This is a genomic window from Vibrio sp. 10N.261.55.F4, assembly GCF_041470465.1.
Classification (GTDB): domain Bacteria; phylum Pseudomonadota; class Gammaproteobacteria; order Enterobacterales; family Vibrionaceae; genus Vibrio; species Vibrio crassostreae_C.
Genome location: NZ_JBFRMM010000042.1, coordinates 1 through 57,671, shown reverse-complemented (window position 1 = coordinate 57,671; position 57,671 = coordinate 1). Strand labels below are relative to the sequence as shown.

53 protein-coding genes and 2 pseudogenes (1 of these 55 running past the window's edge) are annotated in these 57,671 nt (G+C 44.8%); 10 read left to right on the top strand and 45 right to left on the bottom strand.

Annotated features, from left to right (window positions below; translation table 11 throughout):
- The 30 genes and pseudogenes from ureC to trmJ all read right to left on the bottom strand — a co-directional run.
- Positions 1-1,359: the 5' portion of an urease subunit alpha gene (gene ureC / locus AB4249_RS19475; RefSeq protein ID WP_017084416.1), read on the bottom strand. It extends 345 nt beyond the left edge of the window; only the first 1,359 of its 1,704 coding nucleotides appear in the window; it begins with the start codon at positions 1,357-1,359; its stop codon lies beyond the left edge, outside the window.
- A gap of 39 nt (positions 1,360-1,398) precedes the next feature.
- Positions 1,399-1,734 (bottom strand): urease subunit beta, encoded by a 336-nt coding sequence (locus tag AB4249_RS19470; protein ID WP_017062503.1) that lies wholly within the window; start codon positions 1,732-1,734, stop codon positions 1,399-1,401.
- 11 nt (positions 1,735-1,745) lie between these two features.
- Entirely contained in the window at positions 1,746-2,048 is a 303-nt protein-coding gene (ureA, locus tag AB4249_RS19465; protein WP_004735119.1) for an urease subunit gamma, read from the bottom strand.
- Between the two features lie 133 nt (positions 2,049-2,181).
- Positions 2,182-3,129, bottom strand: a complete 948-nt coding sequence (locus AB4249_RS19460; protein ID WP_372104483.1) for an urease accessory protein UreD — start codon at positions 3,127-3,129, stop codon at positions 2,182-2,184.
- Entirely contained in the window at positions 3,126-3,821 is a 696-nt protein-coding gene (gene urtE, locus AB4249_RS19455) for an urea ABC transporter ATP-binding subunit UrtE (RefSeq protein ID WP_017062505.1), read from the bottom strand. The genes AB4249_RS19460 and urtE overlap by 4 nt, the downstream gene beginning before the upstream one ends.
- A 1-nt stretch (position 3,822) precedes the next feature.
- Positions 3,823-4,665 carry an urea ABC transporter ATP-binding protein UrtD gene (urtD, locus tag AB4249_RS19450; protein WP_372104480.1) on the bottom strand — a complete coding sequence of 281 codons (843 nt, stop codon included), beginning with the start codon at positions 4,663-4,665 and terminating at the stop codon, positions 3,823-3,825.
- Positions 4,662-5,834 carry an urea ABC transporter permease subunit UrtC gene (gene urtC, locus AB4249_RS19445; RefSeq protein ID WP_050052935.1) on the bottom strand — a complete coding sequence of 391 codons (1,173 nt, stop codon included), beginning with the start codon at positions 5,832-5,834 and terminating at the stop codon, positions 4,662-4,664. Before urtC ends, urtD begins: the two co-directional genes overlap by 4 nt.
- 10 nt (positions 5,835-5,844) lie before the next feature.
- Positions 5,845-7,473, bottom strand: coding sequence for an urea ABC transporter permease subunit UrtB (gene urtB, locus AB4249_RS19440; protein ID WP_017065607.1), 1,629 nt, complete (start codon positions 7,471-7,473; stop codon positions 5,845-5,847).
- Between the two features lie 160 nt (positions 7,474-7,633).
- Positions 7,634-8,920: an urea ABC transporter substrate-binding protein gene (urtA, locus tag AB4249_RS19435; protein ID WP_372104477.1), complete on the bottom strand. Its 1,287-nt coding sequence runs from the start codon at positions 8,918-8,920 to the stop codon at positions 7,634-7,636.
- Positions 8,921-9,215: 295 nt separating this feature from the next.
- Positions 9,216-9,443 carry a zinc ribbon domain-containing protein gene (locus AB4249_RS19430; RefSeq protein WP_010440564.1) on the bottom strand — a complete coding sequence of 76 codons (228 nt, stop codon included), beginning with the start codon at positions 9,441-9,443 and terminating at the stop codon, positions 9,216-9,218.
- 40 nt (positions 9,444-9,483) lie between these two features.
- Positions 9,484-10,484, bottom strand: a pseudogene (locus tag AB4249_RS19425) (diguanylate cyclase).
- A 289-nt stretch (positions 10,485-10,773) separates the two neighbouring features.
- Positions 10,774-11,676 (bottom strand): metal-dependent hydrolase, encoded by a 903-nt coding sequence (locus tag AB4249_RS19420; protein WP_102428298.1) that lies wholly within the window; start codon positions 11,674-11,676, stop codon positions 10,774-10,776.
- Positions 11,677-11,807: 131 nt separating this feature from the next.
- Positions 11,808-13,289, bottom strand: a complete 1,482-nt coding sequence (gene der, locus AB4249_RS19415; RefSeq protein WP_017062511.1) for a ribosome biogenesis GTPase Der — start codon at positions 13,287-13,289, stop codon at positions 11,808-11,810.
- Positions 13,290-13,447: 158 nt separating this feature from the next.
- Positions 13,448-14,608, bottom strand: coding sequence for an outer membrane protein assembly factor BamB (gene bamB, locus AB4249_RS19410; protein ID WP_017062512.1), 1,161 nt, complete (start codon positions 14,606-14,608; stop codon positions 13,448-13,450).
- Positions 14,609-14,618: 10 nt separating this feature from the next.
- Positions 14,619-15,233 carry a YfgM family protein gene (locus AB4249_RS19405; protein WP_017062513.1) on the bottom strand — a complete coding sequence of 205 codons (615 nt, stop codon included), beginning with the start codon at positions 15,231-15,233 and terminating at the stop codon, positions 14,619-14,621.
- 79 nt (positions 15,234-15,312) lie between these two features.
- On the bottom strand, positions 15,313-16,581 hold the full coding sequence (hisS, locus tag AB4249_RS19400) for a histidine--tRNA ligase (RefSeq protein ID WP_004735105.1): 1,269 nt from the start codon (positions 16,579-16,581) through the stop codon (positions 15,313-15,315).
- Between the two features lie 70 nt (positions 16,582-16,651).
- Positions 16,652-17,773, bottom strand: a complete 1,122-nt coding sequence (ispG, locus tag AB4249_RS19395; protein WP_009848294.1) for a flavodoxin-dependent (E)-4-hydroxy-3-methylbut-2-enyl-diphosphate synthase — start codon at positions 17,771-17,773, stop codon at positions 16,652-16,654.
- A gap of 7 nt (positions 17,774-17,780) precedes the next feature.
- On the bottom strand, positions 17,781-18,737 hold the full coding sequence (gene rodZ, locus AB4249_RS19390) for a cytoskeleton protein RodZ (RefSeq protein WP_372104474.1): 957 nt from the start codon (positions 18,735-18,737) through the stop codon (positions 17,781-17,783).
- Positions 18,738-19,177: 440 nt separating this feature from the next.
- Positions 19,178-20,320 (bottom strand): bifunctional tRNA (adenosine(37)-C2)-methyltransferase TrmG/ribosomal RNA large subunit methyltransferase RlmN, encoded by a 1,143-nt coding sequence (locus AB4249_RS19385; protein ID WP_017062516.1) that lies wholly within the window; start codon positions 20,318-20,320, stop codon positions 19,178-19,180.
- Between the two features lie 441 nt (positions 20,321-20,761).
- On the bottom strand, positions 20,762-21,196 hold the full coding sequence (ndk, locus tag AB4249_RS19380; protein ID WP_016797173.1) for a nucleoside-diphosphate kinase: 435 nt from the start codon (positions 21,194-21,196) through the stop codon (positions 20,762-20,764).
- A 106-nt stretch (positions 21,197-21,302) separates the two neighbouring features.
- Positions 21,303-22,598 carry an aminopeptidase PepB gene (gene pepB / locus AB4249_RS19375; RefSeq protein ID WP_017062517.1) on the bottom strand — a complete coding sequence of 432 codons (1,296 nt, stop codon included), beginning with the start codon at positions 22,596-22,598 and terminating at the stop codon, positions 21,303-21,305.
- 206 nt (positions 22,599-22,804) lie between these two features.
- Positions 22,805-23,005: a Fe-S cluster assembly protein IscX gene (iscX, locus tag AB4249_RS19370; protein WP_004740335.1), complete on the bottom strand. Its 201-nt coding sequence runs from the start codon at positions 23,003-23,005 to the stop codon at positions 22,805-22,807.
- Positions 23,006-23,139: 134 nt separating this feature from the next.
- Positions 23,140-23,478 (bottom strand): ISC system 2Fe-2S type ferredoxin, encoded by a 339-nt coding sequence (fdx, locus tag AB4249_RS19365; RefSeq protein ID WP_010440525.1) that lies wholly within the window; start codon positions 23,476-23,478, stop codon positions 23,140-23,142.
- A gap of 20 nt (positions 23,479-23,498) precedes the next feature.
- Entirely contained in the window at positions 23,499-25,349 is a 1,851-nt protein-coding gene (hscA, locus tag AB4249_RS19360; protein ID WP_372104471.1) for a Fe-S protein assembly chaperone HscA, read from the bottom strand.
- Between the two features lie 22 nt (positions 25,350-25,371).
- Positions 25,372-25,887 (bottom strand): co-chaperone HscB, encoded by a 516-nt coding sequence (gene hscB, locus AB4249_RS19355; protein ID WP_010440522.1) that lies wholly within the window; start codon positions 25,885-25,887, stop codon positions 25,372-25,374.
- Positions 25,888-25,971: 84 nt separating this feature from the next.
- Positions 25,972-26,295: an iron-sulfur cluster assembly protein IscA gene (gene iscA, locus AB4249_RS19350; protein ID WP_010440519.1), complete on the bottom strand. Its 324-nt coding sequence runs from the start codon at positions 26,293-26,295 to the stop codon at positions 25,972-25,974.
- 98 nt (positions 26,296-26,393) lie between these two features.
- Complete coding sequence (iscU, locus tag AB4249_RS19345; RefSeq protein ID WP_004735094.1) at positions 26,394-26,771, bottom strand: Fe-S cluster assembly scaffold IscU; 378 nt, start codon at positions 26,769-26,771, stop codon at positions 26,394-26,396.
- Positions 26,772-26,804: 33 nt separating this feature from the next.
- Positions 26,805-28,019, bottom strand: a complete 1,215-nt coding sequence (locus AB4249_RS19340) for an IscS subfamily cysteine desulfurase (RefSeq protein ID WP_010440514.1) — start codon at positions 28,017-28,019, stop codon at positions 26,805-26,807.
- A 27-nt stretch (positions 28,020-28,046) separates the two neighbouring features.
- On the bottom strand, positions 28,047-28,568 hold the full coding sequence (gene iscR / locus AB4249_RS19335; RefSeq protein WP_017079865.1) for a Fe-S cluster assembly transcriptional regulator IscR: 522 nt from the start codon (positions 28,566-28,568) through the stop codon (positions 28,047-28,049).
- Positions 28,569-28,684: 116 nt separating this feature from the next.
- A complete protein-coding gene (trmJ, locus tag AB4249_RS19330; protein WP_017062835.1) occupies positions 28,685-29,413 on the bottom strand; it encodes a tRNA (cytosine(32)/uridine(32)-2'-O)-methyltransferase TrmJ in 729 nt (242 codons plus the stop codon).
- Between the two features lie 181 nt (positions 29,414-29,594).
- Between trmJ and suhB the strand changes: the two genes are divergently transcribed.
- Positions 29,595-30,398, top strand: a complete 804-nt coding sequence (suhB, locus tag AB4249_RS19325) for an inositol-1-monophosphatase (RefSeq protein WP_017062836.1) — start codon at positions 29,595-29,597, stop codon at positions 30,396-30,398.
- 300 nt (positions 30,399-30,698) lie between these two features.
- Here suhB and secF read toward each other — a convergent pair whose 3' ends face one another.
- From secF to queA, 5 genes are all read right to left on the bottom strand, one after another.
- Positions 30,699-31,646, bottom strand: a complete 948-nt coding sequence (secF, locus tag AB4249_RS19320; RefSeq protein WP_017062837.1) for a protein translocase subunit SecF — start codon at positions 31,644-31,646, stop codon at positions 30,699-30,701.
- A gap of 14 nt (positions 31,647-31,660) precedes the next feature.
- Positions 31,661-33,517, bottom strand: a complete 1,857-nt coding sequence (gene secD / locus AB4249_RS19315; RefSeq protein WP_102320714.1) for a protein translocase subunit SecD — start codon at positions 33,515-33,517, stop codon at positions 31,661-31,663.
- A 20-nt stretch (positions 33,518-33,537) separates the two neighbouring features.
- A complete protein-coding gene (yajC, locus tag AB4249_RS19310) occupies positions 33,538-33,867 on the bottom strand; it encodes a preprotein translocase subunit YajC (protein WP_010440492.1) in 330 nt (109 codons plus the stop codon).
- A 110-nt stretch (positions 33,868-33,977) separates the two neighbouring features.
- Complete coding sequence (gene tgt / locus AB4249_RS19305; RefSeq protein ID WP_017056177.1) at positions 33,978-35,114, bottom strand: tRNA guanosine(34) transglycosylase Tgt; 1,137 nt, start codon at positions 35,112-35,114, stop codon at positions 33,978-33,980.
- A gap of 195 nt (positions 35,115-35,309) precedes the next feature.
- On the bottom strand, positions 35,310-36,362 hold the full coding sequence (gene queA, locus AB4249_RS19300; protein WP_017062523.1) for a tRNA preQ1(34) S-adenosylmethionine ribosyltransferase-isomerase QueA: 1,053 nt from the start codon (positions 36,360-36,362) through the stop codon (positions 35,310-35,312).
- 334 nt (positions 36,363-36,696) lie between these two features.
- On the opposite strand from queA, the gene AB4249_RS19295 reads away from it, so the two are divergent.
- Complete coding sequence (locus tag AB4249_RS19295; RefSeq protein ID WP_017062524.1) at positions 36,697-37,143, top strand: CBS domain-containing protein; 447 nt, start codon at positions 36,697-36,699, stop codon at positions 37,141-37,143.
- Between the two features lie 69 nt (positions 37,144-37,212).
- Here AB4249_RS19295 and AB4249_RS19290 read toward each other — a convergent pair whose 3' ends face one another.
- Entirely contained in the window at positions 37,213-38,118 is a 906-nt protein-coding gene (locus tag AB4249_RS19290) for a hydrogen peroxide-inducible genes activator (RefSeq protein WP_017062525.1), read from the bottom strand.
- Between the two features lie 209 nt (positions 38,119-38,327).
- Here AB4249_RS19290 and AB4249_RS19285 point away from each other — a divergent pair, with 209 nt between their 5' ends.
- The 3 genes and pseudogenes from AB4249_RS19285 to AB4249_RS19275 all read left to right on the top strand — a co-directional run.
- Positions 38,328-38,936, top strand: coding sequence for a peroxiredoxin C (locus tag AB4249_RS19285; RefSeq protein WP_017062526.1), 609 nt, complete (start codon positions 38,328-38,330; stop codon positions 38,934-38,936).
- Positions 38,937-39,247: 311 nt separating this feature from the next.
- The gene (locus AB4249_RS19280) at positions 39,248-39,991 is read left to right on the top strand and encodes a copper homeostasis protein CutC (RefSeq protein ID WP_372104468.1); all 744 of its coding nucleotides are present in this window, start codon (positions 39,248-39,250) and stop codon (positions 39,989-39,991) included.
- A gap of 142 nt (positions 39,992-40,133) precedes the next feature.
- Positions 40,134-40,397, top strand: a pseudogene (locus AB4249_RS19275) (hypothetical protein); the annotation flags it as partial.
- A gap of 9 nt (positions 40,398-40,406) precedes the next feature.
- On the opposite strand, the gene phoU reads toward AB4249_RS19275, so the two are convergent.
- The 4 genes from phoU to AB4249_RS19255 form a co-directional block, all read right to left on the bottom strand.
- Positions 40,407-41,105: a phosphate signaling complex protein PhoU gene (phoU, locus tag AB4249_RS19270; RefSeq protein WP_004735072.1), complete on the bottom strand. Its 699-nt coding sequence runs from the start codon at positions 41,103-41,105 to the stop codon at positions 40,407-40,409.
- 74 nt (positions 41,106-41,179) lie between these two features.
- Positions 41,180-41,998, bottom strand: a complete 819-nt coding sequence (pstB, locus tag AB4249_RS19265; protein ID WP_009848269.1) for a phosphate ABC transporter ATP-binding protein PstB — start codon at positions 41,996-41,998, stop codon at positions 41,180-41,182.
- Entirely contained in the window at positions 41,999-43,708 is a 1,710-nt protein-coding gene (gene pstA / locus AB4249_RS19260) for a phosphate ABC transporter permease PstA (RefSeq protein WP_050619859.1), read from the bottom strand.
- Between the two features lie 111 nt (positions 43,709-43,819).
- On the bottom strand, positions 43,820-46,036 hold the full coding sequence (locus AB4249_RS19255) for an ABC transporter permease subunit (RefSeq protein WP_372104466.1): 2,217 nt from the start codon (positions 46,034-46,036) through the stop codon (positions 43,820-43,822).
- Between the two features lie 200 nt (positions 46,037-46,236).
- Between AB4249_RS19255 and ppk1 the strand changes: the two genes are divergently transcribed.
- Together ppk1 and ppx are read left to right on the top strand one after the other, a co-directional pair.
- The gene (gene ppk1 / locus AB4249_RS19250; RefSeq protein ID WP_372104463.1) at positions 46,237-48,333 is read left to right on the top strand and encodes a polyphosphate kinase 1; all 2,097 of its coding nucleotides are present in this window, start codon (positions 46,237-46,239) and stop codon (positions 48,331-48,333) included.
- Entirely contained in the window at positions 48,324-49,835 is a 1,512-nt protein-coding gene (gene ppx / locus AB4249_RS19245; protein ID WP_372104460.1) for an exopolyphosphatase, read from the top strand. Before ppk1 ends, ppx begins: the two co-directional genes overlap by 10 nt.
- 76 nt (positions 49,836-49,911) lie before the next feature.
- Here the strand turns inward: ppx and AB4249_RS19240 are convergent, their stop codons facing one another.
- The 3 genes from AB4249_RS19240 to phoB are packed head-to-tail and all read right to left on the bottom strand — an operon-like array spanning position 49,912 to position 52,907.
- Positions 49,912-50,889, bottom strand: a complete 978-nt coding sequence (locus tag AB4249_RS19240) for a PstS family phosphate ABC transporter substrate-binding protein (RefSeq protein ID WP_032546748.1) — start codon at positions 50,887-50,889, stop codon at positions 49,912-49,914.
- Positions 50,886-52,184: a phosphate regulon sensor histidine kinase PhoR gene (phoR, locus tag AB4249_RS19235; protein WP_019823041.1), complete on the bottom strand. Its 1,299-nt coding sequence runs from the start codon at positions 52,182-52,184 to the stop codon at positions 50,886-50,888. Before phoR ends, AB4249_RS19240 begins: the two co-directional genes overlap by 4 nt.
- Before the next feature lie 33 nt (positions 52,185-52,217).
- Positions 52,218-52,907: a phosphate regulon transcriptional regulator PhoB gene (gene phoB, locus AB4249_RS19230; protein WP_004735064.1), complete on the bottom strand. Its 690-nt coding sequence runs from the start codon at positions 52,905-52,907 to the stop codon at positions 52,218-52,220.
- 194 nt (positions 52,908-53,101) lie between these two features.
- On the opposite strand from phoB, the gene rdgC reads away from it, so the two are divergent.
- The 3 genes from rdgC (at position 53,102) to AB4249_RS19215 (ending at position 55,930) form a co-directional block, all read left to right on the top strand.
- The gene (rdgC, locus tag AB4249_RS19225; protein ID WP_017062534.1) at positions 53,102-54,016 is read left to right on the top strand and encodes a recombination-associated protein RdgC; all 915 of its coding nucleotides are present in this window, start codon (positions 53,102-53,104) and stop codon (positions 54,014-54,016) included.
- 206 nt (positions 54,017-54,222) lie between these two features.
- Entirely contained in the window at positions 54,223-55,641 is a 1,419-nt protein-coding gene (gene yegQ, locus AB4249_RS19220; RefSeq protein ID WP_017062848.1) for a tRNA 5-hydroxyuridine modification protein YegQ, read from the top strand.
- Between the two features lie 34 nt (positions 55,642-55,675).
- Positions 55,676-55,930: a YfhL family 4Fe-4S dicluster ferredoxin gene (locus AB4249_RS19215; RefSeq protein WP_004735061.1), complete on the top strand. Its 255-nt coding sequence runs from the start codon at positions 55,676-55,678 to the stop codon at positions 55,928-55,930.
- Positions 55,931-55,973: 43 nt separating this feature from the next.
- Here AB4249_RS19215 and AB4249_RS19210 read toward each other — a convergent pair whose 3' ends face one another.
- Positions 55,974-56,282 carry a hypothetical protein gene (locus AB4249_RS19210; protein WP_017062536.1) on the bottom strand — a complete coding sequence of 103 codons (309 nt, stop codon included), beginning with the start codon at positions 56,280-56,282 and terminating at the stop codon, positions 55,974-55,976.
- A 273-nt stretch (positions 56,283-56,555) separates the two neighbouring features.
- Positions 56,556-57,395 carry a penicillin-insensitive murein endopeptidase gene (gene mepA / locus AB4249_RS19205; protein WP_029235577.1) on the bottom strand — a complete coding sequence of 280 codons (840 nt, stop codon included), beginning with the start codon at positions 57,393-57,395 and terminating at the stop codon, positions 56,556-56,558.
- Between the last annotated feature and the right edge of the window lie 276 nt (positions 57,396-57,671).

The following is a 57,671-nucleotide window of genomic DNA, read 5'->3' as shown; positions in this document are numbered from 1 at the left end:
GATCATGCCGCCTTTCAAAATCACGCTTGGTTTCACGCCAAAGAAAGCGGGCTTCCACAACACTAAGTCTGCTAATTTCCCTGCTTCGATAGAACCGATTTCATGAGACATACCATGAGTGATCGCTGGGTTGATGGTGTACTTAGCGACATAGCGTCTTAATCGGAAGTTATCGCTGTAGTCTGAATCTTCTTTTAGGCTGCCGCGCTGAACTTTCATCTTGTGCGCAGTTTGCCAAGTTCGAGTGATCACCTCGCCTACACGTCCCATTGCTTGTGAGTCCGAAGCGATCATCGAAAAGGCACCTAAGTCATGAAGAATGTCTTCTGCGGCAATGGTTTCACGGCGGATACGTGACTCTGCGAACGCGACATCTTCAGCAATCGATGGTGACAAGTGATGACAGACCATCAACATGTCTAAGTGCTCATCGACGGTATTGATGGTGTAAGGGCGTGTTGGATTGGTTGAGGAAGGCAAAACGTTCGGCTCACCTGCAGCACGAATAATATCGGGAGCATGACCACCGCCCGCACCTTCGGTGTGATAGGTATGAATCACGCGGTCGCCGATTGCGCCAAGTGTCGATTCAACAAAACCAGATTCATTCAGAGTGTCGGTATGAATCGCAACTTGTACGTCCATCTCGTCAGCCACACTCAAACAGGTATCGATTGAAGCGGGAGTGGTTCCCCAGTCTTCGTGTAACTTCAAACCCACCGCGCCTGCCGCTACTTGCTCACGTAGTGCTTCTGGCTGACTGGCATTGCCTTTGCCTAACAAACCAAAGTTCATCGGGAATTGATCGAGTGACTCTAGCATGCGGTGCATGTTCCAAGGCCCCGGTGTGCATGTGGTCGCGTTAGTACCTGTGTTTGGCCCAGTGCCACCGCCGATCATGGTTGTCACACCTGACGCCAGTGCTTCTTCAATCTGTTGTGGGCAAATAAAATGAATGTGTGAATCAATACCACCAGCAGTCAAGATTGAACCTTCGCCTGCTAAAATTTCCGTGCCCGGGCCAATCACAATATCAACGCCCGGTTGAACATCTGGGTTGCCCGCTTTGCCCAATGCCTGAACTCGACCATCTTTGACTGCGACATCGGCTTTTACGATGCCCCAGTAATCCAACACAATCGCGTTAGTGATCACCAAATCTGGAGTTTCGGCACTTGGACGTTGGCTTTGCCCTTGTCCATCACGGATAACTTTGCCGCCGCCGAATTTCACTTCGTCGCCGTATACGGTGTAATCTTTTTCAACTTCTAGCCATAAATCAGTGTCAGCAAGACGCACTCGGTCACCGACTGTTGGCCCAAACATTTCGGCATAAGCCTGTCTGGATATCGTCGCCATGTTCAATCCTTTGTTATTTTCATTATTCCGTGGGAGCGCTTAGAGCTTGCCCATCACCTTTCCTTGGAAGCCATAGATCTCTAACTTACCGGCGTAACGCACTAACTCGACGCTGCGCGACTGACCCGGCTCAAAGCGGGTTGCAGTACCCGCAGGAATATTGAGTCGAAAGCCTTTAGTGACTTCTCGGTTAAAGATCAGCGAAGGGTTTGCTTCATAGAAGTGGTAATGAGAGCCAATTTGGACAGGACGATCGCCAATGTTTTGCACCTTAACGGACGTTGTGTCTCGGCCTTCATTGAGAGTGATGTCACCCGGTGCGGTTTCTACTTTTCCGGGAACGAATCCTGAGTATTGTTTTGTGGAACCAGCCATATTACTTCTCCCTACACGATAGGTTCATGAACGGTCACCAGCTTGGTGCCATCAGGAAAAGTGGCTTCGACTTGTACATCAGGGATCATGGAAGGGATCCCCTCCATAACGTCATCGACAGTAAGAAGTGTGCGTCCAAAATCCATTAATTCTGAAACGGTTTTACCCTCGCGGGCACCTTCGAGAATGGCACTGCTGATCAGTGCGATAGATTCTGGGTAGTTGAGCTTTAAGCCTTTTTGTTTGCGCTGCTGTGCCAGCATTCCTGCGCAGAAGATAAGTAGCTTATCTTTTTCTCTTGGTGTTAATTCCATTTAGCCGCCCGCTGTTAGTGTTGTTTTCTTATTGCTCAAAAACGCATGAGCAGTAAGTGGGATTCAATCACAGCAAGCTTGAAAAAATGCACCTAGGGTCGGAAGTCACCCTAGGTACAAAAAAGGCTAATCGCTAAGTCGCCCAAATCCTTGGTAAATCAGGAGTCGTACCACATAAATGAGAGCGAGTTGCTTGCCATATCTGACCAAAGGCCTGGAGGATATCTTCACTCCAATTACCCAAGGCTCGCACCACAATCAATCCTTCTATCTGAGTCGCGCCCAATATTAATGTGGGTTCACTCGACATTTTTGATGTAACTGATTGCTGTGAAGCTTGCTGTGTAATAGATAAGAGCAAGCTCTGTACCAACTCTAAATCTTGCTTCTCATTTGAAGTGATATAAAAGGTTCCCATCATTGAATAATCAAGTAACCCCATATTTATCATTAACTTATCGCCACCATGAAAATTAAAGCCTTCAGTCAGAAGCCTTTGATTATCAAGATAGATTTCTGTTTTCCCAACGAGATGACCATGCTCGAATCCCTCATTCTGTGCAGGGCGTCCAAAACAGTGCATCTCCCAACCCCAAAACTGTGCACCCTTTTCTAGGCGAATTTCAGTATCTAAACGAACGTGTGCATTGGGGAAAAAGATGTTCTCTTGCGGCATCCATTCCAAGCGTGCATCTTTCTTCACTCGTAGGGTCTGCTTCTGCTTGGCGTACTTGTTGTTTGAGCGATAAAACTTGGTCGCACCGGGTGTGGTAATCAACGCGTGAGCACCGTGCTCAAGATTCACGTTAATATTGAGAGTGTCACCACCTACCACTCCGCCGGGGGGATGGAGTAAGTAGGTGTGACACGTTTCCCCATCAGGATACAGGGGGCGTTGCACCGCAAGCGGACCAGACTGCTGACGATTCTTTAATACGGTTTTATCACCTCGATCGACAAAGGTGAGGTTTAAACTCGCTTGCCAACCATCACGAATATCTTGTTCGATGGTCTCATTCAAAGATAAAGCTTCTACTAAAGAAGCCTTGCTTACTTCATTCGGAGAAAAGAGAGAATTCATACGGTTAGGTACTCCTTTATCAAGGACTCATCGAGCCCTGTCATTTCACCTTCTGCCACTTGGCGTCCACGGTCGATAATGCAAAAACGGTCACCGACCTTTCTTGCAAACGGCAGCTTCTGTTCAACCAACAGAACCGTGAGCCCCATTTTCTCGTTGAGCATGCGAATGATGTCGCCAATCTCTTGCACAATATTGGGTTGAATACCCTCCGTCGGCTCATCCAAGATCAATAGCTTTGGATTAACCACCAGCGCACGCCCAATCGCTAGCTGTTGCTGCTGGCCACCCGATAAATCACCACCGCGACGATGTAGCATCTCTTTTAACACTGGGAAAATATCGAAGATGAATTCAGGGATCTTGCGGTCACCCTTTTTACGAATCGGTAAACCGACCTCTAGATTTTCTTGAACAGTGAGCATTGGGAAGATCTGGCGACCTTGCGGTACATAGCCGATCCCTTGGCGTGGACGGTCCTCGGCATCGGTTTTCAAAAGTGACTCACCCGATAAGGAGATGTCACCGCTTTCAACCTTCACCAACCCCATAATGCATTGCAGTAAGGTGGTTTTACCGACACCATTTCGCCCCATCAATACCGTGCATTTGCCTTCTGGGATCTGCATGTCTAAATCCCACAATGTGTGGCTCTCACCGTAATATTGATTAACTGATTTAACCTCTAGCATCCTATTCTCCGAGATAAACTTGTTTAACTTCAGGGTGAGCTTGCACTTGATCCATGGTGCCTTCTGCCAACACGTGACCTTGATGAAGTACGGTTACATGGCTAGCGATTGAACGAACGAAATCCATATCGTGTTCAACCACGACTACAGAGTGTTTGCCTGCCAGTGAGTTAAGTAACTCCGATGTACGATCCATCTCTTGGTGAGTCATACCTGCAACGGGCTCATCCACCAGCAACAGCTTGGGGTTCTGCATCAATAACATGCCGATCTCTAACCACTGCTTTTGTCCGTGAGAGAGATTGCCAGCCAAGTTGGCGGCTTCGTCTTTTAGGTGAATAAGTTCAAGTACCGAGGTGAGCTTGTCCTTCTGCTCACCAGACATCACCGCAGTGAAAGTAGACCAAACAGAGCGGTCGCCCGCCATGGCTAATTCAAGGTTTTGCCAAACGGTTAGACATTCAATCACGGTCGGTTTTTGAAACTTACGCCCAACTCCAGCATTGGCAATTTCTGCTTCATTCATCTTCAATAAGTTAATGTTCGAGCCTAACCACACATCACCAGTATCTGGCTTTGTTTTACCCGTAATGATATCCATCATAGTGGTTTTACCCGCGCCATTAGGACCGATGATGCAGCGCAGTTCGCCTTCTTTGATATAAAGATTGAGGTCGTTTATCGCTTGGAAACCATCGAAGTTTTTGTTAACGCCTTCCACGTACAACAACACGTTATGACGGGTATCGATGGCAGGATGAACATCAGGCTTGAGGTAATCAAAGACTTCGTCTCGACGAGTGAACGCCTGAACCGATTCCTTTACGCTATTAAATGTGGTCATGCGATCACCTCCTTGGCCTTGTGCTGATCATCCTTATCTTTATCTTGGTTTTTCCCATTTGATGCCTTGCGCAGCTGCTGCCACTTTTCACTGACAAAGCCAATCACACCTTGTGGGAAGTACATGGTTGAGAGTACGAATAGTCCACCCAGAGCAAACAGCCACACCTCCGGGAACTCAACCGTAAACCAACTCTTGGCGTAGTTGATGATCAATGCACCGACAATGGCACCAAACAGAGTGGCACGACCGCCTAAGGCTACCCAAACCACAATCTCAATCGAGTTAAGAGGAGCAAATTCTCCCGGATTGATAATACCCACTTGAGGGACATATAAAGCCCCGGCAATACCGGCGATAACCGCAGAAAGAACGAAGACCCACAGCTTGATGCCATCGACGTCATAGCCCATAAACCGAGTGCGTGATTCCGTATCACGAATCGCTAATGCCACACGACCTAATCGACTGGTCACCACCATGCGACAAGCTATGTAGCTGAGAATAAGCGCAATACCAGTCGCGACAAACAGACCTATCTTGACCGCATCACTCTGCAAACTCAGACCGATGATGTCTTTGAAATCCGTCAGTCCGTTGTTGCCACCAAAGCCCATTTCGTTGCGGAAAAACGCCAGCATCAATGCGTAAGTTAACGCTTGAGTCATGATAGAAAGATACACCCCTGACACTCGAGAACGGAAAGCCAGATAACCGAACAAATAAGCCAATGCGCCCGGTACCAACACCACCATTAGGCAGGCGAACCAGAACTGATCAAAGCCCTGCCAGAACCATGGCAACGCCGACCAATCAAGAAACACCATGAAGTCAGGTAGGATTGGGTCACCATATACCCCACGGTCACCAATCTGGCGCATTAAGTACATGCCCATCGCATAGCCACCAAGCGCAAAGAAAGCGCCATGGCCTAGACTCAAGATTCCGAGGTAGCCCCACACAAGATCGAGCGCCAACGCCAACATTGCGTAACTCAGGTATTTGCCCATTAATGAGATTGTAAAAGTCTCAACATGAAGCGGGTGTCCACTTGGCAACATGGTGTTAGCCAGCGGAATAAGAATGACGGCCGCAAGAATGGCAAGGATGGTCAGTTGACCACCTTTGTCACCACGCATCGCCGAAAGTACAAATGATTTAGACTGCATGATGTTGTCCTTAACCTTCAGCCGCACGGCCACGTTGCGGGAATAGTCCGCGTGGACGTTTTTGAATAAACAGAATGATGAAAACCAGTACTAGGATCTTGGCGAGAACCGCACCAGCCCATGGTTCTAAAATCTTATTAAATAAGCCAAGGCTGAGCCCTGCGACTAGTGTGCCCCATAAGTTGCCAACCCCGCCAAACACCACCACCATGAAAGAATCAATGATGTACGCCTGCCCCATATTTGGGCCAACGTTAGTCAGTTGAGAAAGCGCTACACCCGCAACACCTGCGACGCCAGAGCCTAAACCGAAGGTCATCGCATCAACACGTTCCGATCGAATCCCCATCGCACGAGCCATACCACGGTTTTGAGAAACGGCACGAACCTGAAGGCCTAACGGTGTCTTTTTCAGAACCATCAATAACCCCATAAACACCAAGCCACAGAACAAGATGATGTAAAGACGGTTATAAGTCAGCGATAGCATAGGATTCAATTGAAGCGCACCAGACATCCATTCAGGTGTACTCACTGATCGGTTCAGCGGAGAGAAAATAGAGCGAACGGCTTGCTGCAAGATTAAGCTGATACCAAAGGTGGCGAGCAAGGTCTCTAATGGACGCCCATAAAGGTGACGAATCACGCTTCGCTCAATCGCAATACCCACTAAGCCCGAAACGATGAATGCTGCAGGAATAGAAAGTATTAGCGCTAAACCAATATGATTCGGCATCAGAAGTTGCAATACATAGGTGGTGTAAGCGCCAATCATGATCAGCTCACCATGAGCCATGTTGATAACGCCCATCACACCAAAGGTGATCGCTAAGCCAATGCCCGCTAGTACCAATACCGAACCTAAACTCAAGCCAAAGAATACGGTTTCAACACCTGAGTACAGAGCTTGGCTTTGTTGATAATCGTCCATCGCACGCTCTGTTGCAGCCAAAATGCTTGGTTCTTGCTCACCGTTAAGTAGTTGGTTCAGTGTTTTTAGAACGACTGAATGCTTAAAGTCGCCCACTCGTTCAATCGATGTTACTCGAGCTTCAGTTGTTGCACTGTTATCAAGCGAGGTAAAAATAGCTAATGACAAATCCATTAGTTCAGCGACTTTACCATCGGTCTCATTTTCTCTAAGTTCGGATAAACGATCGATGATAGTGGCATCCTTAGTTCCCAGTAGATCGAGAACCGCTTGATAACGCACATCTGGGTTACTGCTATTTAATCCAATAGAGGCAATTTCACCCCGTAAGATCCCGCGAAGTTTGTTGTTTACGCGCACCTTTTTAAACAGCTTAGCATTGTCGATATTGAGAGTTGATTCATCCCATACAGACTGAGCTGAAGTGGCTGTTTTGGTGTTTTGAATGAGATAGAGCTGTTTATAATGTTCGTTTTTTTTATCATTGAAGTAATAGAGATTGCCGTTTAACCATCCATATAAAATAGCCTTCGACACGTCTTCCGTTTGTGTCTCAATGATCCAATCGATGGCTAGCTCTTTATCCGATGTTTTTTTACCAACTAGCGCCTTGGTAAAGCTAGCTTCATCCGTTATTCCAGCAAAAGCCAACTGAGCACTGATAGCCATGAGCAACAGCGCCTTAAATACGTTTAATACGTTCTTCATCCCTGCTTCCTTAACCAACAAGTTAGATATTGTTATTTTTTACTTGGTGGATGTGTGGATAGTGGTTGTTACCTGAAACGATGAGCCTTCCGTTCGCTTCGCCCGTTAAACAGACGCGTTCTTCCCAAACCGGAAGGCTCAATATTCCTGAATTGACGATCTAGTTACCACCAGAACACTTTTTAGTTTCAACGTTGAACGCACCACATGAGAATGGCTTAGACCAACTAGAGAATAGTTTTGCTGATTCAGGTAAGTAGTTAGACCAAGCATCACCTGCAACAAGGCCTGTGGTTTCCCAAACGATGTCAAACTGGCCATCATCTTGAATCTCACCAATCAATACAGGTTTAGTTATGTGGTGGTTTGGTAGCATGGTTGAGTAGCTACCAGATAGGTTTGGAACAGACACACCAATCAATGCATCTTGCACCGCTTCAGCATCGGTTGTGCCCGCATTAGTCACAGCTTGAGCCCACATATTGAAACCAATATAGTGTGCTTCCATCGGGTCATTCGTTACACGTTTGTCACTCTTAATGAATGACTGCCATGTTTCAACGAACTCTTCATTGACTTCGGTATCGACGCTCATGAAATAGTTCCATGCCGCTAAGTGACCCACTAGAGGTTCAGTATCCATGCCCGATAGCTCTTCTTCGCCAACCGAGAATGCAATCACTGGAATGTCTTCAGATGAAACACCTTGAGCACCAAGCTCTTTATAGAAAGGTACGTTTGCATCGCCATTCACAGTAGATACAACGGCGGTTTTCTTACCAGCTTCACCAAACTTCTTGATATCTGAAACAATAGATTGCCAATCAGAATGACCAAACGGTGTGTAGTTGATCATGATGTCTTCTTCTGCGACACCTTTACTTTTTAGGTAGGCCTCTAAGATCTTATTGGTGGTACGTGGATAAACGTAATCGGTACCTGCAAGCACCCAACGTTCCACTTCAAGTTCATCCATTAAGTAATCAACGGCAGGAATCGCTTGTTGGTTTGGCGCAGCACCGGTGTAGAAAACGTTTTTAGAGGACTCTTCGCCTTCATACTGTACTGGGTAGAAAAGGATGCTGTTTAGCTCTTCAAAAACTGGCAGCATGGATTTACGTGATACCGATGTCCAACCACCAAATACCACATCCACTTTTTCTTTCTCGATAAGCTCACGTGCTTTCTCAGCAAACAGCGGCCAGTTTGACGCAGGGTCAACAACTACAGGCTCAAGCTTCTTACCAAGTAAGCCACCTTTTTTGTTTTGCTCGTCGATGAGCATAAGAACGGTATCTTTTAGCGTTGTTTCACTGATCGCCATAGTGCCTGACAATGAATGTAGAACGCCGACTTTAATGGTATCGTCAGCCGCAAGCACTGTTGCAGAAGAAAATGAAAGTGTTGTACACAGTGCAGCTAGCGATAAATTGAACACCTTGTTCATGATTGTTACTCCATAATTGTATTTTTGTTATTCAATTACAGAGTTACAAGAAGAGTGCCAAACTTAAAACATAACCAACAAAGTTTTAAGCCTTTGTATTTAATAGTACTTTAACTAAGTTAACACCAATGCAGTGCATAGCGACAAGGTTACTATGTTTCATGCTGGTGCAGTGACGATAAGATTGAACCAAGATGACACACGCATATTCGCTAAATACAAAAAAGGCCCAATATTTTCATACTAGACCTACAAAAAACATCTCAGATTATCGTCTTGCCATTGAGAGGTAAGACTATTCGGCTTGTTGAAACTCGAATTTCACTCTCGACTTAGATTTAAGCTCGTTACAATCACCATTGCAGAAATAGCTCGCAGCCCCACAAGCTTGAAGCTTCTCTAATTGGCTGCTGCACTCAGGACAAAAGCCTACTTTTGTAAAGTGATCTTGGCAGCTTTCACAGTGGTATTTACCATCCCAGCTAAGTTCTGACTGGCATTTAGGGCAGATATTTTCACTCATAGGAAATCCTAACTTTTTACTTTCAGTACTAATAAGCAATCTACTCTTTCTTCGCCTTGGCTTGCTTGATTTGATACATGCTTTTGTCAGCTGACGCAATCAACTGATCGAGCCCTTTAGGCGACTTTTCACAAGCAATCCCAACACTGACTGAAAACTGAACGCCATTAATATAGAGAGCTTTATCCAACGCTTTTTCTAAGCTGTGATAAAAGTCTGACACTTTTTGTTCGGTATCAAAGCAAGAAAACACTACAAACTCGTCACCACCGTAACGACCTACCTTGGCACATGCCGTAGTCGCTTCATCGAGAACTTTTGCAACGGCTAACAGAACATCATCGCCAAAGCTATGGCCATACGTATCGTTGATTGACTTGAATTTATCAACATCAACAAACAGGCAGGCCATCACTTTGTCCGCAAAACATCGTTTAACTAAAACCTTCTTAGCTTCACTTAACAATGCTCGGCGGTTCAAGCAATGCGTCAGCGAATCATGACTGGCAAAAAAGTTGAGTTGATTCTCTAGCTCGTATTTCTCTAGCGCTACTGAATACAAAGAAGCAAGCAGCTCCAAGATCTCGAGTTCAAATTCATGAGGTTCTGAAATGCATGGACACGTGCAAATGTACCTAGCACGTGGCCATGCGAAGAGATGATGGGCACCGACCAACAAGCGTGTAAGTTGGCTTGATTGGTCAAGGTTAAGAAAGGCGCCCAATTTGAGTGAGTATTAATATCAGAGACCATAACAGCTTTCTTAAGCGCAGCTGCCTCGCCACAAGAGCCTATCCCCGCACCAATTCCTACCCCTTCAATCTGTTGATTGTAAAAATCAGGCAGGTTTGGGGCATATTCAAGGTGTAACGTTTTAGACTCTGAGTTGAGCAGTAGAATTGAAGCCATGCGCTGCCCAAAAAGCTGCTCGGTAAGCTGAATAATCTTGTGATTTAAATCTTTGCGATCCATCCCAAGCGCAAGCTTCCGTAGCAAGCTATTGACGGCTCGATGACCTTCTAATAAAAATTGTTGTTCCATTCACTAAGGCTTTCAATTGTGTAATCTGGTACAACTTGTTCTTATGCAAGCTTGTTATTGGTTAATAATAACACACTAAATTAGTACGACACACAATCGAAGATCATAGGTTGATCTTTCGCTTTATCTATTTTGATCAGCGATCTACCCCAAAAAGAATATTTATATCACCACACACCGAAAGCATAAGTTACATATGCTGCATTTCAATTTCAAATAGTCATTTATATCAAAAGTGACATGTAAAAATAAAATAAACAGCACAAGCCATTTCGATCTGTAGTCTAAATCATCGAATTACATGCGTCAGCATTTCAATGTTTTGGCCATCTAGCTGGGTCAGCTTAACGGACAGCGCACCAAGTTCTGAGGTATTTCCAATGTGTGTGCCACCACAAGGAATAGTGACCTGAGTATCTGCGTCAAGCTGCCACTCCCAGTAACGAGAGTCTGTTAACGCCTCGCCTTCTAGTCGCATCGCAACTGGCGTCGGCTCTGCAAGCCAGCCCGCAAGCATTTGGTTGATATCAGCTTCGATGTCATCAAGATTTGCTAGCATGTCTGCAACGTTCAAACCGCGCTTCTTCAGGGTTTTGCCTAAGCGATACTTATCGGTACACAGCTCTGGAGTCACAAAGCTCGTCACTTGTGCATAACTATTGAAGTCGTAACTGCCAAGCGGATCTTTTCTGTCCGCATCTTTACGCCAGTAGCTCTCAGCCAATACTTTATTCAAGGCTAGGAAAGCGATGTGGCCAGCACTGTGACCACGGCTCAAACTGGCTTGGTACTCTTTATCAACCGACAACACGACTTCGTCGTTAACCTTAATCATAGAAGCAGATGTAGGTAGCTGGTGGACAACAACAAACGCCCACCCTTCCGTATCACGCTTAACAGGGATATCTGCTGCGATATGAAGCTTGCCAGTAGATTGTTCTATAGCACCAACAAGGCAGTCTTCAACGGGAAATTGCACTTCACCAACATTCACAAAGCCTTGGTCTGCAGGGTGATCGGGCCAAATATGACTCACTGGGTGGAAAGGTGTTACGTCGGCAATCAGGTAAGTTTTGCTGTCGTCGCTTTCAACGTACTGCGCTTTAGCATTGAGCTGCCAAGCCTGATGACAAAATTGAGTGATGGTTGGTGTGATTGCTGACACAGGTGTAATCAAATCGCTAGTAGTCATATCGTTCTTCTTCTAGAATCTAGTCTGATTCGTTGAGCCATGATGATAAAAACGTATTGTTATGGCTTAACGTGAATTTTGCTTAAAAAAATACCCGAGACAGGCTCGGGTATCAAATCTATTGGAAAGGTTTACTTACGACCTTTAACCATGCTCATCATACGCTTACGTTTACGTTCTTGAGAAATTGTCAGCTTGTTTGTCTTAGCTTCAAATGGGTTCTCGCTGTTCTGGAATTGAATGCGAATAGGTGTACCCATGATTTCTAGTGAACGACGGTAGTAGTTCATCAAGAATCGTTTGTATGAATCTGGCAAGTTACGAACTTGGTTGCCGTGGATAACGATAATCGGTGGGTTGTAGCCACCAGCGTGCGCGTATTTCAGTTTCACACGACGGCCACGAACCATAGGCGGTTGGTGATCATCAGTCGCCATCTTCATGATACGAGTTAGCACAGAAGTACCAACACGAGTAGTCGCTGATTTGTAAGCTTCTTGTACAGACTCAAACAAGTGACCAACACCTGTACCGTGAAGTGCAGAGATAAAGTGAATACGTGCGAAATCAACGAAGCCTAAGCGACGGTCTAGCTCTTTCTTAACGCGTTCTTTAACGTCGTTATCTAGGCCATCCCACTTGTTTACGGCAATAACAATTGAACGACCAGCGTTCAACGCAAAGCCTAGCAAGCTTAGATCTTGATCAGAGATGTTTTCGCGAGCATCGATAAGCAGCAATACAACGTTAGCATCTTCAATCGCTTTCAGTGTTTTAACCACTGAGAACTTCTCTACCGTTTCGTTGATGTTTTTACGACGACGAACACCCGCAGTATCGATTAGAACGTATTCACGCTCGTCACGCTGCATTGGGATGTAGATAGAGTCACGAGTCGTACCTGGCATATCGTAAACAACCACACGCTCTTCACCAAGAATACGGTTCGTTAGCGTTGATTTACCTACGTTAGGACGGCCAATGATCGCTAGTTTGATCGGTTGATCTTGAAGACGCTTGAATTCTGCTTCAGCTTCTTCTTCTGTAAATTCAACCTGCTCTTCTTCTTCGTCTTCAAACTCAGTTAAGTCGCTTACTTCGCCATTCTCAGCTTTTAGCGCTTCTGCGAATGGGTTAAGAGCAAGGTCAATAAGTGCAGTAACACCACGACCATGCGCCGCAGCGATTTGGTACATGTCTTCTACACCTAGTTGCCAGAAGTCAGCACTTGCAGCATCAGGGTCGATACCATCAACCTTGTTTACTACTAGCATTGAAGGCTTTTCTAGTTGACGTAGGTGCTTAGCAATCGCCACGTCTGAAGGTGTTAGACCCGCACGGCCATCTACCATAAATAGAACGACATCAGCTTCATCAATCGCCGCTAGCGACTGTTCAGCCATTTTAGTTTCAACACCTTCTTCAGTACCGTCGATACCGCCAGTGTCAATAACAATAAAGTCATGCTCGCTAAAATGAGCATGACCGTATTTACGGTCACGCGTTAAGCCAGGGAAATCCGCAACCAATGCATCACGAGTTCGAGTCAATCGGTTAAATAACGTAGATTTACCTACGTTCGGACGCCCTACTAGAGCAACAACAGGTACCATAACAACCTCTACAATTTCTTCTCTAAATGTAGTTATAGGTAAGCACTTGTTCGCAAGTTTAAACTCTTACCTATAACCACACGGTTTATTAATTTTTAACAACAAAACGGCTCCTGGCTGTTACCAACCAGGAGCCGACTGTGAATTATATCACGCTTTTATTGGCTAATCGTTAGTTTCTTTACATCGCCATTGCGAGTCGTCACTAAGTAGCCTTCAGGCAGTTCAATTGGTGCAACCGCAAAGCCGCTATCATCGACAAGCTGTTGAGCAACAAACTCACCCGATGAACGATCCAACCAGTGCAGATAACCTTCAGTATCACCCACGACTACATAACCATTAATAATAGCAGGTGCTGTCAGTAAGCGGTTTTCTAACAATGGAGTGCTCCACAGTTCAGTACCACTACGCGCATCAACCGCAACCACATGGTCTTTGTCGGTAACAACGAACAAACGGCTACCATCACTTGCTAAATCAATCGCTGATGAGTAGTTACGTTTCCAAATTGGCTTACCAGAACGAAGGTCGATAGCAATCAGCTGACCATTGATACCTACGGTATACAGGGTGCCACCAAGAACAATTGGAGATGCATCAACATCAACCAAACGATCAATTTCCGTTGCACCTTTTGGTGTGCCTACTGGCTGTTGCCAAATAAGCTGACCACGATCAACGATAGCCGCAGCTAGACGACCATTTGCTGTACCCCAGAATACACCACCAGAAACTGCAACAGGCGAGCTATCGCCACGCAGTGTTAGGCTTGGTACTTCCGTACTGATGGTCCATTTTTGTTCACCGCTTGCTTGATCTAACGCGATCAACATACCGCGACTGGTATGAACAATGACCATGTTGCTATCAGTTGCTGGGGATGCAAGCACCTCGCCATTGACTGATACACGCCACAGCTCTTCACCGGTCGATTCTTCCAGTGCGATCACTTCGCCATTTTCAGAACCAACAAAAACTTTACCGTAAGCCGCCGTTAAGCCACCCGATAAACGAGCCAATACGTCTTTCTCAAGATCGACTTTCCACAGCGCTTTACCTGTATCAGGATCAAGCGCTTTAACCATACCTTCACGGCTTGCAACAAACACTTTGTCGTAAGCCAATTCTGGCGTTAGTTTTGAAAAGTAGTGACCAACACCATCACCAACCGACGTAGACCATTCCTGACTAGGAGTGAACTCGCTGTTTACCGTTGGGACTGGAGCCATGATTACGGTGTCTTCTTCACCCGCACAGCCAGCTAGTAGGCCAAGAGCAATCGCACACAACGCCGCTTTTGGAAACATCTTCTTCATTCAAAGCGCCTTATTTAGCTAGGTCGTCAAGTTTGATTTGAAGCGTTTGGCTAGCGTCAACAGCTTGCTGTGCTTCTGTGTAAGCACTGTATGCTGCGTCTGTGTCGCCTTTACGAAGTGAGATATCACCACGCAGTTCAGCAACACGGCCTTTCCAAGATTCATCTGTCATAGCAGCAAGATCAGTCAGTGCTGCGTCAAATTCACCTTGCTCAGCTTTAATACGTGCAACACGGTAAGTAAGTAGTGGCGCAAGTGCCGCGTCCTTAGTTGCCGATTTTGCCCACTCGAGCTGTTCAAGTGCCGCCGCTAGATCGCCTGCTTGTACTTGTACTTTTGCTAGTTGCATAGCAGCAAGTACTGAGTACTCAGCATCTTTGTTTGCGTCGATGAAAGCTTGAATATCAGATTGAGCATCAACACCCTTAACATCAAGAGCTGAAATTACAGAGGTGTAGCTTTCTGAAGCTGCTTCACGCGCTTCAACTACTGAATCTTGGTAATAGCGCCAGCCAAATAGACCACCTAAACCAATAACCGCACCAAAGATTACGGCTTTACCGTTCTCTTTCCACCAATCTTTAATGGCTTCAACTTGTTGCTCTTCGCTATCGTAAAGTTCCACTTCCTGTCCTCTTTAATTCTTTAAACGCCAGCATAGTGCTGACGTTAGTATTCATTATGAGCGTTTGCTCAATGGCTAATTAGATTAGCGCAGCAACTTTCTCTGCAACTTCCGTTTGAGACACGGTTTCTTGCTCGCCGCCAACCAGATCTTTTAACACAACTGTATTGTCAGCAACTTCGTTCTCACCAAGTACCAGCGCCACAACAGCACCTACTTTGTCAGCACGTTTGAATTGCTTCTTGAAGTTACCACCACCGAAGTGGTTCATTACACGCACGCCTTCAACGGTGTCGCGTAACTGATTCGCTAACTGCATGCCCGCGATCATAGTACCTTCGCCAGCAGCAACTACGTATACATCAACGCTACGACGAACTTCTGTTAGCTCTAGCGTTTCCATCATCAGAACCAAACGCTCTAGACCCATTGCGAAGCCAACTGCATTTGTTGCTTTGCCGCCTAGTTGCTCAACAAGACCATCGTAACGACCGCCGCCACATACTGTACCTTGAGCACCAAGGCTATCTGTGATCCACTCAAATACGGTGCGGTTGTAGTAATCTAGGCCACGTACTAGACGCTCATTAACTTGGTATTCGATACCAACAGCGTCAAGAAGTTCACACAAACCAGCAAAATGTTGCTTCGATTCTTCACCTAGATATTCAGATAGTCGAGGTGCGTCACCTAAGATAGCTTGAACATCAGGGTTCTTAGTATCAAGTACACGTAGAGGGTTAGTGTGCATGCGACGTTTGCAGTCTTCGTCAAGCACATCAATGTGTTGCTCAAGGAAAGCCACTAACGCAGTGCGGTAGCTAACGCGATCTTCTTGAGAACCGATTGAGTTCAGCTCTAGGCGAACGTGCTTGTCGATGCCTAGCTCACGCCATAGACGTGCTGTCATCATGATAAGTTCTGCGTCAACGTCTGGACCGTCTAGGCCAAACACTTCAACACCACATTGGTGGAATTGACGGTAACGACCTTTTTGAGGACGCTCGTGACGGAACATAGGGCCCATGTACCATAGGCGCTGTTCATCACGGTTGATAAGGCTGTTTTGAATACATGAACGAACACAACCTGCTGTGCCTTCTGGACGCAGCGTTAGGCTATCGCCATTGCGGTCGTCAAAGGTGTACATCTCTTTAGAAACAACGTCTGTCTCTTCACCAACTGCACGGCTAAATAGGTTTGTTTCTTCAACGATAGGCATACGTACTTCGTTGTAACCGTATGCGCTCACCACGCTTTTAACTGCGCTTTCTACTTTCTGCCACAGTGGTGATTGAGTTGGAAGGCAGTCGTTCATGCCTCGAATTGCTTGGATATTTTTAGCCACAGTATTTATTCCGTAATTTCTCACGACCAGGTGTTAGTGCGAATAGACAATCACACCCCATCGCGTTGTATTAATCTTCTAAGTTTTCTACATCAATGCGATTTGCTTTATCAAGCACTGACGCTTTTGCACGAATCTTAGCTTCAAGTTTGTCGACAAGGTCATCGTTGTCGAAGCGCTCTTTCTGACGCTTACCATCTTCGTAGAAGGCACTCTTACGTGCACTACCAGCTAAACCTAAGTGAGACACTTCAGCTTCACCAGGGCCGTTAACCACACAACCGATGATAGATACGTCCATTGGAGTGATCACGTCTTCTAAGCGTTCTTCAAGGGCATTAACGGTGTTAATAACATCGAACTCTTGACGAGAACAGCTCGGGCACGCAATGAAGTTGATGCCACGCGAACGAATGCGCAAAGATTTAAGAATATCAAAGCCAACTTTGATCTCTTCAACCGGATCAGCCGCTAGCGAGATACGCAGCGTATCGCCGATACCTTCAGAAAGAAGCATACCTAAACCTACCGCTGACTTCACAGAGCCAGCACGCGCACCACCCGCTTCGGTAATGCCAAGGTGAAGAGGTTGATCAATCTGCTTAGCCAGCAAACGGTAAGAACCGACTGCTAGGAATACATCAGACGCCTTAACGCTGACTTTGAATTGATCAAAGTTCAGACGGTCTAGGATATCTACGTGACGCATTGCTGATTCAACAAGCGCTTCTGCTGTAGGTTCTGTGTATTTCTCTTGGATCTCTTTCTCAAGAGAACCGCCGTTAACACCAATACGAATCGGAATATTCATATCACGTGCACAATCAACAACTGAGCGGATACGGCTTTCGTTACCGATGTTGCCTGGGTTAATACGCAGACAGTCAACGCCGTATTCGGCCACTTTTAGGGCGATACGGTAGTCGAAGTGAATATCAGCAACCAAAGGAACAGAGACCTGCTGCTTGATTAGCTTAAAGGCTTCAGCGGCATCCATAGTCGGTACAGATACGCGAACGATATCAGCGCCAACTTTTTCCAGAGCTCTAATTTGAGCAACGGTCGCGGCTACATCTGTTGTTCTTGTGTTGGTCATGGATTGCACAGCAATTGGTGCGCCATCACCGATCGGCACATCACCCACATAAATACGGGTTGATTTGCGACGAATAATAGGAGATTCGTGTTGCATATTAACTCTAAGGTAAGGTTATTCTAGCTACTTTGCCTGAAGTATACCCAGAAAGGTCGACAGGTTCACTTGCAAATGTCATTGATACGCCTTCTGGCGCACCTAGAATCACTTTATATGGCGCAGTTCCTGATAGATTTAACGACTGACCTGCTTTTTTGATGCCAGTCGACAAGGTTTTACCCGTTGCATCTTTTACTTGGATCCAGCAATCAGCGGTGAACTGCATCACTAGCTCGTTAGCCACAGCTTCAGGAGCCGTGCTAGCTTCAACCGTTTCTGCATTCGCAGCAGCTTCAGCAGTTGGTTCAGTCTCTGTTGTTTGTTGTGCAGAAGTTTCGTCAGCTGGAGTAACAGCATCTGAAGTATCTTCCGCATCGCTTATCGCAGCAAGGCCTTCAGTATCTTCAACAACAGAAGCACCCGCTTCATTTTGTTCAGCTTCAATCACTTCTAAAGATGTGAATTCAGGGGCAAGTGATTCTTCTACCGCGAGCTCTTCTGAGCTTTCGGTATTCGCTAAAGATTGAGATAGGGTGTCTTGTTGTTGGTTCTGCCACCACCAAAGTGAGGAGATACCCGCAATGACCGCAAAAATACTCCAAGTCAGGATCATAATACGGCTGTTGTGCTTCTCGGTTTTGGTCTTACGAGAAAAGCTCAACATTTCTTGCTCTTGATGCTGAGCATCACCGGCATGATGCAGCGCACTCAATACGACTTTTTCGTCAAGATTGACGTATTTCGCGTATGAACGAATATAGCCACGCATAAACGTCGCCACTTGATCTGACTCGAATTGGTTTTCTTCAATTTGTTGGATCAGAGTAACGCGAAGTTTCAAGCGATCAGAAATCTGCTTTTGCGTTAAACCAAGAGATTCTCGTTTGTTCTTAAGCAGCGTTCCCGCTTCCAAAGCTGGAGCTACGTTTTCTTGCGCTTGTGTATCTTGTTCTGTGTTCATAGAGAGTGAACTTCTAAAGTATTATCGCAGGTTGAGGAGAGCGTTTTCTTATTGTCGTTTAAGCTCAATCTAACAACCCACGTTATGTGGAATTTTTCCTGCTATCTAAATCATCAACCCTTAAAGGCGAACATCATTCATTTATTATGGATGACCTTCTCAGGAAGCTAGTTTATCAAGTAGCCAACCTAAATAGACATATTGATGATCAGTAGCAAGCGAGCACTTAAATTAATTTAAGATTAGTTAATCATAAGCTAATGCCATTACAAGGCAAAAACACTTTAAACAAAATTTACCGTCAGCTCATGGTTTTGTCCAAAATTTGACGAAAAATGTAAGAAAGCGTGGGCAAGAAGTCCAAAAAATCAAAAACTGCACCCCAGAAAAGCAACAAGCCAGAAGTAAGACTTCTGGCTTGTTTAGTTTCTAATCGCGTTTTATACCGCTTTTACTTCAATCACACCACCGGCAATCAAGTTCGCTTCAGAGGCTGCTTTAAGCATTTTAGTACGCTTGGTTCTATCAATCACATCACCGACTAACTGACCACACGCGGCATCAATATCATCACCACGAGTCTTACGAACGGTTACTGTGTAGTTGTATTCCATCAGCGTTTTTTGGAAGCGATCAATACGAGAGTTGCTTGGCTTCTTATAAGGCGACCCCGGGTAAGGGTTGAATGGAATCAAGTTGATCTTACAAGGCGTCTCTTTCATTAGCTCAGCAAGTTCACGTGCGTGGTCCATATCATCATTCACATGATCCAATAACACGTACTCAACCGTTACTTTACCGCGGTTAGCATTTGAAGATGCAATGTAACGACGAACAGATGCTAGGAAGTCTTGGATATCCCAACGGTCGTTGATCGGCATGATTTGGCTACGTAGTGCATCGTTTGGCGCATGTAGAGAAATAGCCAATGCGACATCGATGTTGTCTGTCATTTGGTCAAGGCCAGAAACAACACCAGAAGTTGATACGGTTACACGACGCTTAGACAGTGCGAAACCTAGATCATCAAGCATGATTTCTAATGATGGCATTAGGTTCTTCATGTTCAATAGAGGCTCACCCATACCCATCATTACAACGTTAGTAATTGGACGACGACCGGTTTCTTTTTCTAGGCCGATTTCGCGAGATGCGCGCCAGATTTGGCCAACAATCTCTGAAACTTTTAGGTTACGGTTGAAGCCTTGTTGAGCTGTAGAACAGAACTTACATTCAAGTGCACAACCAACCTGTGAAGATACACATAGCGTCGCACGGTCACCATCTGGGATGTATACCGTTTCAACGTCTTGGTCGCCAACGCTCATCGCCCATTTAATTGTGCCATCTGAAGAGTGTTGAGCTTCAGAAACAACAGGTGCAACAATCTCACAGCGACGTTGAAGTTTCTCACGTAACTTTTTGTTGATGTTATTCATTTGTTCGAAGTCATCGACACCGAAGTGATAAATCCACTTCATCACTTGCTCTGCTCGAAACGCTTTCTCATTCAGTTCTTCTGTGAAAAATTTACGAAGACCTTTACGATCAAAATCGAGTAGATTGACTTTAGCTGTGGTCATGATGCCTCTCAATGACGGAACAATAATTAAGGGCGCGAATTGTACAGGCTTTACGCAACTTCAACAAGCATTGTAAAACCCTGTGTTTATTAAGACATTCAAACTTAAGCGATTAAAATTTGAACAATTGTATTTATCGGCCTGAGATTACCCAATTTAAACAAAGATTCCCGATTACACTCCTTCGTCGCTTTCGGGAATGACGTAAATAATCACCAATTGCTCGATAATATTTACCACGAGATGGTTGCTCCAAAGTTCCCCGTCATTCCAGAACTGAGGAACGAAGTATCTGGAATCTCCAATAACAAAAACAGATTCCCGATTACGCTCCTTCGTCGCTTTCGAGAATGACGACTAAATTGATTATCGAGAGCGTAAAATCCACTTACAAAAAAGGCCTCACCGAGGTGAAGCCTTTAGAATAATTTGCAGTGCCGATTATTGAGCTGGGCGTGGGCAAATTTCAGATTCTGGGAAGAAGAATTCGATTTCGCGAGCTGCAGACTCAGGGCTGTCGCTGCCGTGAACTGAGTTGTAACGCATGCTGATTGCGTAGTCAGCACGGATAGTACCGCATGCCGCTTCTTCTGGGTTTGTTTTACCCATAAGTTCACGGTAACGAGCGATAGCGTTTTCGCCTTCAAGCACTTGAACCATGATAGGACCAGAAGTCATAAACTCTTTAAGAGCTGGGAAGAACTCTTTGCCTTCATGTTCAGCGTAGAAGCCACTCGCTTGCTCTTCAGTAAGACGAACCATTTTAGCAGCAATAATTTCTAGGCCTGCTTTTTCGATACGGTGGTAGATTTCACCAACAAGGTTACGCTTAACTGCATCCGGCTTAACAATTGAGAACGTTCTTTCTAGAGCCATAGGGATTCCTTCACTTCATTTTTTTGTTATTAAATACTGAAATTACTGAGATCTTTCGATCTGAGCTTTATGAATGAGCGGCACAAAATACCGCTCACCCTTATTATTATTTTGCTTGGTCGATAAGAAGACGAGCCAGTGTGCGAACGCCCATACCCGTTGCGCCTGCCGCCCACTTGTCACTTGCTGACTTACGGTAAGTACCCGCGCAATCCATATGAATCCAACCTTTTTTGTAATCATCTACAAAGTAAGAAAGGAATGCCGCTGCTGTACTTGCACCCGGTGTGTAATCGCCTGTGCTGATGTTTGAAAGATCAGCAAAGTTTGAAGGCAACATACCACGGTGGAAATCAGCAAGAGGCAGTGGCCATAAGCCTTCTTTCTCTTGGTTTGCCGCTGTTAGCGCTTGGTGAGACAACTCATCATCGAAGCTTAATAGTGCGTGGTAGTCGTTACCTAATGCGTTTTTAGCCGCGCCTGTTAGCGTTGCACAGTCGATGATCAGCTCAGGGCTTTGTGCACTTGCGTACATCAGGCCATCAGCTAGCACTAAGCGACCTTCCGCATCAGTGTTCATGATCTCAACTGTTTTACCGTTTTTGTAGGTAATGATATCGCCAAGCTTCAATGCGCGACCAGAGATCATGTTCTCTGCGCAACATAGAATAAGCTTGATGCGCTTGTTAAGACCGCGTTCAATCGCAAGACCTAAACCACCAGTAATCGTTGCTGCGCCACCCATGTCAGCTTTCATCGCTGTCATGAATTGGCCTGGCTTGATACTGTAACCGCCCGAATCGAACGTAATACCTTTACCGACTAAACAGGCAAATACAGGTGCGTTTTCATCGCCTGTTGGGTTGAAGTCCAGTTGCAGCATTGCTGATGTACGCTCAGAGCCACGACCTACCGCGTAGATGCCTTCCCAACCTTCGGTTAGTAGATCCTTGTCTTTAACAATCTTCGCTTTAACAGTGCCCGCTGGTGCCACTGACTTGATGTATTCTGCAGCCATTGTCGCAAGTTGACGAGGTGCCACTTCTTCAGCGGTTTTATTGATAATGTCACGCGTCCAGTCAGTTGCGCGAATACGAGCTTCAAGCTCAGTTTGATCGGCTTCTGAAAGTGCATCCCATTCCAATGCATTCTTTTTCTTTGGTCCACGGTAGCCTTGGTAGAAAGCCCAAACGCTTTCTAGATCCCAACCTTCACCACGAAGTGAAACGAATGCGATACCTTGTCCGTCAAGCGTACGACCCGCACGTTGAACTGCGCCTAGATCGTGGCCTTCACCAATGTGAATTGTCGCTCCCGCTTCTGAGAACGATAAAATAGCTCTTGCTCCCCACTGAGGCTGGGCAGCTTCTTGACTTAAAAATACTGACATCTGTGTAGACATGATTTCTCCTTGTCATGAACCACTTCGAGAGTGTGATTCTGATTATTTTTTATTAGCTCACTGATGTTAGCATTATGTAGGAGGAAAATGTCATTTTGATAAAAAAACGGACCATAAGGTCCGCTTTTTTTAGTAAGAATTGTTAACTTGGCTGCGTTTTATATTGGACTGATACCAACCCGCGACCAAATCATTAGACAAGAGGATTAATCCATCTCATCCATCCAGCACAAAATAATAGCCTCTAAGATTTTCTCATTCGAGTGGTTAGGCTCGTCGTCGAACTCTTCAAGGTCTAGCACCCATTGATGCAGATCGGTAAAACGTACCGTTTTAGGATCAGTATCAGGGTACAAATCACATAGCTCAATTGCGATATCTCGCGAATCAATCCACTTCAAGCTCATAACACTTCCTTATATTTATCAGCGACGCTCTGTCACCTTTATGATCTATATTCTAGGCCAGTTTTCTTAGTATGTTTGTCTAAGCAATAACTCTCTCAGTCATCGCTGTATTAGCCATGACTGAGAACAGGTTCTTAATGGTCTTCAGAAGCCAGGTTCAACGTGTACTTTGGAATCTCTACAACAAGATCCGTATCAGCCACTTTAGCTTGGCAACCCAAGCGAGATTCCATCTCTAAGCCCCATGCTTTATCTAGCATGTCGTCTTCTAGATCATCACTCTCTTCTAAAGAATCAAAACCTTCACGAATCACAACGTGACATGTTGTACATGCGCACGATTTCTCACATGCGTGTTCAATACCAATACCGGCCTTCAGTGCAACATCAAGAACCGTCTCACCAGTTTTTGCTTCTAAAACAGCGCCTTCTGGACATAGATCTTCGTGAGGTAAAACAATAATCTTTGGCATGTTTATCTATTCTCTAACTATTAAATATTATCGACTGACTGACCTGACAGTGCAGCACGAATTGATTTATCCATACGACGAGAAGCAAAGTCTTGGCTCGCTTTGTCGGTATTCTTAATTTCTAGTTCAATAGCATCAGCGTTGTCGCCATTACGCACTTCAATCAGTGCTTCAATCGCTTGAACAAGTTGTTGTTTGCCTTGCTCATCAAGTAGCTCGTCACCGTCGGCTTGCATTGCAGCGATAAGGCCTTCGATAACGCGATCCGCTTCTACGCGTTGCTCAGCAAGAGCACGCGCTTGCATGTCTTCTTTTGCAAACGTCATCGAATCTTTCAGCATGCTAGCCACTTCGTTGTCGCTTAGACCGTAAGAAGGCTTAACTTGGATTTCAGCTTGAACGCCAGTGCTCTTCTCCATTGCAGTAACCGATAGCAGGCCATCAGCATCCACTTGGTAAGTAACACGAATATGAGCAGCACCTGCAGTCATCGGCGGGATGCCTTTCAGAGCAAATCGAGCCAGTGAACGACAGTCATCAACCATCTCACGCTCGCCTTGCACGGTGTGTACTGTCATTGCAGTTTGACCGTCTTTGAACGTGGTAAACTCTTGTGCACGAGCAACTGGGATCGTGGTATTACGAGGGATGATCTTTTCGACTAAGCCACCCATGGTTTCGATACCCAGTGACAGAGGGATAACATCCAATAGCAGCATCTCAGAGTCAGGCTTGTTGCCAACTAAGATATCCGCTTGAATCGATGCGCCAATCGCAACCACTTCATCAGGGTTAATACTGGTTAATGGAGTACGACCAAAGAAGCCACCGACCATTTCACGAACAAGTAAGGTACGAGTTGAACCACCTACCATCACGACTTCTAGTACTTCATCCGCGTCAACTTCCGCATCTTTCAGTGCTCGGCGGCACGAAAGCAGCGTTTTCTTAACTAGTGGCTTGATGATCTCTTCGAACTCTTCACGAGTTAAAGAGCCAGACCAACCTAGTGCTTCAACATTAACGCTTTCAGCTTCAGATAAGCCAATCTTCGCTTCTGTTGCTGCGTCTAGAAGAATACGGTTCTGTTCTGCTGTCAGCTCTAACAAGCCCATTTGCTCTTGGAAATGATCCGCAATTAAATGGTCAAAGTCATCGCCGCCTAATGCAGAGTCACCACCGGTTGCTAAAACTTCGAAGACACCTTTAGACAGGCGTAGGATAGAGATATCAAACGTACCACCGCCTAAGTCATAAACAGCGATTACCCCTTCTTTACCTGAATCCAAGCCATAAGCAATCGCGGCTGCAGTGGGTTCATTAAGAAGACGTAACACATGAAGACCAGCAAGTTGCGCTGCGTCTTTGGTACCTGCACGTTGTGCATCATCAAAGTACGCAGGGACGGTAATCACGGCACCAGCCAATTCACCACCTAACGTCGACTCAGCACGTTGACCGAGTGCACGAAGAATATCTGCAGATACTTGAATTGGGTTCTTATTTCCTTGCGCTGTGTTAATCACAGGCAGGCCATTATCACTTTCTTCAAACTGATATGGCAGAGATGGGTATCGCTGTTGAATATCTGACAGTGAACGACCGATTAATCGCTTAACTGAGATAATGGTATTTTTAGGATCAGTTTGTGCATTTACACGCGCTTCATCACCAGTGGTGTACGACTCTAACTGATAGTGAACAACGGAAGGGAGAATACTGCGACCTTGTTGATCAACAAGCGTGCTTGCCTCACCACTGCGCACTGACGCAACCAATGAGTTTGTTGTACCTAAATCAATACCCACTGCAAGCTTGTGCTGGTGAGGAGCGGCGCTTTGCCCTGGTTCTGCAATCTGAAGTAGTGCCATGGATGTGTCCTTGTTATACGAACTAGCCGATCAAACGATCTTCAACTAACTCGATTTCATTCTTTAATTTTGCAATAAACTTAAGCTTTCTTACTCGGTCTGCAGCTTCTAACCAAGCTTCGCTGTCGAGTTCTTGTTGGATAGCGCTTAATTGTTGTTTATACATTTTGCTAACCTTTCCTTCAAATGCAAACAAAGCATCTTCAGGATCAGAACTGTCGGCGATATCTTCCAGCTCTTCACGCAATTCCATTTGCTCCATCAGGAACATAGGATCTTGCATAGTCTGCTGCTCACCACGAATATCCTCACCATGTTGAACTAACAGGTATTCAGCGCGGCTGACTGGATTTTTCAACACCTGGTACGCATCATTGATTTGCGCAGCTTTTTGCACAGCCAGCAAGCGATCTCGCTCAGAAGCCGTGGCAAATTTATCAGGGTGGAATTGGCGTTGCAGATCTCTAAACTGAGAAGAAAGAAGGCTACCATCCAGTTGAAACTGAAGTGGTAGCCCAAATAATTCGAAATGATTCATGTAACGGTGGTCCTAAGTTTAGGCTCTTTACTTAGAGCCTAATTTTATTCTTCGCTCATTATAAACGCTCAACGATTGAGGCGTTTATACATTGAAGCTCTCACCACAACCACATTCGCCTTTCGCGTTAGGGTTGTTGAATTCAAAACCTTCGTTTAGGCCTTCTTTTACGTAATCAAGCTCAGTACCGTCTAGGTAAACTAGGCTCTTTGGATCAATGATGACCTTAACACCTGAATGCTCGAACACTTCGTCTTCTTCGTTGAGCTCGTCAACGAATTCCAGTACATACGCCATACCCGAACAGCCAGTAGTTTTTACCGCTAAGCGCAACCCGATACCTTTACCTCGGTTATCTAGGAAAGCTTGAACTCGGCTTGCTGCCGTATCTGTCATGGTGATGGCCATACTACAACCTTGTGTTTTATATAAATTGAGAACTCAGGGGGAGCACAAAGGGTGCTCCCAAATATTACTTTTTTGAAGTGATTACGTTGTAGAAACGATTAGTGCTTCTTTTTGTAATCCGCAACCGCTGCTTTGATTGCATCTTCAGCAAGAATTGAACAGTGAACTTTCACTGGTGGCAACTCTAGCTCTTCTGCGATTTCAGAGTTTTTAATAGCAGCTGCTTCATCAATACTTTTACCTTTAACCCACTCAGTGACTAGTGAGCTAGAAGCGATTGCGCTACCGCAACCGTAAGTCTTGAATTTTGCGTCTTCAATAATACCTTCTGCAGATACTTTGATTTGCAGTTTCATTACGTCACCACAAGCTGGTGCGCCAACCATGCCGCTACCTACACTTGGATCTTCTTTATCAAACGAACCTACGTTACGTGGGTTTTCGTAGTGATCAATTACTTTTTCGCTATATGCCATGATAGTTACCTCGAATCCTCTATTTCCGTGAGATTAGTGATGAGCCCACTCAACAGTGTTCAAATCAATCCCTTCTTTATACATATCCCATAGAGGAGACATGTCGCGTAATTTATTTACTGCTACACGGATTTGTGCAATCGCGTAGTCGATTTCTTCTTCCGTAGTGAAACGGCCGAATGAAAAACGTACTGAGCTGTGTGCCAGTTCATCGTTTAAGCCAAGAGCGCGTAAAACGTATGAAGGCTCAAGACTCGCTGATGTACATGCAGAACCTGATGATACCGCTAAGTCTTTTAAAGACATAAGCAGAGATTCACCTTCAACGAAAGCAAAGCTCACGTTTAGGTTATGTGGTACACGTTGATCTAAGTCGCCATTTACCGTTACTGCTTCTAGATCTTGAACCCCTTTCAATAGACGCTCGCGAAGTGCTAGTGCGTGGTCATAATCTTTCTGCATGTCTTGTTTAGCGACAGCAAAAGCTTCACCCATACCCACGATTTGGTGAGTAGCAAGCGTACCAGAACGGAAACCACGTTCGTGACCTCCACCGTGCATCTGTGCTTCAAGACGAATACGTGGCTTACGACGAACGTACAAAGCACCAATGCCTTTAGGGCCGTATGCTTTGTGTGCAGAAAGAGAGATAAGGTCAACTTTCATCTCTTTTACATCTAGTGGGATTTTACCCGCAGACTGAGCCGCATCAACGTGGAAGATGATCTTGCGTGAACGACATAATTCGCCGATTGCAGAGATATCTTGGATTACACCAATCTCGTTGTTTACGTGCATGATAGAAACAAGAACCGTATCTTCACGCATTGCTGCTTGTAGCTTGTCTAAATCAATGATGCCGTTTGCTTCAGGCTCAAGGTAAGTCACCTCAAAACCTTCACGCTCTAGTTGGCGACATGGATCAAGAACCGCTTTATGTTCTGTTTTACACGTGATTACGTGCTTACCTTTCTTCTCGTAAAAGTGCGCTGCACCTTTGATAGCAAGGTTGTCTGACTCTGTAGCACCTGACGTGAAAACAATTTCACGTGGGTCTGCATTTAGTAGATCGGCAATTTGCTCACGAGCATTATCTACTGATTCTTCTGCCTGCCAGCCGTAACGGTGTGAACGAGATGCAGGGTTACCGAAGTTACCGTCCATCGTCATGCACTGAACCATTTTTTCAGCAACACGTGGATCGACTGGGCATGTAGCTGAATAGTCAAAGTAAATAGGCAGTTTCATTTTCTACTCCAATGTAAAAACTGACCGCTAAGAGCGGGCATTAACACCGTGAGGTGCTGCACTAATCGTTGTAGTGCTCGTATTTTTATGTGCAAAACCATTATTAACCGCAAGATCAATATCTTGACGATCAGAAATCTGTAAAACTTCGTTATCTTTCATTAGCTCACCGAGCGTAATGTCGTTTAAGAAACTGCTGATTCGGGAGCTTAAATCACGCCATAAAGTGTGAGTTAAACAACGACTACCACCTTGGCAATCTGCTCGACCGTGACACTTAGTTGCATCAACTGATTCGTCTACTGCAGCAATTACAGTTCCGACAGCGATGTCGCTCGCTTCAGCACCTAAACGGTAACCACCGCCAGGACCACGAACACTAGCAACTAAGCCAGCTTTACGTAACTTAGAAAATAGCTGTTCTAAGTAAGATAATGAGATGCCCTGTCGCTCTGAAATATCAGCCAGAGGAACTGGGCTTTTTTGCGAATGCAGTGCTACATCTAGCATAGCTGTTACCGCATATCTTCCTTTAGATGTAAGTTTCATATCACACCGAATCCACATTGTTTATGTGGTTGGAATCTTCCCATACCTGACTAAATTGGTCAAGTATTTAGTTGACTATTTTAGTCAAGTATTCACCCTTAGGGTTTGTGTGGTTTTTATTTGTCGTTTTTGCTCTTCTCAATTGAAGTCAAAATGCCGCGTAGAGTGTTGATCTCTTGCAACTCTGGACGAGCTCGACTGAACAGACGACGTAGTTTATTCATCACCTGACCTGGCTTATCCTTAGAGATAAATTGGGTATCAATGATCACTTTTTCAAGGTGCTCATAGAACATTTCTAGTTCTTCGTGACGAGGGTACTCATCTTGTTGCTGTGGCTGATATTGGCTAGCGACCATATCAAGGTGAGCTACACGCACTTCGTAGCTCAGAGTCTGCACTGCCATTGCTAGGTTTAGCGAGCTGTATTCAGGGTTAGCTGGGATACATACATGGAAGTGGCACTTCTGAAGCTCATCGTTAGTCAAGCCAGTACGTTCACGGCCGAACACTAATGCGACTGGGTGCTTTTGACCTTCAATCGCAAACTTTTGTCCACACTCACGAGGCTCAAGCATTGGCCATTCAAGCGTACGTGAACGTGCACTCGAACCAACCACCAAACCACAGTCTTTTACGGCTTCGTCTAATGTAGAAACGATAGTCGCGTTTTCTGCGATGTCACCTGCACCCGCAGCCAGTGCTAAGGTCTGCTCGTCAACTTCACATTGAGGGTCTACAAGAACTAATTGACTCAAACCCATCACTTTCATTGCGCGAGCTGCTGATCCGATATTTCCCGAATGAGACGTACCAACCAGAACGACTTTTACATTGTCTAACATGCTATATGACACCACTTTAAAAATAATCGCGAGATATTAACACATAGCAAAGTAAAATGGTCAGACCCTTCGCGTAATGTGAAACCAAGAGTTCAAAAAATAACCACTTCCCTTTTGGTAAAACTTTGGTATACTCGCCGCCGCTTTAAATTGTTCTTTAACATCTTGTGGGAAAAACCATATGCATCCAATGCTAAACATTGCGATACGCGCTGCGCGTAAAGCTGGCAACCATATTGCTAAATCTCTAGAAACAACTGATAAGATCGAATCGTCTCTAAAAGGTAACAACGATTACGTTACTAACATTGCTCAAGAAGCTGAGTACATGATCATTGAGACAATCAAAGCATCTTACCCAGAGCACAGCATTATTTCTGAAGAGAAAGGCCTGACTGAAGGTAAAGACTCTGATGTACAATGGATCGTTGACCCACTGGATGGCACCAACAACTTTGTAAAAGGTTTCCCTCACTTCTCTGTATCTATCGCTGTTCGCATGAACGGTCGTACAGAAGTTGCTTGTGTTTATGACCCAATGCTAAACGAGCTATTCACAGCTCAACGTGGCGCTGGCGCTCAACTTAACAACGCTCGTATGCGTGTTACTCAACTAAAAGACCTTCAAGGTACTGTTCTAGCGACTGGTTTCCCATTCAAGCAAAAACAACACTCTGAATCTTTCATGAAGATCATCTCTGGTCTATTCATCGACTGTGCTGATTTCCGTCGTACAGGTTCTCCTGCTCTTGACCTATGTTACCTAGCAGCTGGCCGTGTTGATGGTTACCTAGAACTTGGCCTTAAGCCATGGGATCTAGCAGCTGGCGATCTAATCGCTCGTGAAGCTGGTGCTATCATGACTGACTTTGCCGGCGGTACTGATTACATGACTTCTGGTAATGTTGTTGCTTCAAGCGCACGTGGTGTTAAGTCTATTCTTAAGCACGTTCGTGAGAACGCTAACGAAGGTATGCTGAAGTAATTCAGACCTTACGTTAACGCTCCCTATTTTAAGGGCGCATAAAAATTCCAAAGCCTCGCTATATAGCTATAGCGAGGCTTTTTTGTATCTGCGATACGAGATACGAGATACGAGATACGAGATACGAGATACGAGATACGAGATACGAGATACGAGATACGATCAGGATGTCTCTTAGTGAAATGAAGTTCAACATACTTCAACGCTAAATTGTATTGAGCTTCCCTAGAATACAGACGTAAAAAAACCGCTAGTTGCCTAGCGGTTTTTTTGGTTTAGCGAAACTTATTAAGCCAAGGCCTAAGGCATCTCGTCAAACTCTTCACCTTCTTTGTCCACTTGTGGTGGCATTAGGTGTTCACGCGTAATACCTAACTTCATAGCCAGTGCAGATGCAACGTAGATAGAAGAGTAAGTACCAACCGTAATACCCAGTAGAAGTGCAGTCGCGAAGCCGTGAATCATAGCGCCGCCCTGAACGAACAGTGCGATAACTACGAATAACGTGGTACCAGAAGTGATCAATGTACGGCTCAATGTTTGTGTGATTGAGCTGTTCAGTACTTCAGGTGCTTCACCCTTACGCATCTTACGGAAGTTCTCACGGATACGGTCGAATACAACAATGGTATCGTTGAGGGAGTAACCGACGACCGTTAGCAAGGCTGCTACGATGGTAAGGTCGACCTCAATTTGCATTAGAGAGAACACACCCAGAGTGATGATAACGTCGTGCGCCAGTGCTAATACTGCACCCGCAGCCAAACGCCATTCAAATCGCACTGATACGTAGATCAAGATACAGATAAGAGAAACTAGAATAGCAAGGCCACCCGCTTCTGTTAATTCGTCACCCACGTTAGGACCAACGAACTCGATACGACGCATTTCAACTTGCTCACCAGTACCATTCTCAATAGCAGAAAGGATTTGGTTACCAAGCGTTTCGCCCGCTACGCCATCACGTGGACGTAAACGAACCATCACATCACGAGCTGAACCGAAGTTCTGTACCGTTGCATCACCAAAGCCTTCGGCTTCTAGTGCACTACGAATATCAGGAAGGTGTGCCGGTTGTTCAAAACCAACTTCAATCAGAGTACCGCCAGTAAAATCTAGACCCCAGTTCAACGATTTCGTTGTTAGGGTGAAGATAGCAGTACCAATCATCAAGATAGAAAAAACAAAGGCAACCTTTGACCAACGCATAAAGTCGATCATTTTGTCTGCTTTTAGAATCTGAAACATATTAATTCCTAGCCTTAGATCGACAGTTTTTTAACGCGTTTGCCGCCATACATCAGGTTCACGATACAACGTGTTCCGATAATAGCTGTAAACATTGAAGTCAAGATACCGATAGACAGCGTTACCGCGAAGCCTTTGATAGCACCCGTACCCACAGCAAATAGAATGATTGCTGTTAGTAGTGTGGTGATGTTGGCATCGGCGATTGTGCTGAATGCGTTCGCGTAACCTTGGTGAATCGCTTGTTGTGGACTGCGTCCATCTCGAAGCTCTTCACGTATACGCTCAAAGATCAGAACGTTCGCATCGACCGCCATACCGACCGTTAATACGATACCGGCAATACCTGGCAGGGTCATGGTAGCCCCCGGGATCATCGACATCACACCGATAATCAACACCAAGTTAGCCATTAGCGCAACGTTCGCAATCAGACCAAAGCTACGGTAGTAAAGCAGCGTGAATAACATAACCGCAGCCATACCCCAAACCATCGCCATGATACCCATATCGATGTTTTGCTGCCCCATAGATGGACCAATGGTACGTTCTTCTACAATCGAGATAGGCGCAATCAATGCACCAGCACGAAGTAGAAGTGCCAAGTTATGAGCTTCAGCTGTTGAATCAATACCAGTAATACGGAAGTTACGACCAAGTGCAGATTGAATCGTCGCTTGGTTAATCACTTCTTCGTGCTTACTCAAGATCACTCGGCCTTCAGGTGTTTTACGACCGCTGTCTTTGTACTCTGCAAATACCGTCGCCATTAGCTTACCGATATTCTGACGAGAGAACGCAGACATCTTGCTGCCACCTTCGCTGTCTAGCGAGATGTTAACTTGAGGGCGACCATATTCATCAACACTTGAGCTTGCATCAGTAATACTTGAGCCGCCTAGAATAACGCGCTTCTTAAGTACCACAGGACGACCATCACGATCTTGCTTGATTTCGCTACCCGCAGGGGCACGACCAGAAGCGGCAGCGGCTAAGTCAGCACTGCTATCCACTTCACGGAACTCAAGCGTCGCGGTAGCACCAAGAATTTCTTTAGCGCGAGCCGTGTCTTGAACACCAGGCAATTCCACTACGATACGGCTAGAGCCTTGACGTTGAACCAAAGGTTCAGCAACACCAAGTTCGTTAACACGGTTACGTAGAATGGTAATGTTTTGCTCTACCGCATAGTTGCGGATTTCTTGAAGACGAGCCTCTGTGAAGCTAGCAACCAAAGAAAAACGACCATTAGATTCAGAATCTACAAACGTCATGTCTTGGTGCTTAGATTGCAGTAGCGATTTCGCTTCAGCAAGCTGCTCGGCGTTACGTAGAATCACTTCAACCGCATCTTTACCAGATGGGCGAATTGCACGGTAACGGATTTTTTCTTCACGAAGTTCGCTACGGAACGCTTCTTCTTGTTGGCCAACCAGCTTTTGCATCGCAGCGTCCATATCCACTTCCATCAAGAAGTGAACACCACCACGTAGGTCAAGACCAAGCTTCATTGGTGCAGCACCAATAGATTCAAGCCAATCAGGAGTTGAAGCAGCTAAGTTTAAAGCAACGATTACGTCTTCATCTAATGCTTCAGTGATGACATCACGAGCACTAATTTGAGAGTCTGTATCGTTAAAGCGAACAAGAATGGAACCGTTTTCTAGAGCAACGGATTTAGTAGAAAGGTTTTCAGCTTCAAGAGCATTGGTGACAGCATCCAGCGTAGACATATCTACAGAGGCGCCGCGCGCCCCTGTAACTTGAACTGCCGGATCTTCACCGTATATATTCGGAAGTGCGTACAACGCAGCGATGGCGATAGTAAACACCACCATCAGGTACTTCCATAACGGGTAACGGTTTAGCACAGCGAGGATCCTCTAGCTGTTTATAGAGATTTCAGAGTACCTTTTGGTAGCACTGCTGTAACGAAGTCTTTCTTGATAACTACTTCGTTGTTTGCATTCAGTTCGATAGCAACGTAGTCGCTGTCTTCTGCAATCTTAGTGATCTTGCCGATTAGGCCGCCGCTTGTAAGAACTTCATCGCCTTTGCCCATAGAAGACATAAGGTTCTTGTGCTCTTTAACACGCTTAGCTTGTGGACGGTAGATCATGAAGTAGAAGATCACAGCGAACATACCTAGCATGATAAGCATTTCGAAACCGCCGCCTGCTGGTGCACCTTCTGCTGCTGCGTGAGCTTGAGAAATAAACATTTAAAACATCCTCTATTATATTTTCGTAATTGTTTGTCTAATTGGGTCGCATCCCTTTATTTTCAAGCCCCATCACTCGGAAGAGAGATAGGGCTCGCAAAAAAGAAATACTAAGATTCTTTACCTAGTGGTGGCACTTCACGCCCCATTCTTGCGTAGAACTCTGCAACGAACTCTTCAAAGCGGTCTTCATCGATAGACTGACGAATGTCTGACATTACTCGTTGATAGAAACGCAGGTTATGAATCGTGTTCAGTCGAGCACCTAGGATTTCGTTACAACGATCCAAATGGTGTAAGTACGACTTGCTGTAGTTCTTACAAGTGTAACAGTCACACTCTGAATCTAGTGGTGTTGTATCGGTTTTATGCTTCGCATTACGGATCTTGATCACACCTTCAGTCACAAACAGGTGGCCGTTACGTGCATTTCGCGTTGGCATTACACAGTCAAACATGTCGATACCACGACGAACACCTTCAACCAAGTCTTCCGGTTTGCCTACGCCCATTAGGTAACGTGGCTTATCTTCTGGCAGTTGAGGACATGTGTGCTCAAGAATGCGGTGCATATCTTCTTTTGGTTCGCCTACTGCTAGGCCGCCTACTGCGTAACCGTCAAAACCAATTTCAGTTAAGCCTTTAACGGATACATCACGAAGGTCTTCGTACACGCCACCTTGAACGATACCGAACAGTGAGTTCGGGTTTTCAAGTTTGTCGAAGTGGTTACGTGAACGCTCAGCCCAACGAAGAGACATCTCCATTGAGTCTTTTGCTTCTTTGTGTGTCGCTGGGTAAGGCGTACACTCATCGAAGATCATTACGATGTCTGAACCTAAATCTTTTTGGATTTCCATAGACTTCTCAGCGTCCATGAAGATCTTGTCACCGTTTACAGGGTTACGGAAATGAACACCCTCTTCAGTGATTTTACGCATTGCACCTAGGCTGAATACTTGAAAGCCGCCTGAATCAGTCAGGATAGGACCGTGCCAGTTCATGAAATCGTGCAGGTCACCGTGCATTTTCATGATTTCTTGACCAGGACGTAGCCATAGGTGGAATGTGTTACCTAATAGGATTTCAGCACCTGTGTCTTTTACTTCTTCAGGTGTCATACCTTTAACAGTACCGTAAGTACCTACAGGCATGAATGCTGGGGTTTCAACGGTACCGCGTTCAAACTGAAGTTGACCACGACGTGCGCCGCTATTAGTTTTTTTAAGTTCGTATTTTAATTTCACGAAGCCTCCAATATGCCAGAGAAACAATCTGACTGTTAATTCAGAACCTTAGGCCAAACAAAAGTTCAGTCTAGTGGGTTCTATGAGGAGCGGTCGCGTATTCCTTGCGAGAGATTAGACAGACACCCTGCCCGACTCCTAGCTTACTGCTAGCACCCGTAAATTCTAATGTATATCGTTTATAACTAGCTTAAATTAGCTTGTTTTCTTATTGATGAACATGGCATCACCGTAGCTGAAGAAACGATATTCGCTCTTCACTGCGTGATCGTATGCGCCCATCACGTTGTCGTAACCTGCAAATGCACTCACCAACATAATCAGTGTTGATTCTGGCAAGTGGAAGTTGGTAATCAAGCAATCCACCAACTGGTATTCATAGCCAGGGAAGATGAAGATTTCTGTATCACCAAAGAAAGGAACGAGCTCAGTGCCTTTCTTCAATGCATCTTGAGCTGCACTTTCTAGTGAGCGTACTGATGTTGTACCAACAGCAATAATACGGCCGCCACGGGCTTTTGCTGCAGCTACGGCGTCAACCACTTCTTGCGGCACTTCAACGTACTCAGCATGCATGTGGTGATCGTTAATATTATCAACTTTTACTGGCTGGAACGTACCAGCACCAACATGAAGCGTCACGTAAGCAAACTCAACACCTTTTTCTTTCATGTCAGCCATTAGCTTGTCATCAAAGTGAAGGCCTGCTGTTGGCGCTGCAACCGCACCGGGCTTTTCATTATAGACAGTCTGGTAGCGCTCTTTATCTGCATCTTCATCAGGACGATCGATGTAAGGAGGCAGTGGCATGTGACCAACACTGTTAAGAATCTCTAAAACGCTTTGATCAGATGTGAAATGGATTTCGAATAACGCATCGTGACGCGCCACCATTTCAGCTTCATATTCATCGTTCTCACCAAGGAACAACTTGGTACCCGGCTTCGGTGATTTAGAACAACGAACATGCGCAAGAATGCTTTTCTCATCAAGCATACGTTCAACCAGCACTTCAAGCTTACCGCCTGATGCCTTGCGACCAAATACACGAGCTGGAATCACTCGAGTGTTATTGAAAACAACAAGATCGCCTGGCTCAACCAAGTCTAAAACGTCTTTAAACGAACCATCAGCTAGGTTACCGCTGTTGCCATCTAATTTAAGCAGGCGGCTTGCTGTACGCTCCTCTTGAGGGTAGCGAGCAATGAGTTCATCTGGTAGGTCAAAGTGAAAATCTGAAACTTGCATGTGTCTAGTCTTGTCTTAGTTGATGAGATTTGTGCCGTTGACGAATCATAAATCGTAGTTGCTGGATAATCGTTACGGTAAGTCAATCGTTACCAGAAACACATCGCAAACACGACTAAAAATTTCGCAGTGGGCTAGTATAGGCACACGAGCCGCAATAGCAAGGTTTACAGCACTGGATTATTGTAAAGAGGCGTAAAATAATGCGACTGATTCACCTCCTCAAGCTAAAGAATTAGTTGCATAAAACTCACCCAAGAATGCGTCAGATCTCAGTTATTTTTTGGATAAAAAACTATAGTAATAGCAACAAATAAAAAAGAAGGAGGTTCGTATGATCAAGGTTGAAGATATGATGACTCGCAACCCTCATACCCTATTGCGCTCACACTCACTGGCCGATGCTAAGCACATGATGGAAGCACTTGATATCCGCCATATTCCGGTCGTCGATTCCGACAGGCAACTACTAGGTGTCGTCACACAACGAGACGTTCTCGCCGCTCAAGAATCCAGCCTACAAAACATCCCACAAGCTCAATCTTTTACTCTTGCTACTCCCCTCAACGACATCATGCACAAAAGTGTTATGTCGGTAGAGCCGCGTGCAGGATTAAAAGAATCGGCTATCTACATGCAGAAACATAAAGTGGGCTGTTTACCTGTCGTAGAAAACCACGAACTAGTAGGCATTATTACAGACAGCGATTTTGTCACGATAGCGATCAATTTACTGGAGCTGCAAGAAGAAGTAGAGCCAGAAGAAGCAGAAGTAGAGTAACGCTCGGAATTGATATAAAGAAGAGCGGCCAATTCAGCCGCTCAGAGGGATTGTTGTCGCAGCGGATTATTATAGAAGCTCAGATACCACATCCGCTAATTGATGGAATGTCTCACGACGCGAAGAGCTTGGTCGCCAGACAAGGCCAATATCTCGGTAGGCCTGCTGACCAGGAGGATCGATCACAACGAGATTCTGGTTTTCCAATAAACCGTGGTCGATCGCCATTTGCGGAATAAAGGTGGTTCCTAAACCATTGGCCACCATTTGCACCAATGTGTGAAGGCTCGTCGCAGTGAACGGGTTGATCTTCTCTTTATCCGTTAACTTACAAGCCGACACAGCATGCTCGGTTAAGCAATGCTCGTTCTCCAACAAAAATACAGATTCGTCTGGCAGGTCATCGTATTTAATCGGAACGCGAATACCATCAGCTTGATTGCGACTGATCACCATCCGGAAAGGGTCTTGCCCAACAACTTGGCTTTCCATATTGTCGATATCGACAGGCAAAGCCAGAATCAGCACATCTAAGTCTCCATGACGCAGCGCAGCCAATAGGTTGGTCGTTGTGTCTTCACGTAACAGCAAATTTAATTGTGGAAAGCGCTGGTTGGCTTCCTGTACCAAATCGCACAAAAGGAACGGCGCTATAGTAGGAATACACCCGACTCGCAGCTGCCCTTGCATCGCATCCCCGTTACATAGATTTCCAAGCTCTACGAGATCTTGTCCTTTCGCTAGTAGCTCTCGACCGTGCTTGACCACCAGCTCACCTGCTTGCGTGAAAACTAGCGGGCTCTTTTTATCTTTCTTCTCATAAAGCGGGCAACCAATCAGTTCTTCTAGGTTTTGAATGCCTTTACTTAGCGTAGATTGACTGACGAAACAGCGATCTGCGGCATCACTGAAATGACGAGTTTCGTGAAGAGTAACAAGATAGTGAAGTTGCTTAAGACTTGGCCATTTATTCATGAAATTACTTTGTAATATGAGTAGGATAAGTTACACGAAGGTCCTAAGACCTAAGGACTGGGCAAAGATTAAGCTCATCGCTTTTTTCGATTAACTTAATCTATTTAATTCGCTTTTTTCTATAGTACCGATTGTACTATAGTTTGTCCCGTAGAAACGGAGCCCAAACAAAGATGTGTTGGGCCAACTAATTTTTTAGGAGATTCCAAATGGTACTAGTAGGTCGTCAAGCCCCTGACTTTACTGCAGCAGCTGTTCTAGGTAACGGTGAGATCGTTGATAACTTCAACTTCGCAGAATTCACTAAAGGTAAGAAAGCTGTAGTTTTCTTCTACCCACTAGACTTCACTTTCGTTTGTCCTTCAGAGCTAATCGCTTTCGACAACCGTCTAGAAGATTTCCAAGCTAAAGGCGTTGAAGTAATCGGTGTTTCAATCGATTCTCAATTCTCTCACAACGCATGGCGTAACACTGCTATCGCTGATGGCGGTATCGGTCAAGTTAAGTACCCTCTAATTGCTGACGTTAAGCACGAGATCTGCAAAGCATACGATGTTGAGCACCCAGAAGCAGGCGTTGCTTTCCGTGGTTCTTTCCTAATCGACGCTGACGGTCTTGTACGTCACCAAGTAGTTAACGATCTTCCACTAGGTCGTAACATCGACGAAATGCTACGCATGGTAGACGCACTAAACTTCCACGAGAAGAACGGTGAAGTTTGTCCTGCACAATGGGAAGAAGGCAAATCAGGTATGGACGCATCTCCAAAAGGTGTTGCAGCATTCCTATCTGAGCACGCTGACGACCTAAGCAAGTAATTACCTCTTAAGCCCGAACTCAACGCGGGTTAATGGTTGGAAGATTCTCTTTAAAGAGACATAAAGCATAAGCTAATAGCGCAAAGCGCACCGCCAATCAGTTAAGAAGTAAAGTCCTATTAAAAGCCCGAAGTTAACGCTTCGGGCTTTTTGTTTTCCCTCTCCTCGCTCCCCTAGACTGACTCTTGTAATAGATAATTGAGGTAGCGATAAACCTAAACTTTACCTCTATTTTCCCTTATCCCCATCTATTCAGAATCACACCTAGATTGCTATTATTTCATCAGTATCTTTTTGAACGGATAAACACGATGAACACCGAAATTGAAGTCTGTATCGATAACTTAGAATCTCTTCATACCGCACTATCTGGTGGCGCGAATCGAATTGAGCTTTGCTCTTCATTAGCACTTGGCGGATTAACTCCAAGCTTCGGAATGATGAAGCAAGCGGCAATAATTTCGTCGGTTCCGGTCTACGCTATGATACGCCCAAGACAAGGCGACTTTATTTTCGATGATGACGATATGCTCTGTATGCTTGAAGATATTGAAGCTTGTGCAAATGCAGGATTGGATGGGGTCGTCCTTGGTGTGTTAGCGCCGAACGGAAGTATTGATATGCCAAAGATGCAACAACTGGCTGACAAAGCACACTCGTTAAAGCTTGGGATTACCTTCCACAGAGCCATCGATCAAAGCTCTGATTTCCAAGCAGCATTAGAACAGGTCATCACGCTTGGATGTGAAAGAATCCTGACATCAGGGCTTGCTGCTAATGCTGAGCAAGGTATCGATGTATTGGCTGCAATGGTCAAACAAGCCGATGGACGAATTGATATCATGGCGGGGGCTGGCGTTAACGCTGCGAATGCCAAAATGATTCAAAGCGCTACCCAAGTACCTGCTCTTCACCTTTCAGGTAAATCGACAAGGCCGAGTCTAATGGAAAACAACTCAAGTGCTCAAATGGGCAGTGATAATATTGATGATTATCAGATCCCAGTGACAGATGCGAGTAAGATATCTGATGTGAGAGCCGCCCTCACCGCTTAGGGCAATAGTCGCCAGCATAAATCCAGAGAACCTCGCTGACTAATCTAACTGACGTATATTAGATTTAATAGCGCAGAAAACTTTCATGGATAGATATGGCTAAAGACTTATTCAGCTCTCTTGATTTAAACCTGTTACGAACCAAAACATGTTTGGAAGAAACCAAAGCCACGGCTTTCAGGCTGAGATTGGTGTGGCAAGTTATGACGGTACGAAAACGCGCTCAGGCGAAGTAGAAGAGAAAACAACACATGGTATAAGCCTAGGCGGGGCCTACGTTTACCAAGCGACACCAATGCTTGGATTACGTGCTGGTGTTGATATGAATATTTTTGATCACAACAAAACCTTTGTGCCTTACGACACAACGGTCAATTTCAATCTTGGTGCAATAATTAGCTTCTAAAGATAAGCTCTATTTGAGTGCGTCATCAAGGCTTTGATCGCCTAGGTGACGTACATCTTTACCCTTCACAAAGTAAATAATGTATTCGCAGATATTTTGGCAACGGTCTCCCACTCGCTCAATCGCACGAGCTGACCACATCACCTGTAAAATATTTGGGATGTTCTTAGGATCTTCCATCATATACGTCATTAACTGACGAATGACTGCCTCGTATTCCGCATCCAACTTATCATCAAGTTTGTGAACTTCTGCCGCAGCATCGACATCCATACGAGCAAACGCATCTAATACTTGGTGAAGCATGGTGATTGCCTGACGACAAAGAGGCTCTAATGAGACATGAAATTTTTGCTCTTTGGTCGAAGGGATCTCGATCGCGCCTTGAGCAATTTTAGAGGCAACATCGCCAATACGTTCTAAGTCGGTAATGGTTTTGATGATCGCCATAATCAAACGCAGATCTTTTGCGGTCGGCTGACGCTTCGCAATAATACGAGTACATGCTTCATCGATTGAAACTTCCATCGCATTCACTTTGTGGTCATCACGAATCACTTTCTTGGCCAGTTCCGCGTCATCTTTATGCAGAGCTTGCATCGCAAAGGACAACTGCTGCTCTACCAATCCACCCATGGTTAATACGTGTGTACGGATCGATTCTAATTCGACATTAAACTGTCCTGAGATGTGGCGACCAAAATGCATGTCAGCTCCTTAAAAGAAATGAATAAAGCCGTTTTTGTAGAGTGACTTAGCTCTAGATGACGCCTCTGTAGAGGTTAGCCATATCTACCAGTAATGTAGTCTTCCGTTTGATTTTTCAATGGCGAAGTAAATATCGAATCGGTATCTGAGTACTCGATCAACTTCCCCATATGGATAAAAGCAGTATGGTCACTCACACGCGCGGCTTGTTGCATGTTGTGGGTAACAATCACCACTGTGTATTGCGTTTTGAGATCGTTGATCAACTCTTCAATCGTCAAAGTAGAAATCGGATCGAGTGCCGATGTCGGCTCATCTAACAACAGCACTTCAGGCTCAATCGCAACCGCACGAGCGATAACCAAACGCTGCTGTTGACCGCCAGATAAACCAAAAGCATTCTCATGCAACCGATCTTTCACTTCATCCCATAACGCAGCAGCGCGCAGAGAGCGTTCAACCGCATCATCAAGGTCTCGGCTGTTGCTAACGCCTTGTAGCCTCAAGCCATAAACCACATTCTCATAGATAGATTTAGGAAAAGGGTTTGGACGCTGGAATACCATACCAACACGGCGTCGTAAGGTCGCAACATCCACCTTAGGGTGATAGACGTTCTTGCCATGAAGCTTCACTTTCCCGGAAACCTTACAGCCTTCAACAAGATCGTTCATGCGATTAATGCAGCGCAGCAGAGTCGACTTACCACAGCCAGAAGGGCCGATAAACGCCGTCACCTGCCCCTTCGGGATCTGCATCGAGATATCATCAAGTGCTTGGCTCTCTTTATAGTAAAGATTTAGCCCTTCGATCGAGATAGCAATTTGCTCATCCTTCAGATTGTGAACATCAAGTGGTGCTTGGTAACCCAAGGTTTCATTAATCGAGAACATCTAATCTTGTCCTAAGGTTCGGTATTTTTCACGCAAGTTATTACGGATATTGATGGCTGTTAAGTTCAACCCAACAATCACCGTAACCAATAAAAATGAAGTCGCATACACTAAAGGTCGTGCCGCTTCGATATTAGAGGTTTGAAAACCAACATCATAGATATGAAAGCCTAAATGCATGAACTTTCTATCTAAGTGTAAATACGGAAACTGACCATCGACTGGCAAGCTAGATGCCAATTTAACAACACCCACCAGCATAAGTGGTGCAACTTCCCCCGCGGCTCTCGCGATTGCCAAAATTAAACCAGTGATAATCGCTGGGCTTGCCATCGGTAAAACAATGCGCCAAAGCGTCTCAAATTGAGTCGCACCAAGCGCTAATGAACCGTGCCTCACTGCACTAGGAATACGCGTTAAGCCCTCTTCCGTGGTTACGATAACGACTGGAAGCGTCAAGACCGCTAAGGTTAGTGCTGACCAAAGTAGACCCGGCGTACCAAATGTCGGTGCTGGCAATCGCTCTGCATAGAACAACGTATCAATCGAGCCACCAATGGTATAGACGAAAAAGCCTAAACCAAAAACGCCATACACAATCGACGGTACACCCGCCAAGTTAATCACGGCGATACGAATTAAACGTGTTAGTGCGTTGTTTTTTGCGTATTCATGAAGATATATCGCAGCGACTACCCCAAGAGGCATCACGACGATCGACATGAGAATAACCAAAAGTACTGTGCCAAAAATAGCAGGAAACACACCGCCTTCAGAGTTTGAGTCTCGTGGGTTCTCTGATAAGAACTTCCAAACTTGTTTGCCCCAGTGCCCAACCTTTTCTAGGTAAGACATATTATTTGGGTACCAATAATCCAGAATGTGGCTGAGCGAGATCTCGACCAGCTCGCCTGTCATATCCTCAACCAGCAAGCTTTCGACATTAAGTTGCGTTCTAAGGTGCTCAAGCTTAACTTCGGCTTCACCTAACTGGCGGTTTAATTCCAGTTTAGTTTGAGTATAGGTTGTAAGGTATTCATCACTCACTGACTCATTGAGTTCAAGCTTACGCTTTTCTAAGCGCAGGTTTTCCAATTGCCAGCTGATATTGCGAATTTCTTGGTTCACGACACGCGACGTTTCTTTACGTAACGTATCAGCGAACGCCAAGCCTTGTTCGAGCTTTTGGTCTATGTTCGAATCAAAGGTGCCAGAAGCGGTTTTAAAACCCACCGGCTTACCAAAGAAATAACCACCTCGACTTCGTTCAATCACAACCCAATCTAGCGGGGTAGTGGGTTCACGTAAGTTAACATCCAGAATAGAAACAAAGTCCGCAGGGTACAGTTCTCTGTTAGCAACTTTGATGCTTAAGCGCTGTATCAGCCCAGTCGACAAATTTTGAGGAGACAAAAGGTCATGGACTTGTGGAACTTGCTCTATCGGGATGTATTTTCGTTCATATAACTGACCAACCAATACATCTTGTTTTGATACGGTTTCGTCAAGATCGACCACTAGCGATAAGTCTTTGGAGTCAACTTGCCATTGATACAAAGGTGCGGGCCAAAAATAGGTTAAGCCCTTCCAACCAATCAGCAGCATTAGGCCAAGAACAGAAAGCATACTGATGCTCACCGCCCCGCCCGTAAGCCAGATCCACGGAGAGCCCGATTTAACCCAAGATAATAATGACTTCAGTTTATTCATCATGATCGACCTTGCTCTTGGCGTGCTGAAATCAAGGAGCTGCAAAGATCAAGAGACACGCTAGTCAAGCCACTAAAAGCCATTGATACACATTGAGGCAAACCTTTAAAACTACAGCGCACGATATTTATCTCTCAGTCTTTGTCTAACCCACTCAGCAACTGAGTTCACCGCGAATGTAAAGATAAACAGCAAGAGTGCAGCCAAGAACAGCAAGCGGAAATGAGAACCACCCACTTCTGATTCTGGCAGCTCAACAGCAATCGTTGCCGATAAAGTTCTCATCCCTTCCAAAACATTCCAGTCAAGAATTGGGGTGTTACCTGTCGCCATCAAGACGATCATGGTTTCACCAACTGCTCGCCCTAGGCCCATCATAACCGCAGAAAAGATACCTGGACTCGCCGTCAATAGCACCACATAAATAAGCGTCTGCCACGCCGTCGCACCCAACGCTAATGACCCATCAGACAAATGTTTAGGTACAGAGAAAATAGCATCTTCAGCAATAGTGAAAATCGTTGGGATGACCGCAAAGCCCATAGCAAAACCAACCACTAGCGCATTGCGTTGGTCAAAGTCGATACCATAGCTAGCCAAGAAGGTACGAATATCACCACCAAATAACAAGGCTTCAATGTTGTTTCCACCAGCAAACACCGCAACCACTGTAATCACCAATACCGGAATCAATATCAGAGCATGCCAACCGTTAGAGAAGCGACCCGTTACCCTCTTCGGTAAACAGAACCAAACAAGTCCAGTCAACAGTGTGCTCAGTGGTAATAGCATCATTAATGAGAAGACAGCCGTTAAATGTGTTTCAACGATTGGAGCAAACCAAAGCCCAGCCAAAAATCCGATGATCACGGTTGGAAGAGCTTCCATCAGCTCTATCGAAGGCTTCACCACTCTTCGCATGCGTGGAGACATAAAATAAGCGGTGTAAATAGCTCCGAGCACAGCAACCGGCACGGCAAACATCATCGCAAACAGAGCGGCTTTGATAGTACCGAATGTGATAGGTACTAAACTGAATTTCTCTTCAAAGTCATCATTCGCCGACGTTGATTGCCAAACGTATTGCGGCTCAGGGTAACTTTCATACCAGACCTTTTGCCAAAGCGATGAGAATGATATTTGTGGGTATTCATTATCGACCTTAGCCACACTGATGGTGCCATCAATCAGCGTCGCCAGATGCAGTTCATTGGCAGACATAGCCGCTAATTGTGGTGATTTATCAAATGCACGCTCGAACAGCGACAGCTTTTCACTGGTCGTATAGTGGCTTTGTAATGTGCCGTTCTTATAGAAGCTATAAAAACCCTTTCTATAAGTATCAGGAAGAATAAATTGCACTTGTTCAGCAAGTTGGAAGTCTCGAATATGGGTCAGGCTACGCTTTTCATCTTTGAGTACATCGAACCATTGAGAAACCTGTCCGTCCTCATGCGTAACCAACAACGAGTATGCGCCAGACAATAAATCGATGTTTTTCACGGAATGCTTCGCATCATTTAAGCTAAGATCAATCACTTCACGAACATCAAAACCGTTATCTGATAGTTTCAAAACAACCAAATCCGATTGTGCTCGTAGGTATAAGGTTTGCCCATCAGGTGTGACAAGCAGTTGCTGCTGCAAGCCCAACTTATCCGATAGCCATTGGCTCTTCTGAAAAACATACTGACCAGTAAGGTCACTCTGATACCACTTAACCAAGACTCGTTGGTCACTTAACTGCGCGGCAACCGTAATCCCACGTCCATTCTTAGAGAACGCGAATTTGTCGATCGTCGCCCCATTTGAGGGTTCATCATTTAAAAATGGTTCTGGGAGATCGATTTGCTCAATTTTAGGATCGGCTTCACTGCCCTTTTGCAGCACAGGCGCACTATACTCAGGATAGAAAAAAGTAAGGTTGCTTGCACTATCGGCAAAGGCAAACCAGTTTTCTGATGGGGTATTTCGAGAGAAGGCAACAGGATTGGCTAAAACATTTCGCTCAAAGTAAGAGTGTGTATTTTGAGACTCTAAATCCCAAAACTGCACCAAGCCAGATTTTTCGATAGTAAATGCATGCTGACCGTATTCATCAACAGATAAGGCGATAGGCTTTTCTACAGCAACGGTCTTTACGGCTTGGTCTGTCTCTAAACCAGTATCAGAAAACACCGGTAAAATGACCATCGCCAAGTAAACAAAGATCAATACCAGAGCAGCTAGAACACTGACGGCACCACATGTCACTGAAAAACGGACGAGACGATCTTTCAACCATCTTTTTTTGTCGCGCTCTTTCAATGAAAATTGGGCTGAAGCCATCTGTTTATCTACCTTTTTTTAGCTACTGACATAATATGTACGTTAGATGACAATTATATTACAAGTTACGTTAAACAACTGAAACTAATAACAAGTTTGTTAGCCATATTTCTTAAAGTAAGATCATAGATTTTGTGAATTTTGCCATTCTAATTTAAAGTAATCAGCTCTATAGCCAGTACTCAAGGATTCTCATCTCGATGGAAAAAGACTATGTCACAAAAGAACTTAGCTGGTTATCCTTCAACGAAAGAGTGCTCCAAGAAGCGGCAGATAAGTCAGTCCCCTTAATCGAAAGAGTTCGTTTTTTAGGTATTTACTCGAAAAACCTCGATGAGTTTTACAAAGTCCGATTTGCTGATGTGAAGCGAAAGATCTTACTTCAAGATCCACAGCTAACCTCCAACTCGCCGAAAAGCCTACTGACTAAAATGCAGAGCAAAGCAAGCAAGCTCGATGCTCAATTCCATGAACTGTATAACGACTTGCTATTGGAATTGGTACGCAATCGTATTTTTCTGGTCAACGAACAACAAATCAGCGAAGAACAAAGTGGCTGGATAAAAAAGTACTTTAAGAAAAAAGTGCTGCCACACTTAACTCCGATTCTCTTGAACGAAGATAGCCAGTTACTTAATATTCTCAAAGATGAACAAAGTTACTTAGCCATCGACATCGAGCGTGATGCATCATCTCAATATGTCTTACTCGAAATCCCATCAGAAGCACTCCCTCGATTTGTTAAGTTACCGGAAACTTCGGGTTCGCAGCGTACAACTTTGATCTTGTTAGATAATATAGTTCGATTTTGTTTGGATGACTTACTTAAAGGATTCTTTGAGTATGACTCATTGCGTTGTTTTGCGATAAAAATGACACGTGATGCCGATTATGATCTGCAAGAGGACAATGAAAATAACCTATTAGAATCGATGTCTTTAGGTTTAGAACAGCGCTTAACGGCACTGCCGATACGTCTGATCTATGAATCTGAAATGCCAACTGAAATGCTCAACTTCTTACAAGTCAGACTTAAACTGTCTGACTATGACAGTGTCATCGCAGGTGGTCGCTATCATAACTTCAAACATTTCTCTGAGTTCCCAAGCCTTAACCGACGTGATTTAGTTAATCGTCCTCTACCCGCGATTAAGTGCGCGCATTTCAGCCATTACCCAAACTATTTTGAAGCGATCAAAGCTCGTGACATCTTGTTGCATTACCCTTATCACACCTTTAATCACATTACTGAACTTGTGAGGCAGGCTTCCTTTGACCCGAAGGTAACCGCCATAAAAATAAACGTTTACCGTGTTGCAGAAGGCTCCAAACTCCTTAGCTCAATCATCGATGCGGCACACAATGGAAAAAAGGTCACAGTAGTTGTCGAACTGCAAGCTCGCTTTGATGAACAGGCCAATATTCAGTGGACAAAGAAACTTCAAGAAGCCGGTATAAAAGTCATCCATGGCATCCCAAGTTTGAAAGTCCACTCCAAACTGCTGCTCATTAAACGGAAAGAAGGCAAGCATACGGCGCATTATGCCCATATTGGCACCGGTAACTTTCATGAAGTAACAGCGCGCGTGTATACCGATTTTTCTCTGCTCACTGAGAATGAAGATTTGACCCAAGAGGTGAGACAAGTCTTTAAGTATATTGAAAACCCTTATCAAAAATCACAGTTCAAACAACTGATTGTGTCACCGAAGAATACAAGAAAACGTCTGTATCAGTTGATAGATAATGAAATACAAAACGCGATGGAGAACAAGCCTGCAAGCATCACTCTAAAACTCAACAATTTGGTCGACCGAGAGATCATTGAGAAGCTCTATCAGGCCAGCCAAGTCAATGTAAAAGTGAGAATGGTCATTCGTGGCATGTGCTCTCTTGTCCCTGGCATACCCAACATCAGTGACCATATTGAGATTGTCAGTGTGGTCGATCGTTTTCTTGAACACCCAAGAGTGATGATCTTTGGTAACGCTGGAAAGCCGAAAGTCTATATATCTTCAGCTGACTGGATGATGCGAAACTTCGATCATCGGATCGAAGTCGCCACTCCAATTTTAGATCCAAATATCAAGCAAACCATTATCGATATCACCGAATTTCATTTCGATGACAGCAACAAAGCTCGAGTGCTAGACCAAGCGATGAGCAACCCTTACATAGAAGCACCAGCAAACCAACTCGAATACCCGACGTCACAACTCTCCACTTACCACTATATTAAACGTATGGAGAAACTTGCTCGCAAGAAGTACAAACAAGAGAAGAAATCATGCCGCTAATTGATAACAAACATTCTCGATGTATTGCCGCTATCGATTTAGGTTCGAACAGCTTTCATATGGTGGTTGCACGAGTATTCGATCAACACCTGCAATTAGTCAGCAGACATAAACAGAAAGTGAGATTAGGCGATGGGTTGGATGAGCATAACTTCTTATCCGAAAGCGCTATCGAGCGAGGTTTAGAGTGCCTCAAGGTATTCGCAGAACGACTAGCGGATTTTGAACTTGATGATGTCAGAGTCGTCGCGACTCATACCCTAAGAAAAGCCAAAAACGCTAAAGACTTCTTAGAGCAAGCCAAGCCACTGTTTCCTTTTCCAATAGAGATCATTTCCGGTCAAGAAGAAGCTCGAATAATCTATAACGGAGCAGAACACACTCAAACCGCTTCTGAATCTAAGTTGGTTATTGATATCGGTGGAGGGAGTACGGAACTCGTCGCCGGACAAGGCTTTACTCCTCTAATTATGCGCAGTTTACCGATGGGATGCGTCAACTTCACTCAACGTTTCTTTGCTGACGAAGGGCTAACTTCGCGACACTTCTCAGATGCTTATACCGCAGCTACTCGTCTATTGATGCCATTGATTGAAGAATACACAAAAGCCCCTTGGGAAATCGCTTTTGGCTCATCTGGTACCACGAAATCAATAAAAGAAGTACTCATTGGCTTAGGGTTCACCGATGGTCTCATTACGCCCCAACGCCTGTCCTATTTAAAGAATCACTTATGTGAGTTTTCATCATCCAACACCGTAAATCTTTCAGGCTTAAGTGATGAGAGAAAGCCTGTGTTTGCTGCAGGCGTCACCATTCTTTCAGCAGCAATGGATACGCTAGACATCAAGGAGTTACATTTTTCTGATGGTGCCCTGAGAGAAGGCGTTCTTTATGACATGGAGGATAGGTTTAAAGATATTGATATTCGAACAAGAACTGCCGAAACGCTCGTCTCTCGATACCATGTAGACGTAACTCATGGCGAGAAAGTGAAAGTGCTCGCTCTTTCATTGCTGAAACAAGTACAGCCTCAAGTGACAACTGCGGTCACTAATGAGCTGTATGATCTGCTTGGTTGGGCTGCAGTACTTCATGAGGTAGGACAAAGCATTGCATTCCAAGGCTATCACCGCCATTCGGCTTATCTGCTTAAGCATACGACAATGCCAGGCTTTAATACTGAGCAACAACGCCTTATATCAGCATTGGTTCGCTATCAAAGAAAAGCGCTCAAACTACAAGATTTGCCGGAACTTTCTCTGTTTACTCAGCAACAAGTCACCCTGCTGATTCGTATATTGAGACTCGCTATCTTACTCAACCGTCAGCGAAATCAAGCACTGGCCCCAGACGTGACTCTAACGATTGAACAACAGGATAACTGGGAATTGAAAGGAACTAACAGCGATTGGTTGGCCCAAAACCAACTGCTTGATTATGAGCTCAGAGAAGAGCAACAACGTTGGAAAAATGCAGAATGGTCGTTGCAGCTAAAATAACGAACAGTCAAAATAAAAACAGCTTGCGACGCGCAAGCTGTTCATACGTTTTTTTCTAAGTTTGTCTTAGCCTGAATTAGAGCCCGACTTTTGCCAATTCTTGCTCTGCGAACTCAGACGGTATCGCTAAATAACCATCTTTTTCTACAAGCTCTTGTCCCTGCTTTGAGAATACAAAAGTAAGGAACTCTCTCTCAACCGGAGAAAGTGGTTTATCCGGATGCTTATTCACATACACATAGAGAAAACGAGATAGAGGGTAATCACCACTCAAGATATTCTCACGCGTAGGCTCAACATAATTAGAGCCGTGCTCTGCAATAGGAATCAGCTTAACACCTGCTACGCGGTAGCCAATGCCCGAGTAGCCAATCCCACTGATGGATGAAGCGACCGACTGAACGACTGAAGCCGAACCAGGTTGCTCATTGACTCGGTTTTTAAAGTCACCGCCGCACAGTGCATTCTGTTTGAAGTATCCATAAGTCCCCGATACAGAATTACGACCAAACAGTTGGAATCGATGTTTTGCCCACGGTTGGTCAATGCCCAAATCTTGCCAATTATTTAGCGGCTTAGTCGCTCCGCAACGCAATGTCTCTGAGAATATACTGTCAATCTGGTGAAAGTTGAGCCCTTCAATAGGGTTATCACGATGCACAAAAAGTCCAATCGCATCGATAGCGACTCTCAGTGCTGTCGGCTTATAGCCATGCTCTCTTTCAAACGCTTCGACTTCTCGTAGGCGCATTGGACGACTCATTGGTCCAAGGTGAGCAGTGCCTTCCGTTAAAGCAGGAGGGGCAGTAGAAGAACCAGAAGCTTGAACTTGAGCGTTCACATTCGGGTAGTAAGACTTGAACTCTTCCATCCATAATGTCGTCATACCCGCCAAGGTATCCGAACCAACAGACAATAGGCTCCCTGAAATACCCGGCACCTTAGCGTAATCAGGCAGTGAGTCGACACCCTGATCGGCATGAACTGGGTTAACCAAAGCAAATGTTAACAATAAGCTTACGGGTAAACGCATCCTGCGTGTCACACAACTCATGACACTGTCAGTCGATTTGGCAATGTAAAATGGAATCGACTACCGACACCTACTTCACTTTGAATTTCTAAATGTGAGTCATGATGACTAAGCGCATGTTTCACAATCGCCAATCCAAGACCACTACCACCTGTATCACGTGAGCGTGCTTTATCTACACGATAGAAACGCTCTGTGAGTCGATGTAAGTGTTGTGGCTCGATACCGTCTCCGGTGTCTGATACATCCAAACAAGCACCTTGACTGGTCTGGTACCAACGTACCTTAACCGTCGCGCCCGGTGGTGTGTATTTCACTGCGTTGTAAACCAGATTCGATATAGCACTTCTCAATTGATCTTCATCAGCAAGAACGCGTAGGCTCTTATCGATATCAAACTCAAGCTTATGCTCTCGATCACCACTTAGGCTTGCCGCTTCTTTCTCAAGAACCTCAAGCATCGCCGGAACGTTCACCACTTCATCGAGCTCATGCATCGGCGCAGCTTCGATTTTTGAAAGTGTTAATAGCTGATTGACCAGACTGTTCATGCGATTCAATTGCTCAGTCATCACACCATGAGCCTTAGGCCACATAGGCCCAACGACCATGTCTGGATCTTCCGTCATTTCAAGGTAGCCCTGAAGTACGGTCATAGGAGTACGTAGCTCGTGAGAAACGTTAGCAAAGAAGTTACGACGCATGCCTTCTAGCTGTTTTAGCTGAGTAACATCACGTACCACCATCAGGTGTTCACCCTCGGTATACGGCACGATACGAAGCTCAAGCATACGTTCCACGTTAAGTGGCGAAGGCATCTCTAACGGTTCTGAAAAATCTTGTTTATTAAGATACTTGATGAAGTCCGGCGTGCGGATCAAGTTAGAAATCGGTTGTCCTGAATCGTCTGGCCAGCGAAACCCAAGTAAGTACTGAGCTAGCTTGTTACACCAAACGATATTCCCTTCTCCACGAAATACCACAACGGCATCGGGAAGGGATTCTGCACCGTTTCTGAAACGGCGAATAAGGTTGGTCAGCTCTTTACGTTTGCGACGCTGTCTCTGCTGCATACGATAAATACCGTTAAACAGAGACTCCCAATTCCCAGAACCTGATGGTGGCGTTAGACGCTTCTCATCCCACAACCATGCGGACAAGCGCATTTGGTTGTGTAGATGCCAGCCGAGCTGCAATACCGTAGCAGCCAGCAGTAACCAAGGTAGGTAGCCGAATATCCATCCAACCAAAACCCAAGGTGCGTAAAAAAAAGCCAGCTCCCAAGCCAGCTTTTTCCAGGTTAACTTTTCAACCATTCAGGACTCCGTAAACTGGGTAGCGAAGCCACACTAAGCCTTTGTAGAAAAACGGTAGCCCGCGCCGCGAACCGTTTGGATTAGCTTGTCGTGACCTGCAGATTCAAGTGCTTTACGCAGGCGTCGAATATGTACATCAACCGTTCGGTCTTCAACGTAAACATTGGTACCCCAAACGTTGTTAAGCAGCTGCTCTCGGCTGTATACACGCTCTTGGTGCGTCATAAAGAAATGCAGCATTTTGAATTCTGTTGGTCCCATATCAACTGGACCTTCACTTGCGGTCACGCGGTGTGATACTGGGTCTAATTTAAGGCCCTGTACATCAATCACATCTTCCAATGCCGTTGGTGTTACACGACGAATCACCGCTTTAAGGCGAGCAACAAGCTCTTTTGGCGAAAACGGTTTGGTAATGTAGTCGTCAGCGCCAACTTCTAAACCGCGAACCTTATCTTCTTCTTCACCACGAGCTGTTAGCATCACCACTGGGATGTTGCGAGTTAACTCTTCACGCTTCATGTGCTTGATAAAGTTTATCCCGCTACCACCAGGTAGCATCCAATCTAGTAATACTAGATCTGGGAAAGGTTCACATAGCTTGTTTACCGCTGTATCGTAATCTTCAGCCTCTACTGCTTGGTAGCCTTTTTGTTCAAGCACGAAGCACAGCATCTCACGAATAGGTGCTTCATCTTCAACGACCAGAATCCTTCTCGACATAATTGAATAGCCTTTGTATTTAATCAACGCATTGCATTATCTGAGTTAATTATGACACTTTTGTGACCTTTGAAAACAAATTTTCATATAACTGTCTCAAACATTTCACTTTATAACTTTTGATACAGAGCTAGGGACAAATCGAATTAGATCTCATATCATGAAGCACTTCTAAAAAGGTATGAGAAAAATTTATGTGGTTTAAAAATTGCCTAGTCTATCGCTTCAACCGTGATATTGATTTCAACGCAGATCAGCTAGAGAAACAACTTGAAGAATTCCGCTTTACTCCTTGTGGTAGCCAAGACAAACAGAAGTTTGGTTGGGTACACGCAATGGGTAGACATGGCGATATGATGACGCACGTATCAGAAAACCGCATTCTTATCTGTGCAAAGAAAGAAGAGAAAATGCTACCCGCTTCTGTGATCAAAGAATCATTGAACGCAAAAGTAGAAACGCTTGAGGCAGAGTCTGGTACCCCTCTGAAAAAGAAAGAGAAAGACAGCCTAAAAGAAGACATCATCATTGATCTACTTCCTCGTGCATTCAGCCGCAGTAACTTTACTTATGCGCTGATCATGCCAAAAGAAGGTTTCATTGTGGTTGATGCGAGCAGCTACAAAAAAGCAGAAGACGTATTAGCATTGCTACGTAAGACAATGGGTAGCCTGCCAGTAGTGCCAGCTATCCCAGAGCAAGCGATCGAAACGACTCTTACAGAATGGGTGAAATCAGGTGATACGCCACAAGGCATCACTATGCTTGATGAAGCAGAACTAAAATCTATTCAAGAAGACGGCGGTATTGTTCGAGTTAAGAAACAAGAACTAGAAGCTGATGAGATTAAAAACCACATCGAAGCCAATAAGATGGTGACGAAACTTCTTATCAACTGGCAAGACCGTATTGAATTCATTCTTGCAGAAGATGGCAGCATCAAACGCCTAAAATTCAGTGATGAGCTCAAAGACGAAAACGACGATATTCCTCGTGAAGATCAAGCTGCGCGTTTTGATGCGGACTTCTCTCTACTTTGTGGTGAGTTCAGTGTTTTCCTTCCAAACCTATTTGAATCATTAGGCGGGTTAACTCAACCTAACGCTTAATCAGTCAAACTATAGGCTCAGGTGCTAACGGTATCTGAGCTTATTTCTCACTAAGTTCTCACTTATATCTGCCTCTAGACCCTCTTGTTAATGTCATTGCTATCTTTAGGGCTATCAACCAAACTCATTTTAGCGTAAAATTTGCGCCCCTTTGATATCACTTGGTGCTATCAACCTGACTTGAGATCAGATTAGAGAACGAAGCAATGACTACACAAAAACCATTTGTACCTGAACTATTATCACCGGCAGGAAGCCTTAAAAACATGCGTTACGCATTCGCCTATGGCGCAGATGCAGTTTACGCAGGCCAGCCACGTTACAGCCTTCGTGTTCGTAACAACGAGTTCAATCACGAAAACCTACAAATTGGTATCGATGAAGCTCATGCTCAAGGCAAAAAGTTATATGTTGTATGTAACATTCAGCCGCACAACTCTAAATTAAAAACATTCATTCGCGACCTTAAACCAGTTGTCGACATGGGCCCTGACGCGCTTATCATGTCAGATCCTGGTCTTATCATGATGGTTCGTGAAGCATTCCCTGAAATGCCAATCCACCTTTCGGTTCAAGCAAACGCAGTAAACTGGGCGACCGTTAAGTTCTGGTCAACTCAAGGCGTTGAGCGTGTAATCCTATCTCGTGAGCTATCGCTTGAAGAGATCGAAGAGATTCGCGAACACTGCCCAGAAACAGAGCTAGAGATCTTTGTTCACGGTGCACTTTGCATGGCTTACTCAGGCCGTTGCCTGCTTTCTGGTTACATGAACAAACGCGATCCAAACCAAGGTACTTGCACCAACGCTTGCCGCTGGGAATACAAAACAGAAGCAGCGAAAGAAGACGAAAACGGTCAGATCGTTGAAGCAAACCCTACTGGTGTTGCTATTCAAGAAGTAGAAACGCAAGACATTGAAGTTCAAGATGAGCGTCCAGACAACACACTAGGCCTTGGTAAACCAACAGACGAAGTGGTTCTGCTTTCTGAATCACACAAGCCAGAAGAGAAAATGGCAGCGTTTGAAGATGAGCATGGTACTTACATCATGAACTCAAAAGACCTTCGTGCAATCCAACACGTTGAGCGCCTAACGAAGATGGGTGTTCACTCTCTGAAGATTGAAGGTCGTACTAAGTCTTTCTACTACTGTGCACGTACTGCTCAGGTTTACCGTAAAGCTATTGACGATGCAGTGGCAGGCAAACCATTCGATGAAAGCCTAATGGGTACACTAGAGAGCCTAGCTCACCGTGGTTACACTGAAGGCTTCTTACGTCGCCATACACACGATACATACCAAAACTACGAGTACGGTTACTCTATCTCTGACACTCAACAGTTTGTTGGTGAGTTCACAGGTAAGCGCCGTGGTGACCTAGCGGAAGTAGAAGTGAAGAACAAGTTCCTAGTAGGCGACAGCTTAGAAATGATGACACCGAAAGGTAACGTTGTTTTCAAACTAGAAGTTATGGAAAACCGCAAATCTGAAGCGGTCGACGATGCGAAAGGTAACGGTCACTTTGTATTTATTCCTGTACCAGCAGATCTAGATCTAGAGTACGGCTTGCTGATGCGTAACTTGAGCGAAGGCCAAGATACACGTAACGCATCAGGCAAATAATTTTTACTTAAGCGACTTACTTGAGAAGAAAATAATGGCTCTGTTAATTACTGACAAGTGCATAAACTGCGATATGTGTGATCCTGAATGCCCAAATGGTGCAATCACTATGGGCGACAGCATCTTCGAGATCGATCCTGATTTATGTACAGAGTGTAAAGGTCACTATGAAAAGCCAACATGCCAGTCAGTGTGTCCGATTACAAAATGCATCATCACTGACCCAAACCATATTGAAACTGATGACGAGCTACTTGAGAAGTTTGTTATCATTCAAGGCTTGACCTAAAAGAAGAAAGGTTCAACTTAACCATAAGTTGAACCTTTTTTTTTCATCCTGATTTTCCGATTGGATAAATATTGCAGAAGAGCTCTTTTTCAAATTGATATTCGAGTCGTTCTCGCCAGTTTATTGATTGAGCTATAGGAACAAGATAAAAGTTTTCCCTGCTGGTATCGGTCACAAATGCCATTCCATACTGCATCAATTCATAGTGAACATCATTTACGAAACTAGGGTCTAAACGTTGTCTGCCTGTTAGCTGATTGATGTCATCTCTTGAAATTGAAATACCCGAGCTTTCAGCGTTGAACCTATGTCTTAACCATTCTGAAAATTCCTTCGCACAAATCATAGTCATAGTCTTATCCTTGAATTATCTATCGACGGGTATCAGACTCTGATTTCGCATACTGCATATAAGCCGTATCTTTCACCCCAAAACACTCAATCCCTGACCAAACCTTGTCAAATTCGCCATCGCCCTTGCTGATACCGTTATTGCTTTTATTAATATCAAACGATGTTCTTAATCTCGTGTTTATAAACTCTAGACAAAAGTGTGATATTTCTCCAGTTTTAGAGTCGAAAAAACCAGTGGCAGTACCACTGTAAAAAGCCTCGATGAACAGGATTACTTATTCGATATCAAGGCCAAACACTGACTTGGCATCACTTTAACTTTTTTCTTTTTCTTAGTTTTCGCTACTTTTTTAGGAGGTGGAACTGGAACAGTCTTTGGAGCCCAACTTGCAAGTTCATCTCCACAACCGTCACCTTTAGGAGGGCTCGCTTGAGCTATGCAGTTTGAACTGCCTTCAGGACACTTTAAACGAACGTGGAAGTGGGAGTGGTGTCCCCACCAAGGTCTTATTTTGCCTAACCAAGCTCTATCATTAGCGTCAGAGTTTTCTTGTTCACAAAGGGTTTGCTTGATCACTGGATGAACAAAAATACGCACCACTTTTTCATCTTTCGCCGCATAACGAATAACTTGAAAATGATCATCGGTCCAATTCGATTCACGCAATTTGTAGTTGGTAAGATCCACAACGCTCACAGGTTTAGGCACAGCTAATTCGTTCTCTGACAACCTCTTACTGGTTAACCTTAGCCATATATCAATATCTAACCCTGTTTGATGACTTGAATGACCTGAAGAAAAGCGCCCTCCTCTGGGAAGAGAAATATCACCGATCAATAAATTAGTATTGAGCTTCTCGCTGGTCGTGACTCCTAACCTCTCAATAAACTTTATAGCTTCTGTATGGCCATAGTAGCGCTCTCTTTGAGGGCGAATGATCTGATACCCCAAACCATTAATAGGCAAAGCCTGCGCGCCGTCTAGACAGCCATTGGCATAGCTTCCAATTGATGAGGGTGAATTTTTAGTAGGGTGACTCTCTTTTTCCCACGAAGTTGCTGATAGAGAAAATGAACAAAAGAATACAACCAGTGCAAAAAAGAACCTCATAATAATCCCAAATTACTGACGCTTACTCATTATATTAGTCGCCATTTAGGATTAGGTGCATATCGTACTTAAGTTTTTGGTGGTAGCTAGTGAATTATACCAATTAAAGTAAAAATGTGATCTAATTAAGATTGATGAATTATTGTGAAATTTAGCCATGGATAGCCTTAATAACACTGACTTCAAAAAGCTTGCGAGCCAGCAAAAAACCATTCAGATGAAGATGCGTTTACTTGCGCTCGCACACTTTAAAGACGGCCTCTCTCGTACACAAAT

Bases quoted from the DNA above. Each gene is read 5' to 3' on its own strand.
- AB4249_RS19470 (WP_017062503.1), bottom strand. From the start codon at position 1,734: ATGGCTGGTTCCACAAAACAATACTCAGGATTCGTTCCCGGAAAAGTA.
- ureA (WP_004735119.1), bottom strand. From the start codon at position 2,048: ATGGAATTAACACCAAGAGAAAAAGATAAGCTACTTATCTTCTGCGCA.
- AB4249_RS19460 (WP_372104483.1), bottom strand. From the start codon at position 3,129: ATGAATTCTCTCTTTTCTCCGAATGAAGTAAGCAAGGCTTCTTTAGTA.
- urtE (WP_017062505.1), bottom strand. From the start codon at position 3,821: ATGCTAGAGGTTAAATCAGTTAATCAATATTACGGTGAGAGCCACACA.
- urtD (WP_372104480.1), bottom strand. From the start codon at position 4,665: ATGACCACATTTAATAGCGTAAAGGAATCGGTTCAGGCGTTCACTCGT.
- urtC (WP_050052935.1), bottom strand. From the start codon at position 5,834: ATGCAGTCTAAATCATTTGTACTTTCGGCGATGCGTGGTGACAAAGGT.
- urtB (WP_017065607.1), bottom strand. From the start codon at position 7,473: ATGAAGAACGTATTAAACGTATTTAAGGCGCTGTTGCTCATGGCTATC.
- urtA (WP_372104477.1), bottom strand. From the start codon at position 8,920: ATGAACAAGGTGTTCAATTTATCGCTAGCTGCACTGTGTACAACACTT.
- AB4249_RS19430 (WP_010440564.1), bottom strand. From the start codon at position 9,443: ATGAGTGAAAATATCTGCCCTAAATGCCAGTCAGAACTTAGCTGGGAT.
- AB4249_RS19420 (WP_102428298.1), bottom strand. From the start codon at position 11,676: ATGACTACTAGCGATTTGATTACACCTGTGTCAGCAATCACACCAACC.
- der (WP_017062511.1), bottom strand. From the start codon at position 13,289: ATGGTACCTGTTGTTGCTCTAGTAGGGCGTCCGAACGTAGGTAAATCT.
- bamB (WP_017062512.1), bottom strand. From the start codon at position 14,608: ATGAAGAAGATGTTTCCAAAAGCGGCGTTGTGTGCGATTGCTCTTGGC.
- ispG (WP_009848294.1), bottom strand. From the start codon at position 17,773: ATGCAACACGAATCTCCTATTATTCGTCGCAAATCAACCCGTATTTAT.
- rodZ (WP_372104474.1), bottom strand. From the start codon at position 18,737: ATGAACACAGAACAAGATACACAAGCGCAAGAAAACGTAGCTCCAGCT.
- AB4249_RS19385 (WP_017062516.1), bottom strand. From the start codon at position 20,320: ATGACCACAGCTAAAGTCAATCTACTCGATTTTGATCGTAAAGGTCTT.
- ndk (WP_016797173.1), bottom strand. From the start codon at position 21,196: ATGGCTCTAGAAAGAACGTTCTCAATTGTTAAGCCGGATGCAGTTAAG.
- pepB (WP_017062517.1), bottom strand. From the start codon at position 22,598: ATGTCTACACAGATGTCAGTATTTTTAAGTCAAGAAGCTGCCCAGCCT.
- iscX (WP_004740335.1), bottom strand. From the start codon at position 23,005: ATGAGCTTGAAGTGGATTGATTCGCGAGATATCGCAATTGAGCTATGT.
- fdx (WP_010440525.1), bottom strand. From the start codon at position 23,478: ATGCCAAAGATTATTGTTTTACCTCACGAAGATCTATGTCCAGAAGGC.
- hscA (WP_372104471.1), bottom strand. From the start codon at position 25,349: ATGGCACTACTTCAGATTGCAGAACCAGGGCAAAGCGCCGCTCCTCAC.
- hscB (WP_010440522.1), bottom strand. From the start codon at position 25,887: ATGAATCATTTCGAATTATTTGGGCTACCACTTCAGTTTCAACTGGAT.
- iscA (WP_010440519.1), bottom strand. From the start codon at position 26,295: ATGGCCATCACCATGACAGATACGGCAGCAAGCCGAGTTCAAGCTTTC.
- iscU (WP_004735094.1), bottom strand. From the start codon at position 26,771: ATGGCATATAGCGAAAAAGTAATTGATCACTACGAAAACCCACGTAAC.
- AB4249_RS19340 (WP_010440514.1), bottom strand. From the start codon at position 28,019: ATGAAACTGCCTATTTACTTTGACTATTCAGCTACATGCCCAGTCGAT.
- iscR (WP_017079865.1), bottom strand. From the start codon at position 28,568: ATGAAACTTACATCTAAAGGAAGATATGCGGTAACAGCTATGCTAGAT.
- trmJ (WP_017062835.1), bottom strand. From the start codon at position 29,413: ATGTTAGACAATGTAAAAGTCGTTCTGGTTGGTACGTCTCATTCGGGA.
- suhB (WP_017062836.1), top strand. From the start codon at position 29,595: ATGCATCCAATGCTAAACATTGCGATACGCGCTGCGCGTAAAGCTGGC.
- secF (WP_017062837.1), bottom strand. From the start codon at position 31,646: ATGTTTCAGATTCTAAAAGCAGACAAAATGATCGACTTTATGCGTTGG.
- yajC (WP_010440492.1), bottom strand. From the start codon at position 33,867: ATGTTTATTTCTCAAGCTCACGCAGCAGCAGAAGGTGCACCAGCAGGC.
- queA (WP_017062523.1), bottom strand. From the start codon at position 36,362: ATGCAAGTTTCAGATTTTCACTTTGACCTACCAGATGAACTCATTGCT.
- AB4249_RS19295 (WP_017062524.1), top strand. From the start codon at position 36,697: ATGATCAAGGTTGAAGATATGATGACTCGCAACCCTCATACCCTATTG.
- AB4249_RS19290 (WP_017062525.1), bottom strand. From the start codon at position 38,118: ATGAATAAATGGCCAAGTCTTAAGCAACTTCACTATCTTGTTACTCTT.
- AB4249_RS19285 (WP_017062526.1), top strand. From the start codon at position 38,328: ATGGTACTAGTAGGTCGTCAAGCCCCTGACTTTACTGCAGCAGCTGTT.
- AB4249_RS19280 (WP_372104468.1), top strand. From the start codon at position 39,248: ATGAACACCGAAATTGAAGTCTGTATCGATAACTTAGAATCTCTTCAT.
- phoU (WP_004735072.1), bottom strand. From the start codon at position 41,105: ATGCATTTTGGTCGCCACATCTCAGGACAGTTTAATGTCGAATTAGAA.
- pstB (WP_009848269.1), bottom strand. From the start codon at position 41,998: ATGTTCTCGATTAATGAAACCTTGGGTTACCAAGCACCACTTGATGTT.
- pstA (WP_050619859.1), bottom strand. From the start codon at position 43,708: ATGAATAAACTGAAGTCATTATTATCTTGGGTTAAATCGGGCTCTCCG.
- AB4249_RS19255 (WP_372104466.1), bottom strand. From the start codon at position 46,036: ATGGCTTCAGCCCAATTTTCATTGAAAGAGCGCGACAAAAAAAGATGG.
- ppk1 (WP_372104463.1), top strand. From the start codon at position 46,237: ATGGAAAAAGACTATGTCACAAAAGAACTTAGCTGGTTATCCTTCAAC.
- ppx (WP_372104460.1), top strand. From the start codon at position 48,324: ATGCCGCTAATTGATAACAAACATTCTCGATGTATTGCCGCTATCGAT.
- AB4249_RS19240 (WP_032546748.1), bottom strand. From the start codon at position 50,889: ATGAGTTGTGTGACACGCAGGATGCGTTTACCCGTAAGCTTATTGTTA.
- phoR (WP_019823041.1), bottom strand. From the start codon at position 52,184: ATGGTTGAAAAGTTAACCTGGAAAAAGCTGGCTTGGGAGCTGGCTTTT.
- phoB (WP_004735064.1), bottom strand. From the start codon at position 52,907: ATGTCGAGAAGGATTCTGGTCGTTGAAGATGAAGCACCTATTCGTGAG.
- rdgC (WP_017062534.1), top strand. From the start codon at position 53,102: ATGTGGTTTAAAAATTGCCTAGTCTATCGCTTCAACCGTGATATTGAT.
- yegQ (WP_017062848.1), top strand. From the start codon at position 54,223: ATGACTACACAAAAACCATTTGTACCTGAACTATTATCACCGGCAGGA.
- AB4249_RS19215 (WP_004735061.1), top strand. From the start codon at position 55,676: ATGGCTCTGTTAATTACTGACAAGTGCATAAACTGCGATATGTGTGAT.
- AB4249_RS19210 (WP_017062536.1), bottom strand. From the start codon at position 56,282: ATGACTATGATTTGTGCGAAGGAATTTTCAGAATGGTTAAGACATAGG.
- mepA (WP_029235577.1), bottom strand. From the start codon at position 57,395: ATGAGGTTCTTTTTTGCACTGGTTGTATTCTTTTGTTCATTTTCTCTA.